This window comes from Kineosporia sp. A_224 (assembly GCF_002198655.1).
GTDB lineage: Bacteria > Actinomycetota > Actinomycetes > Actinomycetales > Kineosporiaceae > R-H-3.
This window is the reverse complement of record NZ_MWLN01000133.1, coordinates 1-57,671: the sequence shown is the minus strand read 5'-3', so window position 1 is coordinate 57,671 and position 57,671 is coordinate 1. Positions and strand designations below refer to the sequence as shown.

Annotated in this window: 46 protein-coding genes, 1 tRNA gene and 5 pseudogenes (1 of these 52 running past the window's edge); 34 read left to right on the top strand and 18 right to left on the bottom strand. The window is 70.9% G+C overall.

Annotation, left to right across the window (positions count from 1 at the left end; translation table 11 throughout):
* Positions 1 to 439, bottom strand: the start of a protein-coding gene (locus EDJALFJO_RS12075; protein ID WP_088285487.1) for a hypothetical protein. It extends 791 nt beyond the left edge of the window; 439 of the gene's 1,230 nt are visible here — the first part of the coding sequence; the start codon lies at positions 437 to 439; its stop codon lies beyond the left edge, outside the window.
* Between the two features lie 73 nt (positions 440 to 512).
* Positions 513 to 2,252, bottom strand: a complete 1,740-nt coding sequence (locus EDJALFJO_RS12070; RefSeq protein WP_088285485.1) for a wax ester/triacylglycerol synthase family O-acyltransferase — start codon at positions 2,250 to 2,252, stop codon at positions 513 to 515.
* Positions 2,253 to 2,382: 130 nt separating this feature from the next.
* Here EDJALFJO_RS12070 and EDJALFJO_RS12065 point away from each other — a divergent pair, with 130 nt between their 5' ends.
* Complete coding sequence (locus EDJALFJO_RS12065; protein ID WP_088285483.1) at positions 2,383 to 3,345, top strand: alpha/beta fold hydrolase; 963 nt, start codon at positions 2,383 to 2,385, stop codon at positions 3,343 to 3,345.
* Positions 3,346 to 3,355: 10 nt separating this feature from the next.
* Positions 3,356 to 3,865: a hypothetical protein gene (locus EDJALFJO_RS35550; protein ID WP_143448526.1), complete on the top strand. Its 510-nt coding sequence runs from the start codon at positions 3,356 to 3,358 to the stop codon at positions 3,863 to 3,865.
* A gap of 61 nt (positions 3,866 to 3,926) precedes the next feature.
* Here the strand turns inward: EDJALFJO_RS35550 and EDJALFJO_RS35545 are convergent.
* The 3 genes and pseudogenes from EDJALFJO_RS35545 to EDJALFJO_RS12055 form a co-directional block, all read right to left on the bottom strand.
* A pseudogene (locus EDJALFJO_RS35545) lies at positions 3,927 to 4,888 on the bottom strand (polynucleotide kinase-phosphatase); the annotation flags it as partial.
* Between the two features lies 1 nt (position 4,889).
* The coding region (locus tag EDJALFJO_RS35540) for an AAA family ATPase (RefSeq protein ID WP_158220416.1) at positions 4,890 to 6,708 on the bottom strand (1,819 nt) is incomplete at its 3' end.
* Positions 6,705 to 8,249 carry a 3' terminal RNA ribose 2'-O-methyltransferase Hen1 gene (locus tag EDJALFJO_RS12055; RefSeq protein ID WP_088285481.1) on the bottom strand — a complete coding sequence of 515 codons (1,545 nt, stop codon included), beginning with the start codon at positions 8,247 to 8,249 and terminating at the stop codon, positions 6,705 to 6,707. The genes EDJALFJO_RS12055 and EDJALFJO_RS35540, both read right to left, overlap by 4 nt.
* Positions 8,250 to 8,515: 266 nt before the next feature.
* On the opposite strand from EDJALFJO_RS12055, the gene cysK reads away from it, so the two are divergent.
* From cysK to EDJALFJO_RS12030, 5 genes and pseudogenes are all read left to right on the top strand, one after another.
* On the top strand, positions 8,516 to 9,445 hold the full coding sequence (cysK, locus tag EDJALFJO_RS12050; protein WP_088285479.1) for a cysteine synthase A: 930 nt from the start codon (positions 8,516 to 8,518) through the stop codon (positions 9,443 to 9,445).
* Between the two features lie 8 nt (positions 9,446 to 9,453).
* Positions 9,454 to 10,536, top strand: a complete 1,083-nt coding sequence (locus tag EDJALFJO_RS12045; protein ID WP_143448525.1) for an endonuclease/exonuclease/phosphatase family protein — start codon at positions 9,454 to 9,456, stop codon at positions 10,534 to 10,536.
* A 94-nt stretch (positions 10,537 to 10,630) separates the two neighbouring features.
* Positions 10,631 to 10,819 carry a DUF1918 domain-containing protein gene (locus EDJALFJO_RS12040; protein ID WP_088285537.1) on the top strand — a complete coding sequence of 63 codons (189 nt, stop codon included), beginning with the start codon at positions 10,631 to 10,633 and terminating at the stop codon, positions 10,817 to 10,819.
* Positions 10,820 to 10,869: 50 nt separating this feature from the next.
* Positions 10,870 to 12,844, top strand: a pseudogene (locus EDJALFJO_RS36390) (methyl-accepting chemotaxis protein); the annotation flags it as partial.
* Between the two features lies 1 nt (position 12,845).
* Positions 12,846 to 13,472 (top strand): methyl-accepting chemotaxis protein (locus tag EDJALFJO_RS12030; RefSeq protein ID WP_233149818.1); only part of this gene is annotated, 627 nt, incomplete at its 5' end.
* 17 nt (positions 13,473 to 13,489) lie between these two features.
* Here the strand turns inward: EDJALFJO_RS12030 and EDJALFJO_RS12025 are convergent.
* Positions 13,490 to 13,840 carry a hypothetical protein gene (locus EDJALFJO_RS12025; RefSeq protein ID WP_143448524.1) on the bottom strand — a complete coding sequence of 117 codons (351 nt, stop codon included), beginning with the start codon at positions 13,838 to 13,840 and terminating at the stop codon, positions 13,490 to 13,492.
* Positions 13,822 to 14,337, bottom strand: coding sequence for a hypothetical protein (locus EDJALFJO_RS12020; RefSeq protein ID WP_088285471.1), 516 nt, complete (start codon positions 14,335 to 14,337; stop codon positions 13,822 to 13,824). Before EDJALFJO_RS12020 ends, EDJALFJO_RS12025 begins: the two co-directional genes overlap by 19 nt.
* 118 nt (positions 14,338 to 14,455) lie before the next feature.
* Between EDJALFJO_RS12020 and EDJALFJO_RS12015 the strand changes: the two genes are divergently transcribed.
* Both EDJALFJO_RS12015 and EDJALFJO_RS12010 read left to right on the top strand, forming a co-directional pair.
* A complete protein-coding gene (locus tag EDJALFJO_RS12015; protein WP_143448523.1) occupies positions 14,456 to 15,220 on the top strand; it encodes a hypothetical protein in 765 nt (254 codons plus the stop codon).
* Between the two features lie 69 nt (positions 15,221 to 15,289).
* Positions 15,290 to 15,382 (top strand) — tRNA-Ser (locus tag EDJALFJO_RS12010).
* A 289-nt stretch (positions 15,383 to 15,671) separates the two neighbouring features.
* Here EDJALFJO_RS12010 and EDJALFJO_RS12005 read toward each other — a convergent pair.
* On the bottom strand, positions 15,672 to 16,559 hold the full coding sequence (locus EDJALFJO_RS12005; protein WP_088285533.1) for an aminoglycoside phosphotransferase family protein: 888 nt from the start codon (positions 16,557 to 16,559) through the stop codon (positions 15,672 to 15,674).
* A gap of 1,050 nt (positions 16,560 to 17,609) precedes the next feature.
* Positions 17,610 to 18,038, bottom strand: a complete 429-nt coding sequence (locus EDJALFJO_RS11995) for a GNAT family N-acetyltransferase (RefSeq protein WP_233149817.1) — start codon at positions 18,036 to 18,038, stop codon at positions 17,610 to 17,612.
* Between the two features lie 410 nt (positions 18,039 to 18,448).
* Between EDJALFJO_RS11995 and EDJALFJO_RS11990 the strand changes: the two genes are divergently transcribed.
* From EDJALFJO_RS11990 to EDJALFJO_RS11970, 5 genes are all read left to right on the top strand, one after another.
* Positions 18,449 to 18,670 (top strand): hypothetical protein, encoded by a 222-nt coding sequence (locus EDJALFJO_RS11990; protein ID WP_088285463.1) that lies wholly within the window; start codon positions 18,449 to 18,451, stop codon positions 18,668 to 18,670.
* 236 nt (positions 18,671 to 18,906) lie between these two features.
* Entirely contained in the window at positions 18,907 to 19,419 is a 513-nt protein-coding gene (locus EDJALFJO_RS11985; RefSeq protein WP_088285531.1) for an HIT family protein, read from the top strand.
* Positions 19,346 to 20,374, top strand: a complete 1,029-nt coding sequence (locus EDJALFJO_RS11980) for an alpha/beta fold hydrolase (RefSeq protein WP_088285461.1) — start codon at positions 19,346 to 19,348, stop codon at positions 20,372 to 20,374. Before EDJALFJO_RS11985 ends, EDJALFJO_RS11980 begins: the two co-directional genes overlap by 74 nt.
* A gap of 254 nt (positions 20,375 to 20,628) precedes the next feature.
* Positions 20,629 to 21,291, top strand: coding sequence for a helix-turn-helix transcriptional regulator (locus tag EDJALFJO_RS11975; RefSeq protein WP_198950224.1), 663 nt, complete (start codon positions 20,629 to 20,631; stop codon positions 21,289 to 21,291).
* Positions 21,288 to 22,601 carry an MFS transporter gene (locus EDJALFJO_RS11970; RefSeq protein WP_088285457.1) on the top strand — a complete coding sequence of 438 codons (1,314 nt, stop codon included), beginning with the start codon at positions 21,288 to 21,290 and terminating at the stop codon, positions 22,599 to 22,601. The genes EDJALFJO_RS11975 and EDJALFJO_RS11970 overlap by 4 nt, the downstream gene beginning before the upstream one ends.
* A 431-nt stretch (positions 22,602 to 23,032) precedes the next feature.
* Here EDJALFJO_RS11970 and EDJALFJO_RS11965 read toward each other — a convergent pair whose 3' ends face one another.
* Complete coding sequence (locus tag EDJALFJO_RS11965) at positions 23,033 to 23,569, bottom strand: TlpA disulfide reductase family protein (RefSeq protein WP_158220410.1); 537 nt, start codon at positions 23,567 to 23,569, stop codon at positions 23,033 to 23,035.
* Positions 23,570 to 23,788: 219 nt separating this feature from the next.
* Here EDJALFJO_RS11965 and EDJALFJO_RS11960 point away from each other — a divergent pair, with 219 nt between their 5' ends.
* Positions 23,789 to 24,352 (top strand): NUDIX hydrolase, encoded by a 564-nt coding sequence (locus EDJALFJO_RS11960; protein ID WP_088285453.1) that lies wholly within the window; start codon positions 23,789 to 23,791, stop codon positions 24,350 to 24,352.
* Here EDJALFJO_RS11960 and EDJALFJO_RS11955 read toward each other — a convergent pair.
* Entirely contained in the window at positions 24,336 to 25,541 is a 1,206-nt protein-coding gene (locus EDJALFJO_RS11955; protein ID WP_088285451.1) for a hypothetical protein, read from the bottom strand. The genes EDJALFJO_RS11960 and EDJALFJO_RS11955 overlap by 17 nt on opposite strands.
* A gap of 354 nt (positions 25,542 to 25,895) precedes the next feature.
* On the opposite strand from EDJALFJO_RS11955, the gene EDJALFJO_RS11950 reads away from it, so the two are divergent.
* The 9 genes from EDJALFJO_RS11950 (at position 25,896) to EDJALFJO_RS11910 (ending at position 35,045) form a co-directional block, all read left to right on the top strand.
* Entirely contained in the window at positions 25,896 to 26,321 is a 426-nt protein-coding gene (locus tag EDJALFJO_RS11950) for a WhiB family transcriptional regulator (RefSeq protein WP_233149816.1), read from the top strand.
* A 169-nt stretch (positions 26,322 to 26,490) separates the two neighbouring features.
* Entirely contained in the window at positions 26,491 to 26,670 is a 180-nt protein-coding gene (locus EDJALFJO_RS11945) for a hypothetical protein (RefSeq protein ID WP_143448522.1), read from the top strand.
* Positions 26,670 to 27,041 (top strand): hypothetical protein, encoded by a 372-nt coding sequence (locus tag EDJALFJO_RS11940; protein ID WP_143448521.1) that lies wholly within the window; start codon positions 26,670 to 26,672, stop codon positions 27,039 to 27,041. The genes EDJALFJO_RS11945 and EDJALFJO_RS11940 overlap by 1 nt, the downstream gene beginning before the upstream one ends.
* 317 nt (positions 27,042 to 27,358) lie before the next feature.
* On the top strand, positions 27,359 to 29,248 hold the full coding sequence (locus EDJALFJO_RS11935; protein WP_158220409.1) for a type IV secretory system conjugative DNA transfer family protein: 1,890 nt from the start codon (positions 27,359 to 27,361) through the stop codon (positions 29,246 to 29,248).
* Positions 29,245 to 29,967 (top strand): hypothetical protein, encoded by a 723-nt coding sequence (locus EDJALFJO_RS11930; RefSeq protein WP_088285441.1) that lies wholly within the window; start codon positions 29,245 to 29,247, stop codon positions 29,965 to 29,967. Before EDJALFJO_RS11935 ends, EDJALFJO_RS11930 begins: the two co-directional genes overlap by 4 nt.
* A 443-nt stretch (positions 29,968 to 30,410) precedes the next feature.
* Positions 30,411 to 31,322 (top strand): hypothetical protein, encoded by a 912-nt coding sequence (locus tag EDJALFJO_RS11925; RefSeq protein ID WP_198950223.1) that lies wholly within the window; start codon positions 30,411 to 30,413, stop codon positions 31,320 to 31,322.
* Positions 31,323 to 31,856: 534 nt separating this feature from the next.
* Positions 31,857 to 32,816 carry a hypothetical protein gene (locus EDJALFJO_RS11920; RefSeq protein WP_088285439.1) on the top strand — a complete coding sequence of 320 codons (960 nt, stop codon included), beginning with the start codon at positions 31,857 to 31,859 and terminating at the stop codon, positions 32,814 to 32,816.
* Between the two features lie 5 nt (positions 32,817 to 32,821).
* Positions 32,822 to 33,277: a hypothetical protein gene (locus tag EDJALFJO_RS11915; RefSeq protein ID WP_143448520.1), complete on the top strand. Its 456-nt coding sequence runs from the start codon at positions 32,822 to 32,824 to the stop codon at positions 33,275 to 33,277.
* A complete protein-coding gene (locus EDJALFJO_RS11910; RefSeq protein WP_088285435.1) occupies positions 33,270 to 35,045 on the top strand; it encodes a hypothetical protein in 1,776 nt (591 codons plus the stop codon). Before EDJALFJO_RS11915 ends, EDJALFJO_RS11910 begins: the two co-directional genes overlap by 8 nt.
* Before the next feature lie 4 nt (positions 35,046 to 35,049).
* Here EDJALFJO_RS11910 and EDJALFJO_RS11905 read toward each other — a convergent pair whose 3' ends face one another.
* Complete coding sequence (locus EDJALFJO_RS11905; protein WP_088285433.1) at positions 35,050 to 35,238, bottom strand: hypothetical protein; 189 nt, start codon at positions 35,236 to 35,238, stop codon at positions 35,050 to 35,052.
* 375 nt (positions 35,239 to 35,613) lie between these two features.
* On the opposite strand from EDJALFJO_RS11905, the pseudogene mobF reads away from it, so the two are divergent.
* A pseudogene (gene mobF, locus EDJALFJO_RS36385) lies at positions 35,614 to 40,329 on the top strand (MobF family relaxase); the annotation flags it as partial.
* Positions 40,330 to 40,615: 286 nt separating this feature from the next.
* Here the strand turns inward: mobF and EDJALFJO_RS11895 are convergent.
* Positions 40,616 to 41,005, bottom strand: a complete 390-nt coding sequence (locus EDJALFJO_RS11895) for a hypothetical protein (RefSeq protein WP_088285429.1) — start codon at positions 41,003 to 41,005, stop codon at positions 40,616 to 40,618.
* A gap of 184 nt (positions 41,006 to 41,189) precedes the next feature.
* Between EDJALFJO_RS11895 and EDJALFJO_RS36380 the strand changes: the two genes are divergently transcribed.
* The 5 genes from EDJALFJO_RS36380 to EDJALFJO_RS11870 all read left to right on the top strand — a co-directional run bounded on the left by EDJALFJO_RS36380 (position 41,190) and on the right by EDJALFJO_RS11870 (position 47,880).
* Positions 41,190 to 41,375 (top strand): helix-turn-helix domain-containing protein, encoded by a 186-nt coding sequence (locus EDJALFJO_RS36380; protein ID WP_088285427.1) that lies wholly within the window; start codon positions 41,190 to 41,192, stop codon positions 41,373 to 41,375.
* Positions 41,375 to 42,805 (top strand): tyrosine-type recombinase/integrase, encoded by a 1,431-nt coding sequence (locus tag EDJALFJO_RS11885; RefSeq protein ID WP_088285425.1) that lies wholly within the window; start codon positions 41,375 to 41,377, stop codon positions 42,803 to 42,805. Before EDJALFJO_RS36380 ends, EDJALFJO_RS11885 begins: the two co-directional genes overlap by 1 nt.
* 392 nt (positions 42,806 to 43,197) lie before the next feature.
* Positions 43,198 to 43,941, top strand: a complete 744-nt coding sequence (locus EDJALFJO_RS11880; protein ID WP_143448518.1) for a hypothetical protein — start codon at positions 43,198 to 43,200, stop codon at positions 43,939 to 43,941.
* Positions 43,938 to 45,074 (top strand): XRE family transcriptional regulator, encoded by a 1,137-nt coding sequence (locus tag EDJALFJO_RS36375; RefSeq protein ID WP_198950222.1) that lies wholly within the window; start codon positions 43,938 to 43,940, stop codon positions 45,072 to 45,074. Before EDJALFJO_RS11880 ends, EDJALFJO_RS36375 begins: the two co-directional genes overlap by 4 nt.
* A 193-nt stretch (positions 45,075 to 45,267) precedes the next feature.
* The gene (locus EDJALFJO_RS11870; RefSeq protein ID WP_088285419.1) at positions 45,268 to 47,880 is read left to right on the top strand and encodes a TrlF family AAA-like ATPase; all 2,613 of its coding nucleotides are present in this window, start codon (positions 45,268 to 45,270) and stop codon (positions 47,878 to 47,880) included.
* A 391-nt stretch (positions 47,881 to 48,271) separates the two neighbouring features.
* Here EDJALFJO_RS11870 and EDJALFJO_RS11865 read toward each other — a convergent pair whose 3' ends face one another.
* The 3 genes and pseudogenes from EDJALFJO_RS11865 to EDJALFJO_RS11855 form a co-directional block, all read right to left on the bottom strand.
* Positions 48,272 to 48,694, bottom strand: coding sequence for a hypothetical protein (locus EDJALFJO_RS11865; RefSeq protein WP_088285417.1), 423 nt, complete (start codon positions 48,692 to 48,694; stop codon positions 48,272 to 48,274).
* Positions 48,691 to 49,281 carry a hypothetical protein gene (locus EDJALFJO_RS33465; RefSeq protein ID WP_143448517.1) on the bottom strand — a complete coding sequence of 197 codons (591 nt, stop codon included), beginning with the start codon at positions 49,279 to 49,281 and terminating at the stop codon, positions 48,691 to 48,693. The genes EDJALFJO_RS11865 and EDJALFJO_RS33465 overlap by 4 nt, the downstream gene beginning before the upstream one ends.
* Positions 49,282 to 50,539: 1,258 nt before the next feature.
* Positions 50,540 to 51,779, bottom strand: a pseudogene (locus EDJALFJO_RS11855) (IS110 family transposase).
* Positions 51,780 to 52,640: 861 nt separating this feature from the next.
* Between EDJALFJO_RS11855 and EDJALFJO_RS11850 the strand changes: the two are divergent.
* The 3 genes from EDJALFJO_RS11850 (at position 52,641) to EDJALFJO_RS11840 (ending at position 55,828) form a co-directional block, all read left to right on the top strand.
* A complete protein-coding gene (locus EDJALFJO_RS11850) occupies positions 52,641 to 53,741 on the top strand; it encodes a hypothetical protein (RefSeq protein WP_088285415.1) in 1,101 nt (366 codons plus the stop codon).
* A 253-nt stretch (positions 53,742 to 53,994) separates the two neighbouring features.
* The gene (locus tag EDJALFJO_RS36370) at positions 53,995 to 54,279 is read left to right on the top strand and encodes an MrcB family domain-containing protein (RefSeq protein WP_088285413.1); all 285 of its coding nucleotides are present in this window, start codon (positions 53,995 to 53,997) and stop codon (positions 54,277 to 54,279) included.
* 32 nt (positions 54,280 to 54,311) lie between these two features.
* Positions 54,312 to 55,828 (top strand): IS3 family transposase gene (locus tag EDJALFJO_RS11840; protein WP_369812522.1). Its coding sequence is split into 2 segments (ribosomal slippage): positions 54,312 to 54,714 and positions 54,714 to 55,828, totalling 1,518 coding nucleotides; the frame shifts between segments, so codons are not numbered across the junction.
* 270 nt (positions 55,829 to 56,098) lie between these two features.
* Here the strand turns inward: EDJALFJO_RS11840 and EDJALFJO_RS34295 are convergent.
* On the bottom strand, positions 56,099 to 56,263 hold the full coding sequence (locus EDJALFJO_RS34295) for a hypothetical protein (protein WP_158220408.1): 165 nt from the start codon (positions 56,261 to 56,263) through the stop codon (positions 56,099 to 56,101).
* Positions 56,264 to 56,457: 194 nt separating this feature from the next.
* Between EDJALFJO_RS34295 and EDJALFJO_RS11830 the strand changes: the two genes are divergently transcribed.
* Positions 56,458 to 56,910, top strand: a complete 453-nt coding sequence (locus EDJALFJO_RS11830) for a hypothetical protein (RefSeq protein WP_143448515.1) — start codon at positions 56,458 to 56,460, stop codon at positions 56,908 to 56,910.
* Positions 56,911 to 56,924: 14 nt separating this feature from the next.
* Here EDJALFJO_RS11830 and EDJALFJO_RS11825 read toward each other — a convergent pair.
* A pseudogene (locus EDJALFJO_RS11825) lies at positions 56,925 to 57,671 on the bottom strand (IS5 family transposase); the annotation flags it as partial.

Genomic DNA, 57,671 nt, shown 5'->3' with positions numbered 1-57,671 from the left:
CCGCGAGCAGGATGGCGTCCCCGGGGGAGGCACCGGCGAGGGCGGCGGTGAGCTGGGCCGCGGAGGAGGCCCTGGTCCCGGTCACCGGGCAGTCGAACCGCGGCACCGGCGCCTTCGGTGCGCCCGCCGACGGGGCGGCGCCGCCGTCCGCGGCTGCCGCGGCGCCGGACGTGCTGACACCGGAGGCGGTCGAAGGGCCCGCGCGCTCGACCGTCGGCGGCTGCGAACGGGTCTCGCCCACCGGGTCCGACGCCGACCCCGCCGCGGACGGCGACGGGTCACGGACCGCCACGACAGCGGCGTCCGGCCCGCCGTCGAACAGGGCGCCGACCCCGACGCCCGCCGCGAAGACGGCCAGGACGGCACCCCCGACCAGCGCCGTCCGGCCCCTGCCCGAGGCGAGGAACGCCTGCCGCCCGGGTGGCGTCGCCCGCGTCATCGGCCTGCCTCCAGCCGGCGGACCCAGTCCGCGAGCTCACCGGCGGTGAGCGCCGGCTCGACCGCGGTGAGGTCTATGACCCGGTGGTCCGCGTCGCGGGTGGCGCCGGCGTCGGGCGTGCCGGGGCGGGTCCGCGTGCGGCCGTGGCGGGCCCGGGGCTGCGGGGGAGGAGTGCTGCCGTAGTAGGCGTCCACGTAGTCCGGGTGCAGCGGCGACCCGCCGCCCGGGCCGGCCGCCGGGCCGTACCGCGCGGCGTCCCGTCCGCCTCGCCCACGGCGCGCTCGACCGCCCCGGCGACCCCGGTGGCCCGGGCGAGTTCCTCGAGCTCCTCGGCGAGGTACCCGGCGAGCACGTCGAGGTCGGGCACGAGGTCGCGGTCCGCGGTGAGCCCGAAGTGCAGGTCGCCGAGGTAGGAGAGCACCGTGATGTTGAGGCCCTGCCCGTCGGCGATCGCGGAGACCGGGTAGCTCGCGAGCAGCCGGTGCCCGGCGAGGTAGAGCGGCACCGACGGGCCGGGCACGTTGGAGACGAAGAGGTTGAACAGGCTGGCCCGCTCGAGCACCCGCAGCCGGGCGTTGGCCCGCATCGTCAGACCCATGAGGGCCGGCATCGTGAACTGGTAGGCGTCGGCGAGCAGGTTCGCCGAGAGCGCGTCGTGCTGGTATTTCGCGACCGACGTCGCCTCGTGCGCGACGCGCATCCGGGTCAGCGGGTCGGGCTCGTCGGTCGGCAGGACGGCGAGCATGAGCGAGACCCGGTTGCCGAACGTGCCGTCGCCGCTCTTGGCCCCCTGCGCCGCGGACGTCCGCACCGACACCGGCACCGCGGCGACGAGCGGGTCCTCGGGCAGCGCGTCGTGGGTCGACAGCCAGCGCCGCAGCGCACCGGCGCACATCGCGAGGACGACGTCGTTGACGGTCATCCCGGCCGCGGACTTCACGGCCTTGACGACGTCGAGCGGCACCGAGCGCAGCGCGATCCGGCGGTGCGCGGACACGTTGCGATTGAACGGGGTCGCGGGCGCGCGGCCCGGGACGTGCTCGAGCAGGCCGCCGTCCCCGATCCCGAGGCCGCCGGGCAGGACCGCACCGAGCCCGGAGCCGGACGCCTCCTCGGCGAGCCGGTTCGCGACCGCCGACACGAGGTCGACGCCGGGCAGCCGCGGCAGCGCGATGGACAGCAGCGCGGGGGCCGAGCGCGCGACGTCGGCCGCGAACCGGCCCGCCGTCGTGGGGACGGTGGCCAGGGACGCCGCGGCCTTGGCGAGCAGCGTCAGCGAACCGGGTGCCGGGTCCGGGTCCCAGGGCGGGGCCGGTGGGATCTCGCGGCCCTCGGGGCTCAGGTCGAGCAGCGCGGCGGCGATCTCCTGCCCGCCGACGCCGTCGATCATCGCGTGGTGGACCTTGGAGTAGATCGCCGCCCGGTCCCCCTCGAGACCGTGGATGAGGTAGATCTCCCACAGCGGGCGGGACCGGTCGAGGGTCCGGGCGTGGATCCGGGCGACCTGCTCGGTGAGCTGGTGCATGCTGCCGGGCGCCGGCAGCGCGAGCTCGCGCACGTGGAACTCGAGGTCGAAGTCCGCGTCCTCGACCCAGAACGGCTGCCCGAGGCCGAGCGGCACCTCGACGATCTTGCGCCGCATCGGCGGCACGAGGTGCAGCCGGTCGCCGACGACGGCGGTCAGCCGGTCGAGGGTCACCCGCTCGCCCGCCGCGTCGAGGGCCTCGACGACCTGGATGCTGCCGACGTGTCCCGTCGTCCGCGGGGTGTCCAGGGCGAGGAACGCGGCGTCCAGTCCCGTGAGCTGTTCCATGGCCGCGACCGTACGCCCGATGTGACGTACCTGGCACCCGGCGTCCCGCCGTGCGGACGCCGCGGCCCGGCACGCGCGCGACGCCCCGCGCTCGATTGACACGCACCAGGCCCGGACGCACGCTGGCGGAATGAGCGTGGAGCTGCCGGCGTCCCAGTGGGTCGACCTCGACGGACCGGTGCACTGGATCGACTTCGGCGGCCCCGACGACGGCCCGCTCCTCGTCTGCGTGCACGGCCTCGGCGGCTCGCACGTCAACTGGGCGGCGGTGGCCCCCGACCTCGCGAAGACCTGCCGGGTCGTCGCGCTCGACCTCGCCGGGTTCGGGCACACCCCGGGCGCCGGCCGCTCGACGTCCGTCCAGGCGAACGCCCGTCTCGTCGTCCGGTTCCTCGAGGAGGTCGCCGGCGCCCCCGCGGTGCTCGTCGGCAACTCGATGGGCGGCCTCATCAGCAATCTCGTCGCGGCGCAGCGCCCGGACCTCGTCGCCGGCCTCGTGCTCGTCGACCCGGCACTGCCCGTCTCGCTGCGGGCCAAGCCGGACCCGTTGACGACCGGGATGTTCGCCGCCTACTTCACCCCGGGCCTCGGCAAGGCCGTCATCGCCGGTCGCAAGCGCGTCCGCACCGCGGAGCAGCTCGCGATGGACACCCTGCGGCTGTGCTGCGTCGACCCCTCCCGGGTGCCGAAGGCGGTGCTGCGCGAGCACATCCACCTCGCCAAGACCCGCAAGCAGTACGCCGAGATGGAGGCGGAGTTCGTCACCGCGACCCGCTCGCTCGTCTGGCTGCTCGCCCGCCGCCGGGCCCACACGGCGATGCTGCGTCGCTACACCGGTCCGGTCCTGCTCATCCACGGCGACCGGGACCGGCTCGTCTCCATCGCCTCGGCCCGGGAGGCCGCGAAGGCCAACCCCGCGTGGCGGTTCGAGGTCGCGCACGACATCGGCCACGTCCCCCAGCTCGAGGCGCCGGACTGGACGCGCGACGTCGTCCTCGACTGGCTGGCGACGGACGGCGTGAGCGCCGCGGACGCCGCGCGCGGCACCGCGCAAAGCCCTCAACTGCGCTCCGGGCGGGGTGCCGTCCAGTAGCGTCGCCCCCGTGAGCACCCGGACGCCGACGAGCACCGTCTCGAGCGCGACGGTCCGCACCCCCGCCGACCTCGCCGGCGTCTTTGCCGGCTGCGTCCGGGCCCGTGGCCTGACCACGGACCGGTTCACCGCCTGGACGGCGTGGGAGACCTTCGCGGACTTCGCCGCGGTCCGGATGCGCGCCGCCGACGGGCTCGAGGCCGACGCCCTGCTCTACCAGTGGGGCACCTACCACCGCGGCGGTCGCTCGCAGTTCTGCCTCGTGCTGAGCCGCCAGGTCGTCGCGGCGCCGGGCGAGATCTCGCTCGTCGGGCACGACGAGTACCTCCAGCTCGACGTCCGGCTGACCTACGACGTCGACCCGACGCTCACCGCGCTCGGCCGCTTCGAGTCGTCGTGGGTGCAGGACGGCGAGCGCGCCGCGAGCGGCTGGGTGGCCCAGGTGAGCGGCCGGCCGGAGTGGCCGGTGCTGTCGCCGCTGCGGCCCGCCACGGTCGAGGTCACGAGCGAACGGGTCTGACCCGTTGCGCCGCAAGGCGTCTCACCGCGGCCGAAGATGCTGCAGCATGGGCGGTGCGCCCTCACAGCCGTGGGTCGACCGGCTCCGACTCGCACGCGAGCACGGCGAAGACGCACTCGTGGACCCGCCACAGCGGCTCGCCGCGCGCCGTCCGCTCCAGGGCCTCCAGGCCGAGCGCGTACTCGCGCAGCGCGAGGGAGCGCTTGTGCCCCAGGCTCCGCCGCCGCAGCCGCTCGAGGTTCGCCGGCTCGGTGTACTCCGGGCCGTAGATGATCCGCAGGTACTCCCGGCCGCGGACCTTGACGCCCGGCTGGACGATCCCCTTCGGGCCGCGGACGAGGTTCGCGACCGGCTTGACGACCATGCCCTCGCCGCCCGCGCCGGTGAGCTCCTCCCACCAGGCCACGCCCGCCGCGACCGACGTCGCGTCGTCCGTGCGGACGACGAGCCGCCGCGTCGGGGCGACGAGACCCGGGTCGGCGGCGACGAGCGTGTCGGCGATCCCGAGGTGCCACAGGTGGTGCCGGGTGTGGAACGCCCGCGCCGGCGGGGCCGCCGTCTCGTCGGCGAGCCCGGCGGCGAGCACCTGGAACGGCGCGACGCGCAGCCCCGACAGCCCTTCGGTCGGCCAGCAGTACCGCCGGTAGGCCGCCGTGAAGGCGTCGACGTCGGTGCTGCGCGCCTGTGTGCGGGCGAGCAGGTCGCCGACGTCGATCCCCCGTGCCGCAACGGATCCGAGCACGTCGAGGGTCGCCGGCAGGGCCGCCCGCCCGGCGGCACCGACGGCGGCGTACTGCCGCCGCAGCAGTTCCAGCGCCTTCGCCGACCACGGCATGACCTCGGCGTCGAGCAGCACCCAGTCGGCGTCGTCGTCGCCCCCGCCGACCGCCGTCCAGAGGTCGGTCGCGTCGGCGGCGGCGCGCAGCCGGTCGACGAGGGCGGCCGTGAGGTCGTCGTCGAGGAACGCCCGGCCGGTCCGGGTCCAGACGGCGCCGGATGCCCCGCCGTCCGCCCCGCCGTCCGNCCCCGCCGTCAGGAACCGCGCCCAGCCCGAAGCGCCGCCGCGCGACGTCCGGCGTCCGGGCCAGGAGCACGACGGCCCGCGACCCCATGTGCTTCTCCTCGCACACGACCTCGACGACGCCGTCGTCGGCGTAGGCGGCGAACGCCTCGGCCGGGTGCTCGAGCACGTCCGGCAGCGTCGAGGTGGCGCACGGCGCCATCGTCGGCGGCAGGTAGAGCAGCGGACGCGGGTCGATCGCGAACCGGCTCATGACCTCGAGCGCCGCGGCGGCGTTCTCCGCGCGCACGGACACCCGCCCGTGGTGCGCCGTCTCGAGGACCCGCACCGGGCCGTCGGGCAGGACGTCGGTCAGGTCGAGCCCGTCCGCGTGCTGCGCCCCGCCCCTGCCGGGTGCCGCTGCGCGCGTGGTTTGCTCTGCCAGCAGGAGCGAGCCAGGCCCGCTCGGCCTGGCGTCCTGGGTTTGGCTCGCTGGTGATGGCAGAGCAAAGCCTCCTGCAGCCGCTTCCTGGTCCGCGTCGAGCGGGCGGACCGGCGCGTACCACTCGCGCTCGGCCGGCACCGCGACGATCTCCCGCTCCGGGTAGCGCAGCGCCGTGAGCGCACCGCCGAAGACGCAGCCGGTGTCGAGGCACAGGGTGTTGTTGACCCACTCCGGCGTCGCCGTCGGGGTGTGGCCGTAGAGCACCGTGGCCCGGCCGCGGTACTCCTTCGCCCACGGGTAGCGCACCGGCAGGCCGTACTCGTCGGTCTCGCCGGTGGTGTCGCCGTAGAGCGCGAACGAGCGGACCCGCCCGGACGCGCGCCCGTGGTAGGCCTCCTTGAGCCCCGCGTGCGAGACGACGAGGCGGCCCTCGTCGAGCACGAGGTGCGACACGAGCCCGTCCATGAACGCCTCGGCCGCGGCCCGGAACTCCGGCGTCTCGCGCCCGAGCTGGTCGAGCGACTCGGCGAGCCCGTGCGAGACCTTGACGTTGCGCCCGCGCAGCGCGCGGATGAGCTTGTTCTCGTGGTTGCCCGGCACGCAGAGCGCCTCGCCCGCCGAGACCATGCCCATGACGAGCCGCAGCACGCCCGGGGTGTCCGGGCCGCGGTCGACGAGGTCGCCGACGAACACCGCGGTCCGCCCCGGCGGCGGGGTCGCGCCGACGGCCCGGCCCTCGTCGTCCCGGCGCAGCCCGTACCCCAGCGTCGTCAACAGCGTCTCGAGCTCGCCGCGGCAGCCGTGGACGTCGCCGACGACGTCGAACGGGCCGGTGAGCTCGCGGTGGTCGTTGAGCATCCGGGTGAACCGCACGTGCGCCGCCGCGACCTCGTCGGCGCCCCGGAGCACGTGGACGATCCGGAAGCCCTCGCGCTGCAGCCGCGGGAGGCTGCGGCGCAGCGCGGCCGCGTGCCGCTTGACGACGTGCGCGCCGAAGTCGCGGTCCGGGCGGGACTCGTTGCGGCGCACGCACTCCGCGACCGGCACGTCGAGGACGACGGCGACCGGCAGGACGTCGTGCTCGCGCGCCAGCTTCACCAGGCTCGCGCGCGCGTGCTCCTGGACGTTCGTCGCGTCGACGACCGTGAGCAGCCCGCGCCGCAGCCGGATGCCGACGACGTGGTGCAGTGCCTCGAAGGCGTCCGTCGACGCGGTCTGGTCGTTCTCGTCGTCCGCGACGACGCCGCGGTAGTGGTCGCTCGACAGCACCTGCGTCGGGGCGAAGCAGCGGGCCGCGAACGTCGACTTCCCGGAGCCGGACGCGCCGACGAGGACGACGAGCGCCACCTGCGGGATCTCGAGCACCTTCTCCACCGGCTCCGGCGTCTCCTCGCTCATCGTGCGAACACCCCCAGCTGCGTCGGTCGCCCGACCTCCTCGTCGTCCTGGCCGACCCCGGTGACGGTCACGGCGTACCCGTGCCGCTGCGCCACGCCGTCCGCCCAGTGCCGGAACTCCTCGCGGGTCCACTCGAACCGGTGGTCCCGGTGCCGCAGGTGCCCCGGTTCGAGCCCGTAGCGGACGTTCCACTCGACGTTCGGCGTCGTGACGACGACCGTGCGCGGTCGTGCGGCCCCGAAGACGGCCGCCTCGAGCGCAGGCAGCCGCGGCGGGTCGACGTGCTCGACGACCTCCATGAGGACGGCCGCGTCGAACCCGGCGAGCCGGGCGTCCCGGTAGGTGAGCGCCGTCTGCACGAGCTCGAGCCGGTCCCGGGTGCGCTCGGGCATCCGGTCGAGCCGGAGCCGGCGCGCGGCGACCTGCAGCGCGAGGTACGAGACGTCGGCGCCGACGACCCGGGTGAACGACCGGTCGGCGAGCAGGGCGCCGAGCAGTGCCCCCTCGCCGCAGCCGAGGTCGAGCACGGACGACGCCCCCGCTGTCCGCAGCGCGTCGACCACCGCAGCGATCCGCTGCTTCGCGAGCGGCGGTGGCACCCGTTCGGCGTCGGGCGCGTCCCCGGTCGTGACGGCCTCGGTCGTGACGTCCTCGGGCGTGACGGCCTCGGCCGCCGGTTCCTCGGACGCCGTCACCTCCTCGACCTCGGCCACCTCCTCGACCGGGACGGCGTTGTCGACGTCGTCGACGTCCGTGTCGTCGGCGTCGGCGAGCCTCTCGATCGCGAGCTGCTGCAGCGCCGTCCGGACGAACGCGTGCCGCCGGCGCAGGTACCGGCGGGTGATCAGGCCCCGCTCGGGGTGCGTCGCGAGCCAGCCCGTACCGGCGCGCACGAGCTTGTCGACCTCGTCGGCCGCGACCCAGTAGTGCTTCGCGTCGTCGAGCACCGGCAGGAGCACGTAGAGGTGGTTGAGCGCCTCGGCGAGCCGGACGGTGCCGGTGAGCCGCAGCGCGACGTAGCGGGAGTCGCCCCACTCGGGGAACTCCTCGTCGAGCGGCAGCGGCCGGGCCTCGACGGTCCAGCCGAGCGGGGCGAAGAGCCGCTCCGCGAGGTCGGCCCCGCCGCGGCACGGCACGACCGGCACGGTGACCTCGAGCACGAGCGGCGCCGCCGCGGCATCCGGGCGCAGGTCGCAGCGCCCCGCGAGCGCCGTCCGGAAGACCTGCCCGAGCGCGACCGCGAGGAGCGAGCCTGCCGCGTACGGCCGGTCGTTGACGTACTGGGCGAGGGTGCCGTCGCCGCCCGGGGCGGAGCGTCGCCGGCCCGAGCCGGGCCGGCCGCGCACGAGGGCGACCGGGTCCACCTCGAGCACGAGGGCCGCCGTGCAGCGCGCCGCGGCGGCCTCCGGGTACACGACGTGCACCGTCCCCGAGGCGACCCCGAACGACTGCGCCCGGCCGGGGTGCTTGTGCAGCAGGTAGCCCAGGTCCGTCGCGTCCGGGAGCGCCTCGTTCGCGGAGGCGGTGATCGTCAGGAGCACGGCTCGATCGTGGCAGCGGACGGGGCGGTGCGTCGTCCGCTTATCGGCCCCGGCCGCCCGCGTGCACGGGACGTGTCCGCCGAACGGGTGCATCCTGACCACATCGGTCCATATTGTGGACGATGCGCGCCTGAACTGCGGGAACAAGGCGCGCGCGGAGTAGGTTCACAGGGCGGACCCCTGCCCACCGGGGTGCCCGCCCTGGCCCCGTCCCCACTCGTCCGGGCTGGACCGCCCGGCCGTCGACCACAAGCGGAGAAGCATCGATGCCGATCTACGACGACGTCACCCAGCTCATCGGGCGGACCCCGCTCGTCAGGCTCAACCGGATCACGGACGGCGCCGAGGCGACCGTCGTGGGGAAGCTCGAGTTCTACAACCCGTCGAGCAGCGTCAAGGACCGCATCGGCGCGTCCATGATCGACGCGGCCGAGGCCTCCGGTGAGCTCAAGCCCGGCGGCACGATCGTCGAGGCGACGTCCGGCAACACCGGCATCGCGCTCGCCATGGTCGGTGCGGCGCGCGGGTACAAGGTCGTCCTCACGATGCCCGAGTCGATGAGCAAGGAGCGTCGCGCGCTGCTGCGCGCCTACGGCGCCGAGCTCGTCCTCACACCGGCCCCCGAGGGCATGAAGGGCGCGGTCGCGAAGGCCGAGGAGATCGGCCGCGAGCAGGGCGCCGTCCTCGTGCGCCAGTTCGCGAACGCCGCGAACCCCGAGATCCACCGCACGACGACGGCCGAGGAGATCTGGGCCGACACCGACGGCAAGGTCGACATCTTCGTCGCGGGCATCGGCACCGGCGGCACCCTGACCGGCGTCGGCCAGGTGCTCAAGGCGCGCAAGCCGGGCGTCCAGGTCGTCGCCGTCGAGCCGCTCGCGTCGCCGATCCTCAACGGCGGGCAGCCGGCGGGGCACCCGATCCAGGGCATCGGCGCGAACTTCGTGCCGGAGATCCTCGACCGCACCGTCTACGACGAGGTCCTCGACGCCCCCACCGAGGAGGCCGTCGCGTACGCCCGCCGCGCCGCCAAGGAGGAGGGTCTGCTCGTCGGCATCTCGTCCGGTGCCGCGCTCTGGGGCGCGACGCAGCTCGCGAAGCGGCCGGAGAACGCCGGCAAGCTCATCGTCGTGATCATCCCGTCGTTCGGCGAGCGCTACCTGTCGACGATCCTCTACTCCGACCTCATGGACTGACCGAGCCCGTGTCCGACCCCCGCCCGCGCAGGCCCCTGGTTCGACCGGGCCGCGCGGGCGGGGTCGTTCTCGCCCGGCGGACCGCGCTCGTGCTCGCCACTCTCGGCTGGCTGGGCAGCCTGCCTGTCACCGTCGAACGTCTGCGCGGCGGCACGGGCGGGCCGTACCGGGCGCTGCTCGCCGCGCTCGTGCCGTGGACGCTCCCCGTGCTCGCGGTCGCGGTGCTGCTCGCGGCCGTGGCCCTGCGGCTGGGCCGGGCGTCCGGACGGCGGCGCGCGGCACTGCTCGTCGGCGGCCTCGCGGTCGTGACGCTCGGGGTGCACACCGCGTGGGTCGCGCCGTCCGTCGTCCCGGACCGGGGTGCCCCGGTGGCCGGTGCCTCGGGGCCGGGCGGGGTGACCCTCGTACCGGAGACGGTCCGGGTGCTCGCCCTCAACCTCGAGTTCGGCCAGGCGGACCCGGCCGTCGTCGTCGACGTCGTCCGTCGTGAGCGGGTCGACGTGCTCCTCGCGGTCGAGCTCACCCCGGGCGCGGTGTCGGAGCTGCGCGCGGCGGGGCTGGAGACCGTGCTGCCGACCTCGAGCCTCGCGGCCGAGGGCGGGGCGAGCGGGTCGGGCCTGTGGACCCGGCTGCCCGCCGAAGCGCTCGACCCGGTCGCCGGGACGACGTTCCGCGCGCCGCGCGCCCGGCTCACGGTCGCGCCCGGGCGGACGGTCGTCGTCACTGCGGCGCACCCGCACCCGCCGCTCCAGCCGGCCTGGTGGGAGCGGGACCTCGGCCTGTTCGCCGACGAGGTGCGGGCCGCCGGTGCCGAGCCGCAGATCCTCGGGGGCGACTACAACGCGACGCTCGACCACGCGCCGTTCCGCGCTCTGCTCGGCACCGGTCTCACGGACGCCGCCGACGCGGCCGGGGTGACGGGCGGCGCCTGGCCCGGGCTCACCTGGCCGGCCGACCGGTCCTTCCCGCCGGTCATGCGCCTCGACCACGTGCTCGTGACGACGAGAACCCTCGCGGCGTCGGACGTCTCGACGGTCACCGTCCCCGGCACGGACCACCGGGGCGTGCTCACGACGGTCACCCTGCGGTAGCCGCCGCAGGGGAGGTCGGGACGTCCGGTCGGTTGCGCCGTCCGTGGGGCGGGAGTCGAATGGCAGCCTGACGCTCCACGCGGAGGTGATCGCGGTGAAGGCAGCAGTCGGCGACCGCTTGGTCGTGAAGTCGGCGCACGTGGACGGCCCGGTGCGGGACGGCGAGGTGATCGAGGTCCGCGGCCACGACGGTGAGCCGCCGTTCGTCGTCCGCTGGGAGGACGGCCACGAGGGCCTGTACTTCCCCGGGTCGGACACGGTGGTGCACCACCCGGCAGGCTGACAGCGGCGTCCGGCGCTCAACCCGGCCGCCGGGGTGCCGATCTACCGAGGATGACGACGACCGGCGCCCCGAGCGGCCCCTCCGCACCTCCGGCGGTGCTGCGACCGGGTCTGCGGGCCGTGGGCTCGCTGCGCACGAGCCTGCGCCTGAGCACGCTCGTGGCCCTGCTCCTGCTCCCGACCCTCGTCGCGACCTGGGCGTTCGCCGGGGCCGTCAACGGCCAGATCGGCTTCAGCGCGGCCGAGCGCGTCGGTGTCGTCGTCATCGAGCCTGCGCTCCAGCAGATGGCCGCCGTCGCGGCCGGCGACCGCCCCGACCTGGCGGCGCTCACCGCCGCGGTCGACGCGCGCCCGGAGCTCGCCGCCGGCGAGCAGCTCGCGGCGGTCTCCGCGGCGGTCTCCGCGGCGAAGGGATGGACGGCCGCGGACCGGTTCGCCGTCGTCAAGGCCCTCGGCGACCTCGTGACCCAGGTCGGCAACACCTCGAACCTCATCCTCGACCCGGACCTCGACTCGTTCTACGTCATGGACGCGATGGTCGTGCAGCTGCCGAAGGCGCTCGTCGCCGTCGTCCAGTCGCAGACCACGGCCACCGGCGCGGCCGCCGTCCCCGTGCAGGCCGTGCTCGCCGGGCAGGTCTCCGCGGCCGGTCAGGCGCTGGCCGGTGACGTGGGGACGGCCGTCGAGAACAGCGCCCGGACCACCCTCGCGGGGGACCTGGAGCCGGCGACGGCGTCCGCCGCGGCACTGACGACGCTCTCGGAGACCCTGAGCGCCTCCGTGAGCACGCCCGGCCCGGTCGCGGACGACCGGACGGACCCGGTCGCCGCCGCGCTCGCCGCCGCCGTCCCCGCCCTCACCGATGCGCTCGACGCGCTGCTCGTCGTCCGGCTCGACGGGTTCGTGTTCCAGCGCAACCTCATGCTCGCGCTCGTGCTCGCCGGGGTCGCGCTCGCGGTGTACACGGCGGTGGCCGTCTGGTGGCGCACCCGCACGGACGTCGCGATGACGGTCGCGGGGATCGCCGCCATCGCGCGCGGCGACCTGGCCGGGACGGCGCTGCCGGCCGGAGCGGACGAGTTCGGCGACATCGCGACGAACCTCACCGCGGTGCGGCAGGGGATCTCGTCGCTCGTCGCCTCGATCGACCGGATCACCGCGGACCAGGAGCTGACCCTGCGCTCGCACGTGGACGTCGACGCCTTCGAGGGTGACTACCGGACCCTGGCCAACGGCCTCAACGAGATGGTCGCCTCGCACGTCGCGGTCCGGGCGGCGATGGGGACCGTCAGCGAGTTCGCGCACGGCGACTTCGACGCGCCGCTGCCGCTGCTGCCGGGCCTCAAGCCGTACGTCGTCGACACCATCGAGCAGCTGCGGATGAACCTGCGCGCGCTCGCCGAGGACACGCTCATCCTGTCGACCGCCGCGCGGGAGGGACGGCTCGAGGTCCGCGTCGACGCATCCCGTCACCACGGCGGGTTCCGGCGCGTCGTCGAGGGCGTCAACGACACCCTCGACACCGTGATCGGCCCGTTGACACAGGTGTCGCGGGTGCTCACGGCGATGGCGGACGGCGACCTCACCCAGCGGATCACGGACACCTACGCGGGCCGGCTCGAGGACCTGCGCCTGGCCGCCAACGACTCGCTCGCCAAGCTCGCCGGCACGGTCGCCGAGGTCATGGAGGCGACCGACCATCTCGCGAACGCGTCGTCCCAGATCGCCGGCGCGTCGCAGTCGTTGTCGCAGGCCGCGACCGAGCAGGCGGCGAGCGTCGAGGAGACGAGCACGAGTGTCGAGGAGCTCGGCTCGTTCGTCGCGCAGAACAGCCAGAACGCGAAGGCCACCGACGCGATCGCCGCGAAGGCCGCCGCCGAGGCGACCGAGGGCGGGACGGCGGTCGACGAGACGGTGCGGGCGATGAAGGAGATCGCGGCGAAGATCGCGATCATCGACGACATCGCGTTCCAGACGAACATGCTCGCGCTCAACGCGACGACGGCGAACCCCTTGCCGTGCTCCCNGCGATGAAGGAGATCGCGGCGAAGATCGCGATCATCGACGACATCGCGTTCCAGACGAACATGCTCGCGCTCAACGCGACGATCGAGGCGGCGCGGGCGGGGGAGCACGGCAAGGGGTTCGCCGTCGTCGCGACCGAGGTCGGCAAGCTCGCCGAGCGCTCGCAGGTGGCCGCCGCGCAGATCGGCGAGCTCGCGACCCGCAGCGTCCGGACGGCGGAGCGCGCCGGGGCGCTGCTCGCCGAGATCGTGCCCGCGATCAAGCAGACGTCCGGGCTGGTCCAGGAGATCGCCGCGGCGTCCCACGAGCAGAGCAACGGCGTCGGCCAGATCAACCGGGCGATGTCGCAGATGACCGCCGTGACCGAGCAGAACGCCTCCTCGAGCGAGGAGCTCGCCGCGACATCCGACCAGATGACCGGCCAGACCGCGAAGCTGCGCGAGATGATGCACTTCTTCCGGACCGGGGCCGACCCGGCGGCGCGGGCCGCACGGCCGGCCGGGCCGTCGTCCGGCCCGGTCGTCGCCTCGGGTGCCCGGCCGGTGCCGAGCGGTCGCGGGCTGCCGCCCGTCCCGGTCCAGCGGCCGGCGGCGCCGGCGTTCGACGAGTCGCAGTTCGACCGGTTCTGACCAGCGGGCGTCCTGGCTCAGTCGTCGTCGTCCGGGCGCTGCCCCGGCAGCTGGGCACCCGGAACCGGCGGCCGGCGGAAGTCCTGGCTCGTCCAGTCGGAGGCCGCCCGCAGCACGACGACGGACGCGCCCGTCCCGATCGCGAGAGCGAGCACGACGGCAGCCACCCGCAGCCCGCGGCCGGGGACGTGGCCCGGGTGTCCGCCGTCCGCCGCCTGCCGGTGCTCGGCCGACGGTGCGGACGCCCCTCTGAGCCGCAGCGCGACGTCCGGCGCGCCGGTCAGGGCGATCCGCCCCGACGAGACCACGCGCAGCGCCGGCACGACCCGCCCGAGCACGTGCACCGCCGTCACCACGAGCCACGCCACGACCCAGCCCTGGTGCACGGTGACGAGCGAGATCCCGAACCCGAGCGGCGCGACGACCGGGCGCTTCCCCCCTCGGGGCCGACCACGACGAGCAGCAGCCCGCTCGCCAGCGCACCGACGGTCGTGAGCACCACGAGCGGCCCGAGGACGCGCAGCACGAGCGGCGGCGGACCGGCCTCGACGTAGACGCGCGACCCGAGGTAGTACCGGGCGGCGCGCCAGCCGGTCGTCACGGTCTTGAGGAGAACCGGCGGCACGAGCAGGGTGCCGACGACGATGTGCACGCTCAGCAGCTGGTGCATCGCGAGGAGGGTGACCCCCTCGACCGCGAAGAGCACGAGGAGAACGAGCCCGGTCCACGAGGTCATCCGCGCGTTTCCCGCCGGGCCGCCCGTGCGCGGGAGGACGGGTTCGTCGCGATGGGCCTGCCCGACCGCGGTCTGCGCGAGGTCGGTGAGGGCGTCGCCGATCGGGCTGGGCGGCAGGAGAGCGGTCACGGTCCTCAGGTGTAGCGGGTCCGACCTGAGAGAACGCCGAGACGCTCCGGGTGAACGGGGATGGTGTGCGGGCCGTATCCGGTGGTGGTGCGGTGCGTGCCGCGGGAGTGGAGGTGCCATGAGGCGGGGTGTCGTGGCGCTCGTGGTCGTGGGGGTGCTCGCCGGGTGTTCGGGCGGGTCGGACGGGTCGGGCGCCGGGGTCGCGGGGTCGCCGACTGCTGCTGCGGCTGTGGCCTCGAGCGGCGCCGCGCAGGTGAAGACCTACCGGGCCCCTGACGGCACCGAGCTGCAGTACGTCCTCGTCGTCCCCGCCGGCCGTACCGCGGGAACGCCCGGGAAGGTGCTACTAGCCTTCCCGCCCGGCGGCCAGGACCTCGACCTCACCCGGAGCATCGTCGAGGACCGCTGGCAGGCCGAGGCGCTGCGCCGCGACTGGGTCGTCGTCTCCCCGGCCGCCGGTTCACCGGGTGTGTTCTACGAGCCCGCCGCCGCGGCCCTGGTACCCGGCCTGCTCGACGAGGTCGCCCGCACCTACCCGCCCGAGGGTGGCCGCTTCGACCTGGCCGGCGTGAGCAACGGCGGCCTGTCCGCCTTCCGGGCCGCCGAGGACCACCCCGACCGCTTCCGATCGCTCGTCGTCTTCCCCGGGATGCCGCCGGACGAGTCCGACACGGCCGCGCTGGCCCGGTTGAAGGGCCTCGGGACGGCGTTCTTCGTCGGCGCCGACGACTCGGGCTGGCTCGAGGGCAGCCGCCGCGCCGCCGCTGCGCTGATCGCGATGGGGAACCGCGTCGAGCTGACCGAGGTGCCCGGCCAGGGGCACATCATCGAGACGCTCACGGGTGAGGACCTGTTCGACGCCATGGACCGGGTCAGGGGCTGACCCTGCTCGCCGGATCGGGTGGCGCCGCAGGTCGACGGCCCGGGATCGGGCACAATGGCTGGGCACCATGGAGGGCTGGCCGAGTGGCTGATGGCGACGGTCTTGAAAACCGTTAGGGCGGTACCCAACCCGTCCTCAGGGGTTCGAATCCCTTGCCCTCCGCGAGCAGGCAAAATGCGGGCTGACCTGCGATGACGTGTCCAGAGCCGGTGCGTGCTCTGGGCGGGGTGACGTCCGGGGGACTACGGCAAACCGTGGCCGATTACGGGTGGCTGCGGGGAATACGCGGGGACGAAAGCGGTGCGCTTGGACGCCTGTCACGGGGCCGGCCTCGTCCGACCCGACTCGTGCCACCTCGCTGATCGGTTGCTGGCGGTGGGGCTGTGACCTGCACGGTTTCGGCGGCGAACACGCCGACGTGGTCACTAAGAAGTCACGGAGCTGCTCGTCGCTAGGGCATCTCGAGAGCCCGTTGAAGCGCCGCGTACCCGGCTGGCTCCCAGGTCGGTTTGCCGCCAGGAAGGCCGTGTCTGCCGTTCTGCCCTATGCCGATCAGGTTCAGAGCGCGCATGACTGCCCAGCCGCGGGCCCGGGTGACGGTGGCGTCGTCAGCCAGCCCGTAGGCGTCGAGGAAGCGGTTCGCTGTCCCGGCGGGCAACAGGATCCAGGCAGCGGATAGATCAGTCGCGGGATCGCCTGAGCACATGTCTCCAAAGTCGATGACCCCAGCGAGCCTCCCGTGCCGGACCACCACGTTCGCGGGATGGAGGTCACCATGGAGCCACACCGGCGCGCTCTCAGAGGCGGGCGCTGCGACAGCTGCCTCCCACACTGCTCGCGCCGCGCCAGCGTCGTCATGGCCGGCGATGACCTCGAACCAAGCGTCAACACTGTCCTGCGGCTCGGCCATGGGAACGGCGCGCGAAGGATTGACAGGGGCATCAGCTGGGGCCGGGTGATGCAGTGCTCCCAAGAACGCTGCAAGGACCTCGGCCGACCCGGCGTGGGTGATCGGCTCGCGATCGGCCGGCTCACCATCGACCCACCGCGCGATGGTCCAAGTGTGCTCGAACAGGCTTGACGGCTGGCCAATGCGCACTGGTACCGGCGTGGGCAGCGGCAGGCGCTCGGCCAACAGTGGCAGCCACGTCTGCTCCGAGAGCAGCAGGGCTGGCGCCCGTTCACTGCGGGGCAGCCGAACGGCCAGTTCCTGCCCGAGGCGCCACTGCTGGTTGTCCCAGCCGCCGTCAACGAGCTGCAACTCCAGGTCCGCAAGGTCCGGGTGCTGGTCGAGCAGCAGCGCACGCACCAAGTCGGCGTCGAGCCTCACCTGGCCCATGAACATGCTCCTATCACCAGGGGGCGCCAGCACGGTAGCAGCGCCGCTCTGCAAGGCCTCGGAAACTGCCCGCGGACCTGGTAGCCGGCACCGCAGCCTCGGACATCAACGCTCGGCGTCGAGCGCGACCCGCCTCGCAAGCGAGAGGTTGAACTCTAGGCGGTCACTAAGGGCAGTGGCACGAGTCAGGTCCGACGTGTCCCGTGGCTGAGTCGAACGCGGTCCCACGGACGCGGAGTGTCCTCCCGGCACCGCCTGGAGATCGGAGATGTCGGCTCGGTCGGTGGCACCGGAAGATGAGCGACGTCAACCACTACCTCGTGCGGGACAGCGATCGGCTCTGTTGCCGGGTGTGGGTGGCAGGTGCGGGCGGCAGGACAAGCGAGACGCTGTGCACGCTGCCGAAACTGACCTGTATGGAATCAAGGGCGGCCGCTTCGCGGCCGCCGGCGNCCGCCGGCGCGCGCCTCTGCCTCCCGCTCCGCTCCGGCCCGGCGCGCGCCTGTCACTCTGTCCTAGTGGAGTGGGTCAGGCGCAGCATCGTCACGGTAGGGCGGCAACTGTCGCTCAGATCGGCACGCCGGGCACTCTTGGACCTCCTCTGGTGCGGCGTGACCCTCATCATCATCACGGGCATGATCGAAAGAGGCGCCCTGGCGGCGGTCGTCGCCGTGGTCGGCCTGTGCCTGCTCGCTGTCAGCGGTGCCCTGTGGCTGGCTGCCCGAGTCTGGCCAACGTCCACTCCTCGCCTGGGGCCTGAAGACGGCGAGACTGCTCCGCTCGACTAGGCGGACGGTGGTCCTGCCGTTCAGAAGCCGCATCGTGTAGGCCGCCGATTGCGGCTGGCGGACGGGCCAGACGAAGCGGAGTCACTTCGGCCCGCGCGTGACCAGGTGAGCGGCTGGCTGGGGGCAGGGCGGACGGACACGCCTATAGGGTGCCAGCGCCGCGCCCCAGAGACATCCACGATGGGTTGCCAGCCGTTCGCCAGGAATGGTCAATGCCGCGGTGCATGCCACAGGCGCGGTGACCGATCCCGCGGGCCGGCCGTTACAGCTCTAGGAGGCCGGCGTTGGTCGGGGTGAACCCGCACGCCCGGATGTAGAAAGGCTTCAGGTGGTCCTCGAAGTCGACGTGCAGCCATTCACAGCCGGCTTGTCGTGCACCGTCCGCGGCCGCTTGCACGAGTTGCTGACCGATCCCACGGTGCCTTGCTGACGCAGCGACCATGACGTCCTGAATCCAGGCGTGCACGAGGCCGTCCCACACCACGTTGACGAACCCGAGCAGGTCTGTGGACGCGGCGACGGCGTCATCGCTCGAGGCTCGGGCGGTAACCCATCCAAGACTGTGTGAGTCGACGAGCTGTTGCCAGTCCCACTCCGAGACGTCGAAGACGCGCGTTCTGAAGGCCTCGGCATGCAAGCGGTTCACCTCATCGCCGTGGAAAGCCCCTCGCCATGTCGTCTCGACTGTCACCGCTCCGAGACTACGACCGCAATGCTCCTGCCCGTCAAGCGTGAGAAATCCCAAGAGGGCCTGCGCGCGGAGGTTCTAGCGACCATCTGGGCGCCCAGAGGACATCAAGACCGCTGGTCAAGGCCCTACGCGCCCATCGAATCGCCGCCCTGGCACGAGTCGGGCCGGGCAACACTTCCACGCCGCCGGCCCCGGCGAGCTCGGTCGTCACCCCTTGACACAACATAGGAGCGTCCGACTACGCCGCGTTCGCCGCCCGGGTCATCCGGGCCCACGCCCGCCGAGTCGCAGACGGCGACGTCGACGCCCTGGCCGACCTCCTACGCCTGGCCGTCGAGGTCGACACCGCCACCCAGACCGCCGTCACCGGACTCCGCGCGTTCGGCTACTCCTGGCAGGCTGCACGCGACATGGCGAAGGAGCCGGAGGTTGTGTCCGAACTGGGCTTGGTCACGCCGCCCCACACCTCGTACGTCTGGAACCTCGGGCAGGTCGTCACCGCCATGCTCAGCGCCGGGCTCGTTCTCACAACGTTGAACGAGGGCGGCCACGCAGACATGTACGCCGGGCTCGCGGCAAGCGAGCACCTGCCATCGATGTATCTCGCCGCGGCGGAGCGGCCTACGGCCTAGGGGCTCCCTAAGTCTGTGAATGGAGTCGGGTCTGAACCCGCCGGTCTTCAGCAGAGAGCCGGCGATGTAGTTGGTGAGGCTGCAGAAGCCGAGGGTGTGCTGCTGCAGGTCCTGGCCCGCTGCCGCTTGGCTGGGCGCCCGGCTACGTGAGACGACCGGCTCGTCGACACCCCGCCCGGTCCGCGGATTTGGCGCCGTGTTCGCAGCCTCTGCGGGGTTCGCGGCAGACTGTGGAGGTGACCAGGTCGCAGGAGCGCGTCCCGTTTGATCTTGAGGCGTACAAGGATCGCGTACACGGCGGTCCGTGCTTCATCTGCGCCCTCCAGGAGGGTCTCGCGGACTATCACGAGCATGTGCTGTTTGAGGATGAGTCCGCGATCGTCTTCCTCAACAGGTATCCGACGCTGCTCGGGAGTTGTCTGGTGGCTCCGCGGCGGCATCTTGTGGACGTCGTCACCGACTTCGACGAGAACGAGTACCTCGTGCTGCAGCGACTGGTCTACCGGGTCGGGCGAGCGGTCGCACAGGTGGTCCCGACCGAGCGGCTGTATGTGCTGAGTCTTGGAAGCCGGTCGGGTAATGCGCACGTGCACTGGCATGTCGCGCCGCTGCCGCCTGGTGTGCCGTACGAGCAGCAGCAGCACTACGCGCTCATGGCCGAGCACGGTGTCGTTGATGTTTCCGACGATCGGCAGGCTGCCCTGGCGGCGGCCATCTCTCAGCGCATCGCCGTTGACGCGAGCGCCTGATCCGCAAGGCATCAATCGCCCGACTCCTCCTGGCACCATCGTTGGCATGGAGCCAGGATTCGGGACCACCGTCGCGAGCGACGGTCGCACCCTCGCCTACCTCGACGGCGGTGAACCGAGCGGCTACCCCGTGATCGGGCTGCACGGGACACCCGGATGTCGCCTGAGTCGTTGGCCGGACGACTCGCTCTACGCCGACGCGGGGATTCGGTACATCACCACTGACCGGGCCGGGTACGGGCGGTCATCTCGGCGCCGAGGTCGATCCGTGGCCGACGAGGCTGCAGATGTCCTCGCGGTCGCTGACGCTCTGGGGTTGCGCAGCTTCTCCGTTGTCGGTGGGTCCGGAGGCGGCCCGCACGCCCTCGCGTGCGCTGCGTTGCTCGGGGACAGGGTTGAGCGAGTCGCCTGCCAGTCCGGGCTTGCTCCGCTCGGCCCCGATGGCCTCGAACGCGCGGACTGGGTCAGTGGCATGGGTGAGGAGATCGCCGCTGAGCTCGACTGGGCAGAGGCCGGCGAGGCCGTACTGACCGCCGAGATGGTCACGGCGCAGCGGCTCATGGCGGAGCGCATCGAGTCTGATCCCGGCGCGTTGCTGGGCGACGCCGCGAACGACACGGATGTGGGCTTCCTCGAGCGCCCCGAGACCATGACGGCCTTCCGTCGGATCATCCCGGAGCAGGCTGTGAACGGGGTCGGGGGGTCGGTTGACGACACGCTCGCGTTCGTCAAGCCGTGGGGTTTCAGCCTGTCGCTGATCCGGGTCCCGGTCCTGATCACCTATGGAGACGACGACACCTCCCTTCCCGTGTCACACGGGCGCTTCCTCGCACGGGCTGTGCCGGGTGCTCATGTCGTGGAGACATTAGATGGCGGGCACTTCGCGGACGATCCAGTCCGCGACATCCTCGACACTCACCATTGGCTCTCAACCGGGCGTGTCGCCCACCAGTAGCCAGCGGTCAGACTGCTCGGCCGCGCCCGGTCAAGCTGTTAGCGATACCTGTGCTGGACTTCCGTGACTCGCTTCGCGACGTCGGCTGTCCGGCACAAGCGCCAGCCCTGCGATGCGGATCCACGAGCGCGGTTTGCGCATATCACTGCCTCGCGGACGGATTGACGCTCCCCAAGGCCCAGCGAAGACGTCGTGCGGTCAGCGCCTACGCAGAACCATTGCAGCACTCGCTATGCAGAACATACTCTGCATATGTGGGCTCAGAAGAATTGCGATTGGCCGATGTCGCAGCCATGCGCGCCATGGCGCACCCGCTCCGACTACGGATCGTGGGCTCGTTGCGGATCGACGGGCCGGCGACGGCCTCCCTACTTGCTCGTCGTCTGAGCACCGACTCCGGCCAGACCAGTCATCACTTGCGCACGCTGGCGAGGGCCGGCTTCATCGTGGAGGCGCCTGACCTCGGCAAGGGTCCACGGGGGCGCGAACGCTGGTGGCGGGCAGCGCAGGAGTCGACGAGCTGGGATGACCTGACCTCGACCGGCCCTGAGGGGGCACTCGCGGTACAGGTGCTGGAAACTGCCGTACGCCACGTCTGGGACGAGATGCTGTCCGAGTACCAGACCCAGTCCCGCACCGGGTTCTGGAGCGCGGCCTGGGTCAATGCCGCAAGTTCCGGTGACTACCCGATCCACACCACCGCGGCAGGTCTCGAGGCACTCACTGCGGAACTCCTCGAGGTGATCGCCCGCCACGATCAAGGCCGACCCGGTAGCCCGACAGAACCAGGCGGCCAGGACAACGCACACGACGCCGACCAGCGGGCCGGACACCAACCGGCAGGCGAACCGGCAAGCGAACCGGCCGAGTCCGTCGTCGTCCTGATCCACGCCTTCCCACGCCGAGCGCCGTCGTGAGCGCAGACCCTGCTCATCCCAGCGGCCGGGCCACGGCCGGCCCGCTGCGATCGAACCGGGACTTCCGCCTGCTCTGGATAGGTCAGAGCCTGTCATCCCTGGGCGGCGCGGTCTCTGGCGTCGCCTTCCCGCTCCTCGTCCTGGCAACCACAGGCTCGGCCACCAAGGCCGGGCTCGCAGGCCTGGCAGCGAACGCACCGTTCGTGCTCCTGCAGCTACCCGCAGGCGCCTATGTGGATCGCTGGAACCGGCGCGCCGTGATGCTCTGCGCCGACGCAGGCAGGGCCGCCGCAGTCGGGAGCGTCGCGGTCGCCCTGGTTCTGGGCGCCCTCACCTACTGGCAGATCCTCGTGGTAGCCGCTCTGGAGAGCTCCTGCCTGGTCGTCTTCAGGCTCGCCGAAGGCGCTGCCCTGAAAGCCGTCGTCCCGGACGAGTCCCAGCTCGGGACAGCAATCGCCCTCAACCAAGCACGCAGCTACGGCACGTCCCTTGCCGGCGACCCCCTCGGCGGGTTCCTCTTCGGGATCCGACACCTGCTCCCGTTTGTGGTCGATGCGGTCTCGTATGTCGTGTCCCTGATGACGGTTGCCGCCATCCGGACGCCGCTGCCCGCGCCGACGGCCACTGGCACACGGCACCTGGGCCGGGAGATCCGCGAAGGCCTGACCGCCGCCTGGTCGAACAGGTTCTTGCGAACCGCGAGTCTGCTGACGGCCGGCAGCGACTTCGTGATCAACGGCCTGTTCCTCATCACCATCGTCATCGCCAGCCGTCATGGTGCCTCGCCGGCGCAGATCGGCGTGATGCTGGCCATCGGAGGTGCAGGCGGGCTCCTGGGGGCGCTCACCGCCCCGAAGCTGGCTCCACGGATCCCGTCCCTGCGCTTCGTCATCGCCGGAGTCGCGTGGGTCGCCGTCCCGGCGATCCTTCTCATGACGACCTCCGCCAATCCCCTCGCTCTCGGCGCGCTGCTCGCCCTCATCTTGTCCGTCTGGCCGCTCTACAACGCCGTCGTGGTGGCCCGATGGATGGCCCAGGTCCCCGACAACCTCATCGGACGAGTCCAAGGGGCCGTCGCCCTCCTCGGATGGGCACCCGTCCCACTCGCTCCGCTCCTCGGTGGCGTGCTCTTGGACCACCTGGGCGGGGTCGTCACTCTCACGATCTTCGCTGCCCTCATGACCGCCGTTGCCGTCGCGGCCAGCCTCAGCCAAGACATACGCACCGAGTCCCAACGCCCCCCGTTGAACGGCCGCGAGCGGTCCCCGGACATGCCAGCCGTTGAGCCCACAGGTGGTGAATTTCGATGAGCAACCCTGGCGAGTTTCACCGAGCGGCATCACCGTTCCAGCAGCAGTGCCGAGGGGACCGACGGCCCTGGCGTCAGGCGTGACGTGGCTGCTTGGCAGGCGGGGCCGGGGACCCGGAAGATGCGCCGCGCCGGCGCCGTCCGCAGTCCGTCGTGCGCCCCGTGCGGACAGCTTCGACTCTGGTCGGCGCCACAACATCGGCGCAGATGGTCTCGCGGCCTCGACGGCCTGGCGGCGGCGACAGCGCGGACCAGCGACTACACCCTCGCATCTGAAGAGCCGCGAAACAGGGTCCCGGGCGGTCAACAGCGGTCAACCACGACAACGGCCCCCGACCGGCGTTTCCGCAGGTCAGGGGCCGTTCGTGGTGCGTGTGGCGGGTGTAGGGTTCGAACCTACGTAGGCTGAGCCGCAGATTTGCAGGATCCTGCTCAGGGCGACTCTGACAGTGAGGCCTCGGTGAGAACCGCCTCTACGGCGTCGGTCAGGGTCGTCTGCGTGACAGGTCCCGTGAAGCGCACAGCGATGCGTCCGTGAGGATCGAGGATCACGGTCGTCGGAACCACATTTGGTGAGACAGACCCGCGAAGCGCAAGAAGCGACTTGCCACCATCGTCGACGAAACTTGGGTAAGGAATTCCGAACTTCCGTTCGTAGCCGGTCGCTGCGTCTTTGTTGGCTTCGTTCACGTCCAGCCTGTAGAACCGCACGCCGCGGCCGGACAGGGACTGGTGGGCGGCGACCAGCTCCGGGGCTTCCTTGCGGCACGGTCCGCACGTGGACTGCCAGACGTTCAGAACAACCACGTTGCCGCGAGACGACTCCAAACTGAGCGATCGACCATCGAGGCTCGGCCCGTTCAACGAGATCGGCTCACCCCGCCTGCTCGCAGGGACCGAAACGGCGGCGTCACGGACTGCCTGCTCGTTCGACGGCGTGGCGCCGGAGCAGGCCGACAGAACGGCCACGGCACCCCCCACGCCAACCAACCAGACCGTCACTCGATGTGGCACCCGAACACTCTAGGGCCGTGGGGTGAGCGTGGTCGGCGTGCCCGTCGCGGGACGTAACCTTTCGGGCGATCGCCGATGGGGAAGGCTGGTGTTGGATGGGCAGTGTCGCCGGGCGCCTGGTCCGGCCGCTGCCTGGCGTGCGATCTCCGGGCGAGAGGTGGTCAGGTCTTGGAGATGAGGTCGACGGCCTGGTCGCGACATGGTGAGCGGCCGATCTATGAGAACGAGTGGGTCACGCTCAGCCTTGTTGACGTCCAGCCACCCGGGCAGGAGCGCTTCGAGCATCACGTCGTCACTCTGAAGCCTGCAGCAATGGTGGCCTTGCTCAATGAGCACGACCAGGTGCTTCTCATGTGGCGGCATCGCTTCGCGACTAACGTGTGGAACTGGGAGCTGCCTGGCGGCATCGTCGAGCACGGCGAGGACCCGGCGGTCACCGCGGCGCGCGAGGCCGTCGAAGAGACTGGGTACCGACCGCTCCGGCTCGAGCACGTCGTGACCTTCGAACCCAACATCGGCATGGTCCGCAATGCCCACCATGTCTACGTCTCCCGCGGGGCCGAACGGGTAGGGGACCCGACGGAGACGACCGAGATGCAGCGTATGGAGTGGGTGTCGCTAGGTGACGTTCTGGCGCTCATCAAGGACGGGAAGATCCTCAACTCCGGCACGCTCGTAGCGCTGCTCCACCTGCTAGCGACCCGGACTGCAGCCGGAGGATCTACGCCGACCGCTTGAGCAGTCGCTCGAGGCGCCGGCGCTGGCGCACCGACGTCGTCGCGTCGGCGAGGGTCGACGCCTCGGCAGTGTGCCGCCGGACGCCATCCATCTCTCCCCGGACGAGGTATGCCGTCGCTAGGTCGCAGTGCAGCCCCGCGTGCGCGCGGGTGAACGTCGGGTCGTGGAGCTCAAGAGCCGACTGGAGGGACTCGAGCGCTTCTTCGTTGCCGAGCTGGGCGAGGCAGCTGCCGCGCCAACGCGCCAGGTGGTTCGCGTCGAGAAAGAGAAACGGCAACACGGTGCCGTCTCCGGCCTCGAGGGCGGCGTCGGCGTCGTCGAGCGCGTCGTGGGCGTCCGAAGGCGCCCCATCAGCACTCGCGGCCTCGGCATCCGCTGCCGAGAGCCACGCGCTCATGACCGCCGGGACGCGTCCAGCGGCGGCCCGGCGCGTGCGCTGGATCTGATCGCGAGCCTCTGCCGTCCTGCCAATGTCGAGCAGGGCGTACGCCTGCTGGGCGGTGACGTGCGCCAGGACCGAGGCATCTTCGCTGTCGCGCGCGGCCGACTTGGCCGTCTCGTGCAGCGACCAGGCGCGATCAGGTCGCCCCAGGTCCAGCGCCTGCCATCCGGCAAGTGCCGCCGCCTCGGCTGCGGCTGAGGCAAGCGCCCTGCGTTGCGGCCCCTCGGCGGCGTACGCCAGCAGGTCGGACATCTGCTCGAGGTGCGACTCGGTCTGAGCCAAGAGACGTCCTGCCCCGAGCCTGCGATCCAGGGTGCGCAGTGTCTGGGTCTGGCCCTCGAGGAGCGCCACGAGGCCAGAGTCCAGCGAGGCTCGGACGTGACTCAGGCGGGCTGTCAGCTCGTCCAGCTCATCGGTCGCAGGTAGGCCCGCCTCCCTCCCGTCCCAGCCGAGATCGGCGAGTTCGACCGGCCGACCCAGCCGTCGGGTCAGAACCTCTGCCACGTAGTGCGCGGCAGCCGATCGAGGCCGCATGCCACTGAGCCACCGGGAGACCGCTGTGTGGTCGGTCCCGAGCGGACGGCCGTCTCTATGTGCGAGCTCGCGGACAGCGCGTGCGAGGGCCTTATGGCTCAGGCCGGCGTCGTGCATCGCCTGCTCCAGGCGATGGTTGCGCGCCTCGGTCACGGTCACTGCCTCCCCGACGTGATCGCATCGAACGTAACCGATCACATCGAATGGGTCCATGACCGGCCGTGTACGGGCCGCGTCGGCTGTGCACGAGTGCGCCCCCTTGTGCGCCCTGCCGCTACGGCTGGCTACGGATGAAGGTGGTGTTCATGACGCAGATGGGACCGCAGTTCGGTGCCGGGTCACGGGGCTGGAGTTCCTCGCCGTGGCCGGCTCTCCTGCCAGGCGCGAACCGACGAGGGCCTCCAGGCGGGGGAGCGGCCGAATATCCGATCGGGCGCCGGGGCCTGGCCCCGTGCGACGTAGGCGGACCACGTTTGGCGGCTGATGGGGACGCCTGCGGACCGCAGGAAGGTGAGGACGTCAAGAGTCGTCCACCAGTCCTGAGGTAGCTCGGTCGCATCGTCGTCGGTGGTCATCGAGGCGAGGGTACCGACTGGCGTCGTCGGGCTTGGATGGCCTGTTGATGAATACAGCATCCGACTGTATCGTCAAATACAGCGTCAGAATGTATTCATGATGCGAGAAGGGAACCTGATGAAGGCCCGTCACACGTCCGAAACGCCTACTGCCCCCCGCGACTGGCGTGCGCGGGCGGCATGTCGAGAGGCAGAGCCGGACCTGTTCTTCCCCGACGAGGCCGGACACCGTGCGACGCGACAGGTCGAGGCAGCCAAGCGGATCTGCGCTGGCTGCGAAGTGCGTGTCGTCTGCCTCGACGAGGCGGTCACCGACCGGGAGCCGTACGGCGTCTGGGGCGGACTCGACGAGTTCGAGCGGCAGGCACTTCTCGCTGGTATCGCCGTGGCCGACCTGTCGAAGGCGGCCGGACAGTGACCGGCCGCCGCCTGGAGCGGACGGCCCACGCCACATGCCGGAACCGCCGATGCACCCGAGCGGGCCGAGACACGTGGCCCAGCCGCCGGATCTGCCCGACCTGCGGGTGCCGGCTCGCTCGTCCCTGACCGCCCCAACGTGCAAGGCCGCTCACGAGGGAGACCTGAAGATGAACCCGACGAAGACGGCGGCGCCGAGCCGCCGCCCGGCGACGCCGAGCTTGGGCTCGCGTCTGCGTGACGTGATGCCGATCCCGGGCGTGGGCGCACTGGCCCTGGGCGCCGCGGTGCTGGCCGTGGTGTGCGCGCTGTGCGAGGTCGTGCAGCGTCTGACCGGTTGGAGTGTGTGATGGTCCCCCGGCAGTCGCAGCGACTCACCGCGGCGTCGCTCGATCTCGAGCCGGACGTCGAGGCTGCCCTCGGCATGGTCGAAGTCACCAGCTCGACGCAGGAGCAGGCCGAGGCCGCGCCGGTGCCCGTGGCGAGCGCCGCCCTCGTGGCTGGCCTTGACCCGACGGATGTCGGGTGGGGCGGAGTGATCCGGATCCGGCGCAGCCGCCGCGAGCTGCTGTGGTCGCTGAGTCAGCTGGCGGCACCGGCGCTGCTGTCGCTGACTGCCTGGCTTCTCACCAGCAACCCGGCGTGGCTGATCGGTACCGGCACCGCCGTGCTCATCATGCTCGCCGCCGTCGACCACGTCTGCGTCAATCGCGGCACCTGACCGCGGCACTCCTTCTCGGCTTGGCCTGCTCAGCGCGGGCTGGCCGTCCTGATCCCGGGTGGCGTCCGGTGGACCCCCTCGCCCGGACGTCACCCGGCTCCACCACCCGCCCCACTCAGACCCGACCTGATGTGCGCGCGGACGACGCGCACCGCGCCGTCCGGTGATGCCCCATGCCCATTGACGCGTACGCGTCAACCACCCGTCCTGTCCCCTTCTGTTGCTGTGTCTGGAGTTTCGTCATGGTGTTCAAGGTTCTTCGTGCAGTCCGGCATCTGCCGTGGCGCCCGCTCGTGGTCGCCGTTCTCATGCTCGGGGTGGCTGAGGTCACCGGCCGGGTCGAGGCGTGGGCGACGTTCACGACCCGCCTCACGGTCGCCGGGTGGGTCATGGCCGTCGGGCTGCTCGCCTGGTGGTGGCTGCGATGGCTCGCGCCGGCGTTGTCGACCGGGCGATGGGTAGATCGCCGCGACGACGCGTCCCACCACGCCGGCGGGGTCGCGACCTGGACCGACATCGGAGAACTGTCGTCCGCACACCGGCTCCGGGCCCGGATGCTCGACCTGCGCCCGTCGCTCGCGGGGCTACCGAGGTGGCGGCGCCGCCGGCTACCGCTCACTGAGGTCGGCGTCCAGCTGCTCCGCACCAGCCCGGTGCGCGGGGTGAACTCGGTGTGGTCCCCGTGCGACGAGGTCACCCTGCGCGTCGGTGGCCCCCGACAGGGCAAGTCTGCGTCCCTGACCTGCCACGCGCTGGACGCCCCCGGCGCACTGCTCGTCACGACGTCACGCACCGACCTGCTCGAGGACACCGCCACCCACCGCGCCGGTCGGGGCCGGGTCCTGATCTTCAACCCGACCGGTCTCGGCACCAACCCCGAGGACGACGGCCACAAGGCGATGGCCGCGGTGCGAGCCGGCGAGCTGGTCAGGTGGTCGCCGCTCGCCGGGTGCACCGACTTCGGGACGGCCACCCGCCGCGCGAAGGACCTCGTCCCGGACTCTGGTGCCAGTGCCGAGGGGGAGCGGTGGGACGAGCAGGCCCGCGGGCTGCTCGCCACCCTCCTGCACGCCGCCGCTCGCTCGGGTGGATCGATGCGGACCGTGCTGGGCTGGATCAGCCCCGCTGACGTGATCGCCCGCGACGAGATCCTCGACGCCCTGGCCGACAGCCCGGACGCCCGGGCGATGTCCTCGGAGATCCGCGGCCTGTACGGCACGAACGACCGGACCCTGTCCTCGATCACCGCGACCCTGCGGCCCAAGCTGCGCTGGCTCCTCGACCCAACCCTCGCTGCGTCCGGGGACGCGCCGTTGACGGACCCGGCGTTCCTCGACGTCGCCGCTTTCGTCGCCCAGGCCAGCGACAGCCTCTACCTGATCGGCCGCGACGGCGGCGCCCCGACCCTGATCGGCGCGCTCACCGCGGAGGTCGCCCACCAGGTGCGGCTGCACGCGGCGCGGATGCCCCGCGGGCGCCTCGACCCGCCGATGACCGCAGTCCTCGACGAGGCTCCGATCACCTGCGGGCCGATCCCGCTGCACGAGTGGACCGCTGACATGGGCGGCTTCAACCTCACCCTGCACATCGGCGCCCAGTCCCTGTCCCAGCTCGAGGACGTCTGGGGCTCCCGCCGGGCCGCGGCGATCCTGGGCAACGTCGGATCGCTGATGGTGTTCGGCGGCATCAAGAACCAGGCGGACCCGATCCACATCTCCACCCTGACCGGCACCCGGCTGGTCCGCGTCGACGAGGACGACGCCCGGCCCCTGCCGGTGATGACCCCGGCCGAGATCACCGCCCTGCCTGTCGGGACCGCCCTGGTCATCCGCAACGGCATGCGCCCCATCGTCGGTGCCGCCCCCTGGCTCGGCGACCGCCGCCCCACCCGCACTCGCGCCGCCCTCACCGCAGCCCGCGCCGCGACCACCCGCACCGTGACCCGAACCGTGCAGGCACTGACCACCTCCGCCGCATCGACCGCACCCGGCCCCTCGCCAGCACCCACGGCGTCAGCGTCGGAGCCGGCGTCGGAGCCGGCGTCCAGCCCTGCCGCGGCTCGCGCCGAACGTGCCCGCCAGCTGCGCAACGAGATCGACGCGATCTTCGCCCGCCCCGGCCTCGACGACGCCCTCGACAACGACCCGACCCGCTCCGAGCCCGAGGACCGCCCGAACACCCAAGACGACCACGGAGGTGCCGCATGACCCGCCGCGCCGTGCCGGGCCCGGAGAACAGTGCGATCGCGCGGCTCGCGGACGACGTCCACCGCCTCACCCGGGACGTCGCCCGCCTGGCCGACCTGCCTTCGCTCGTCGCGACCCACGCCCGGCTGCTGTCCGAACTCAACGACACCGTGCACCAGCTGCGCCGCCTCACCCACCAAGTCCCGGCCCCCAGAAACCCGGACGGCACACGCGACACCACCACGGACGCCGACGACGCAGCGCCGAACGGCACCGAACCCGACGTCGATCCCGCCGAGGTTGTCGCGGCGCCGGCGTGGCTGACCGTCACCGACCCGCAGATCGCAGTCGGGTGGCTGGCCGAGCTGGCGGTCTGGGTGCCGCAGGTGTGGCAGCCGCACCTGCAGACCAAGACCCCCAACTGCTGGCCCTGGCACCCCGCGGTCGTCGCCGAGCTCCTCGTCGTGGCGCACCTGTGGGACGAGGCCGTCACCACCGACGAGCCCGGCCCCGCCCCACTCGCCGCCTGGCACGACCGGTGGCGCCCCGGCGCCGCAGCACGGGTCACCCGGCTGATGGCCGGCTGCGAACGAGCCCACGGCCGACACAAGGCCCACGGACGCGAGTACCTATACGACGTCGCCTACCTCGACGAGGTCGCCCACTGGTGGGCCACCACCCACGCCACCGACCCCACCCAGCCCGCACCCGGCCTCACCCTCGACCGGGACGGGCGATGAACGCCGCCGGCGCCGGGGGCATGGGCCACGTCGTCGTCCTGGTCGTCACGCTCGACACCGGCGCCGCTCTACGGACCAGCACCGACAACAACAACGGCAGCGGAGGCGCGGCGCTGCGGGTGGTCCAGGGCGGGTGCAGCGGCTGCGGAGGCGTACGTGGCAGGCCGGGTTCCGTCCGGCCCGCGCGGGACAACCGGGTCGGCGGCCGAGGGACGCGCGAGGCCGATCACCACCTGCTCGCGGGTCACCTTCCGGTACCACGCCCGGTCTCCCCGTCCACCCCCGCTGCTCGAGGTGGCCGGGGAAGGTGCTCCGCACCTGCGCAACGCACGGCCCGGGGTCCTTGGGGGTTGACGGCGAGCCTCTGCGGGCGCGGTCCCTCCCGCCTGACGGCAAGGGGGACAAGCCCCCTCACCGACAGCCCCACTCCGGGAGGACACCCCATGAACACCACCACCGGCACCACCAAGGACCAGACCACCGAAGACCCGAACATCAAGGGCCAGAACAGGACCGGGACGACGGGGGGACCGTTGTCGTCGCCGCTGGTGGCGGCGCTCGAGCAGGTCTGGGCCGCGATCCAGCACCGCCACCCCGAGATCCCCGACGTCGTCATCGTCGTCGCGTCCGGCTCCGTCGGCGCACCCCGCGGAGCCCTCAAGCTCGGCCACTTCGCCGCGATGCGCTGGACCCACGCCACCACCACCAGCACCGCCGCAGGTGAGGCTGGGCGTGACGGCGGCCCGTCGCTTCCCGAGGTCTTCGTGGGAGGTGAGGGGCTCGCCTTGGGTGCGGTGGAGGTGCTCGGCACGTTGCTGCACGAGGCGACCCACGCGCTGGCGCACGTGCGCGGGATCCAGGACACCAGCCGTCAGGGTCGCTACCACAGCCGTAAGTTCCGTGACCTCGCCCAGGAGATGGGCCTGGAGGTCCGCGACGTCCCGGTGATCGGCTGGTCCGACACTCACGTGCCCGCCGCCACCGTCACCGACTACGCCCCCACCCTCGGGCGTCTGTACCTGGCGATGACGATCCACCGCCGCGCCGAAGGCACCCCCACCCCCACGGCCGGCGACCACAACGGCGCCACCGCGGCGGACGGCGAGACCACCCCGGCAGGGGGGAGCGGCTCGAGCGGGTCGCGCAACGGCACCGCGGCCCGCTGCGCCTGCGGACGCCGGATCCGGGTCACCGCTTCCGTGCTCGCGCTCGGCCCGATCACCTGCGGACTCTGCGGCCAGCCCTTCACCACCCCCGAACCCGAACAGCAGAACGACGACCAGCAGAACGACGACCAGCAGGACGACCAGGTCGACGAGCTGCGGGGCGACGAGGTCGGGGAGGTGGCCCAGTGACCGCGCGGGCGCCGATCGGGGCGCCGGCGATCTGGCTGGCGGTCGTCGACCGGGACGGCGGCCGGTGCACGTGCACCGGTGCCTGCGGCGCCCGCCATCACAACCCCGCAGAACCGGCCGATCGGTCGGGTGGGGCGGGTCGGCGGGGGCCGGGGGCGAACGCGATCCCCGGGCAGCTCGAGCGGTGCCCCGCGGGTACCGGGCCGACCCCGGCGGACCTGCTCGTCGTCCCGGTCGACCCCACGGTGCAAGACACGTCGGCGTGGAAGTTGGCGCCCCCCGCGCTGACCACCCGCTGCCCCGCGTGCGCCCGCCGCACCCGCACCCGCGTGAACCGACCCACCCACACCACGCAGCCGTCCGAGGCCGGCCAGGCCCACCGGCCCGACCACGCACGCACCGAGCCGCGGGACCTGCTCGAGCTGCTCGCCGCCCGAACAGCCGGCCGCCACGCGGCTCGACCCGGCCTGACCGACCTGACCCGGAGCGCGGCCACCGCGCCTGCCGCACCCCACCGATCTCAAGGAGCACGTCATGAACGACACCACCCCGAACACCCCTGGCACGCCGACCAGCGCGAGCAGCTCAGACCCGAGTGCCGCGGCGCCGTCGATGGCCGACGCGGCTGCGGTCGTCGAGTACCGGAAGGCGTACGCGCAGCTGCACAGCCAGGCCGTGGACGTCCTGACGCGGGCCCTGACCCTGCCGGTCCCGTCCGTCGACCCGTCCAGCGGTGCGGGGTCGCGGGTGCTGCTGGACTTCGCGGACTTCCTAGCCGGGGTGCTCGCGGCGGTCGCGGCGAACGTCGGCAGCATCGACCGGCTCACCGCGGGCCGGCCCGGGTCGTGGGAAGCCGGGCTGCTCGACCAGCTGGTGTCCGGGACCGTCGGCCACGACGCCGGCGACCTCGTGCACTACCGGACCGCGCCGGTCGTAGTCCCGCTGAACGTCCTTGAGCTCGCCGACACCGTCCCCGGCTTCCCGAACCTCGACGGCACCCTCGACCAGGCCCTGCGCGGGCTGATCGTCACCCCGCCCGCCGCGGACCGGCTCACCGACACCGAGTGGGACGCGATCGCGGCCGCCGAGACCCAGCTCGAGACTGACATCACCACCGCCCACACCACCGCGTACGCCGCCTACGCGGACGCGTTCACCGCCGCCGTCCACGCCGCCGCCGCGCGAATCCCCGGCCTCGACGTCCCGGTCACCGTCGAGACCGTCCACGACCCGTCCACGTCGACCGCGCTCACCGGGGACAGTGGCCGCCGCATCACCAACCCGGACCCGTTCGCCCCGAACGACGACGCCCTAGTCAGCCGCCTGTGGGAGAACGCGTTCGCAGCCGTCCCCACCCCGACCGTCCCGGCCGTCACCGTCCCCGCAATGCCCGGCACCCGCCAGGCCGCCACCGCGCAGCTCGCCGCCGCCACCGACGCCGCCGACGTCGACGAGCCGACCGATGGCGCGAGCGGTCACCGGGACGAGGGGTGACCGTCATGACCGCGCCGGAGCTTCGCCCCGCCGGCCAGCCGGGGCGAGGACCGGTGCCGACGGTCGGGGTGTCGGTGGCGGACTGGACGGCCGGCTACGAGGCCGGGTGGGCCGCCGGTCACCACGCGGCCCGCGGCGCGCTCGACGACGCTGCCGCCGATCTCGCCGGGCTGCGGCCGTCCCGGGCCGTCGACACCGTCCACGCGCGCCGCACCCAGCAACAGGTCGGACGCCGTCCGGGTGAGCCCGACCACGACGACCCCGCGGCCCTGGCCGCGTACCGCACCCAGATCTACGCGTCCTGGGGCCTGACGCCACCACCCACGCCGCAGACCACCGCGACCCCACCGGACAGGACACGAGAGTCAGCCCGCCGCCTCGTGGGACGTCTCCCGGATCGTCACTACCGCAACGGGTTTGACGCGTACGTGTCAAACAGCGAAGGAGCCGACCATGCCTGACCTCACCAGCACCACCAGCGCCGGCGTCACGAGGATGACGACGACCACGGACGCGACCGGTGCCGGGTCGGTCCTCGACCACGTCACCAGCGCGCTCACCAGCGCCGTGGACACCATCGCCGCCGCGGCCGGCGTCCCGAGCTGGGCCATCCCCGCGACGGCCGCCGCGGTAGCGGTCGCCAGCGCCGCCGGCTACCGCCTCACCCGCGCAACCCGCACCGCCCGAGCAGCCTCGACGACCCCGGCCACCTCGACGACCGTGGCCACCTCGACGACCGTGGCGGAGGAGTCCGCGCGCACCATCCGGGCCGACCGGTGGCTGCGCCGTGTCGAGACCACTGGCACCATCGTCGCCGCGCTGTTGGCGACCGCGGTGTCCGCCTCCGGCATGTGGCGGTTCTTCGGTGACGTCCTCGGCGTGACCGGCCCCGCCCGCGTCCTGATGTTCGCGTTCCTCGAGATCGCCCTCGGCGTCTCCGCGATCCGCGCCCGGCGCCGGATCCGCGAGGTCGTGGACCTGATGCGCGCCCACCACGCCGGTACCTGGACCGGGCCGATCCCGTCGGGGCGGTCGGTGCACCAGGTGCTGGTGTGGGCGGTGGTCGCGCTGTCTGGGGTGATGTCCGCCGCGGACACCCCGCAGTGGTCGGGCAAGCTGCTGCGCCTTGCCGCCCCTGCGGTCGCCGCGGTGCTGTGGGAGATCGGTGACCTCGCCGAGCTGCAGGCCGCCCGGCTGCGGTACGGCATCACGCCCGAGCCTCTCGCGTGGCGGTACTCCCTGCGCCGCCTGCTCGTCCTTGCGCGGCTCGCCGACCCCACCACAGCCGGCACTGTCGCCGGGCCCGGCGGGGTGGACGGGGTGCAGGTGCTCGCGGCCGCCGACCGGTCCCGCCGCCTCACCGCGCTCGTACGGGCCAGGTACCGGCTCGAGGCCACCAGCGCCCGGGCCCCGCGGGCGCTGCGCGCCTGGCGCGCGTGGCGAGTCCGCCGACTCACCATCGCCGCGGTCGAGCGTGCCGGGCTCGGCACCACCGACCGGACCGCCGTCCAGCACGTCCAGCACGGCCTCGCTCTGCTCTACACCGTCCAGACCGGCACCGCGCCCGCCGCCGTCTCCCACCTCGACCCGTGGCATACCTACCACCCCGAGGCCGGGTTCCTCGGTCAGCTGCCCGCGGTCCACGCCGAGGCCGACCCAGGCACGCTGCAGGTCGCCGAGGCCCGGCTCGACGGGGGCGGGGAGTCGCACGGCTCCACGGCCGGGCGCCCGGTCCGGGTCCTGGGCGCTGCTACCGGTGCGGTCGGTGCGGCGGGTGATCCTGTGCGGGGTGTGCGGCCGGTGACGGTCCCCGTGACCGGGACCAGTCGGGGCCCGGCTGCGGGTCGCCGGTCCGGTGGGCCGGTCCCGGTCGTGCCTGCGGACGACGCGCGGATCGTCGCCGAGCTGGTCGCGCGGGCGGTGGTCCCGACGGTCCGGCAGATCAAGGCCGAGTACCGGGTCGGCGGGTCCCGCGCGGTCCAGCTGCGCGCCGCGGTGGCAGCCGAACTCGCGGCCCGCCCGGTGCCCGGCTCCCCGGCCGATCCGGTCGGGGCCGACGCCGACCCGGCGCCTGGCCCGCACACCTACGACCACACCCACGACGAGGCCGACGAGGCCGACGACGAGGCCGAGCGTGCCGTGGAGCCCGTGGCCGAGGCCGCGACGGCGGCCCTGGCCGTGCCCCGGCTCGAGGTCGTCGGCCCGCGCGCCCCGGGTCACCGTGCGTAGACCGTCACGGCCCGCGCTGGGTGCCGGTCGGCCCGCCCCGGCCGCCACCCAGCGGCTGCGCCGCCGCCACCGCCGTGAACTTCTCGCGGATGGCACCGCGAGCCGCCCCGGATATTGCGCCGCCGATCCGGTCCGAGCCGAAAGCACGCCAGAACAGCAAGAAGCCCCAATCCAGAATCCCGAGCCGAATCACCCAAGCCAGAGAAGTCAATAAGAAGCCAGAGATAAGTAGTCAGCAGGAAAGAGAACGCAGAAGTCAGTAGAGAGTCAGTCAGGAAGCCCAGGAGAGATCAGAGCCAGTCACCACAGGAATCAAGCAGGAAACGACGGAAGGACCCACACCCATGCAACTCCGTTGTCATAGGTCAGATCAAGATCAACTACTCGGTTTCCCGATCGTGTTCCCGCCCCGGCCCACCAGGCGCCGGCCGGGCGCGCCGCGACCCGGGATGCGCCGTCCAGAGCGGGATTCCCCGACCGGGACAAGGCATGGCCGACGCCCGCAGGTAGCCGGCGGCCGGGGATTCCTGTAGGGCTTTGTCGATTTCGGAAAGGGTTGTTGTTTCTCGTGATTTCCGTAGGTAAGGCGACGAGTGCGGCGTACTACACGACCGGTGGCGGTGTCGCGGGCGGGTTCGAGTCGTACTACCTGGATGCGGTCACTGACGGTGAGCCGCCGGGGGTGTGGAGCGGGCGGATGGCCGCCGCGCTGGGCCTGGAGGGAGAGGTGGACGCGCGGGTGATGGAGCAGGTGTTCGGCCGGTTCGAGCACCCGGTGACGGGGGAGCCGTTGGGGTCGCGGCAGCAGAAGTGGCGCAGTGTCGACGAGCGGCTCGAGGCCGCGTTGGCGGACGAGCCGGGTGCGTTGCCGGAGCGGGTGGCGCAGCTGCGCTCGGACATCGAGCGGCAGGTCCGCACGACGGTCCTGGGCTGGGACGCGACGTTCAACGTGCCGAAGTCGGTGACGGTCGCTCACACCGCCCTGTACAGAGCGGAGATCGCCGCCGCGCGGTCCGGGAACACCGACCGCGCGAGCGAGCTGGGAGCGGTCCGCCGCGGGATCGAGTCCGCGATCCTGGACGCGAACGGGACCGCGGTGACGTTCCTCGAGTCGTTGGCGGTCTCGCGGACCGGCGGCGGGTCCGGGACCGCCGCACAGTGGATCGCTGCGGACCAGGTCACGGTCGCGTCGTTCTTCCAGCACACGAACCGGTCGATCGACCCGCACCTGCACGTGCACAACGTCGTGGTGAACCGGGCGATCTGCGCCGACGGGAAGATCCGCTCCCTGGACGGCGAAGACCTGCTCGCGCAGAAGTTCGCGTTCTCCGCGGTCGCCGACCGGGCCCTGTTCGAGGCCCTGGCCCGGCTCGGCCTGGACTCGGTGCCCCGCGCCGACGGCCTCGGCCGCGAGCTCGCGTCCGTGCCGGCCGACGCGATCGACCACTTCTCCACCCGCCGGGCCAGGATCACCGAAGCCCTCGCGCCGTTGGTCGAGGCCGCAGAGGAGGCCAAGGGCCGCCCGCTGACCGACTGGGAGACCTACCAGCTCAAGCAGACCGTCACCCTGGCCACCCGGGCGGCGAAGGACCACACCGCGTGGACCCACGAGGAGCTCCTCGCCCGCTGGGACGCCGGCCTTATCGAGGGGGCCGGGCGGACCCTGGACGGCCTCGCGGACGTCGTGATGGCCGACGCCACCCGCGGCCCGGTCACCGGGCCCGCGTTGGAGGACTGGTCCCCGACCGCGGTGATCGCCGAGGCCGTCGCCGCGTGTGCGGAGCGGTCGGCGACCTGGGGCCGGGCGAACCTGATGAGCGAGCTCGAGCTGCGGCTGCCGATCCTCGGGATCGACACCGACCAGGTCGTCGGCCTGCTCGAGCAGCTCGCCGACGCCGCCCTGGCGTCCGAGCACGTCGTCGCGGTCACCGGGCACACCCCGGACCTGGACACCGGCACCACCCGCCTCGCCGCGGCCGCGCCGTCCGCCCGCCGCTACGCCGCGACCGGCACCCTGGCCGCCGAGATCGCCCTGCGCGAGGCCGCCCTGACCCGCTCCGGCACCAGCCTGGACCCCGCCGCGGTCGCGGCCTGGCTCGACACCCACACGCCCACGATCGGCGACGACCAGCGCGCCGCCATCCTCGGCCTCGCGAGCACCGACGCCGCGATCAGCGTCCTCGTCGGGCCCGCCGGCACCGGCAAGTCCTACACCGCAGGTGCCCTGGCGGGTGCCTGGGAGCACCTCACGCGCCAACTCAGCCAGTCTGGTGAGTCGGGCGGGTCGGGGGAGCCAGGTCGGGTGCTCGGCGTCGCCGTCTCCCAGATCGCCACCACCGTGCTGGTCGACGACGGTCTCCCGCACGCGGCGAACGTCGCCGCGTTCCTCGCCGCGCAAGACCGCCTGGACGCCGGGTCGACCACCCCCGGCGACCGGACGTGGCAGCTGCGCCCGAACGACGTCGTCCTCGTCGACGAGGCCTCGATGGTCGCCACCACCGACCTCGACCAGATCCGCCGTCGGGTCCAGGCCGCCGGCGCCCGGATGATCCTGGCCGGTGACCCCCGCCAGCTCGCCGCCGTCCAGGCCGGCGGCGCCCTCGACGTCCTCGACGGCCACGCGAACACCTACACCCTGTCCGAGGTCCGCCGCTTCCACGCCGACTGGGAACGCGCCGCCTCCCTCGCCCTCCGAGACGCACGCACCGCCGCAGCTGACTCCGGCACCAACACCAACGGCTCCACGAGCGCCACGGGCGGGAGCGCGGCGGACGCGCTGGCCGTCTACGACCGGCACGGCCGGCTGCTCGAGCACGCCACCGTGGACGACGCGCTCGAGGCCGCCGCGCGGGCCGCGGTCGCCGACCGACTCGAAGGCCGCACGACCGTCGTGGTCACCGGCACCAACGACCAGGCCGCCGCCACCGCGATGCGGATCCGCGACACCCTGGTTCGGCTCGGCCACGTCGACCCCGACGGCGTCCACCTCGGCCGCGACGGCTGCACCGCTGGCACCGGCGACATCATCGCCTGCCGCCGCAACGACTACGCCCTCGGCGTCACCAACCGCCAGCAGTACACCGTGCACACCGTCCACCCCGACGGATCCCTCACCGTCGCCCCGCTACCCGCCCACGGGCACCCCGGCGCCACCCCCGCGGGAACCCTGATCGACCTGCCCGCGCAGTACGTCGCGGACGACGTCCAGCTCGGCTACGCCTCCACCGTCCACGCCGCCCAAGGCATCACCGTCGACACCGCGCACCTGGTCACCGACGGTGCACTCGACCCCGCCGGGATCTACGTCGCGCTGACCCGCGGCCGGACCCGGAACACCGCCCACGTCGCGGTCACCGTCGACTCCACCGACCACCCCGACCGCGGGCCCCTGCCCGAGGCCGTCACCGACCGCGGCGGCGCCACTGTCCTGACCGGCACCAGCACCCGCGCCTCCGCCCGGTCGGTGCTCGCCGCCGCCTGGAACCGGCGCACCGGCAGCGCGTCAGCGGTCGTCACCGCCGAGACCGACCACGCCCGCCGCACCAGCGCCGCCGCGATCCTGTCCGACCTAGAGACCCACACCCGGATCGCGTGCCGCGCCCGGATGGACAATCACCTCGACGACCTCGTCGCCGCCGGCGTCCTGCACCCCGAGACCCGCGCCCGCCTCGCCGTCGACCAGGCAAGCGAACACCTCTCCCGACTCCTGCGCGCCGTCGAACAGACCGGCACCGACCCCCGCACCGCACTGACCGACGCCCTCACCCAAGGCACCCACCCCCACGGCGGCGCGGACAGCGCCGGCACAAGCGGCGCGGGTCGCAGTGACCGGCGCAGCCGGTCCAGCCGCGCCGACCGCGCCGCAACCGCCCGCAACACCCCGGACCCCGCCGCAGTCGGCACGGTCGACGCCGTCACCGCGGACGCCGTACGCGCCGCGTTCAACGACGCCCACTCCATCGCCCAAGTGCTCTCCCACCGGATCACCGCACGCAGCCTGCGGCCCAGCGACACAGCAGCGTCCGACAGCGCAGCTGTCGACCGGGGTCCGCTGGTCCCGATGCCCGGGGGTCTGCACCTCGACGACACCGCGCGGCTACGCGAGCTGCACACCGCGCTCGAGGACCGCGCCGCCCAGTTCGGCGCCCAACTCGCCCAGGACCCACCCCACTGGGCCCTGCTCACCCTCGGCCCCGTCCCCACCATCGACACGGACCACGCCGACGCCGACCACGCCGCCGTCGTCGAGCCGGACCGGGCGGACTGGGAACGCCGCGCCGGGATCGCCGCCACGCACCGCGAGGCGGTCGGCTGGACTCACCCCGAGCAGGCCCTGCCCGGCATGCCCGGAGTCTCGGCCCCCGAACGCCGCGCGACCTACGCCGCCGCCTGGATTGCGCTCGGCCGCCCCGCTGACCGGCTCGACGAGACCGAGATGAGCGACGGCCGGCTCCGCGCCCGCGTCACCGCCTGGCAGCGCGAGCAGCAATGGGCGCCCCCGCACGCCGATGCCGCTCTCAAGGACGCGTCCCGGGCTGCCGAACGCGCCCGCCAGGACGCCGCGCACGCCGACGCCGAAGGCCGCCACACCCAGGCTCAGGAGCTGCGCGCCGAGGCCGACGTCCAGGCCGCTCTCGCCGCCACCTACGACCAGGTCAGCCGCGCCCGCGCCAGCTGGGCCGAACGCACCCACGCCACCCGCCTCAACGCCCAGACCGCGCTCGAGGAACTCGCCCGCCGCGGTATCACCATCGGCGACGAACCCGACCGCCGCACCACCCGACAGCACCTCGCCGAGACCCAGCTCGACGACGCCGGAATCGACGACCACACGGTGGCCGCAGCGCCGGCAGCTGACGACGCGCTCGAGGCCACCGCCGGCGCCGTCGACGAGGCCGACGCCCTCGACACCGTCGACGGGGCCCAGCACGTCGACGACGAGCACCGGGCCGTCACCGAGGCCGACGTCCGCGACGTCCATCCGGCCGACGAACAGTGGAACGCGCAGACAGCTCCCCCGGCCCTGGACGAGGTCGCCGTCCTCGACGTCGACCCCGCCACTGCGGCCGGTCGGCGTCCGGTCCGGGCCGGGAGGCCGGCACTCGAGGTGATCGACCCCAACGACGCCCACGACCTCGACGCCGACAGCCTGCAGGCGTTGTCCGCGACGGCCGAGGCGGCGGCCCGGATCGCCGCCGACCAGGCCAGCCAGGACGACGCCTACGCCGCCCGAGCCGCCGACGGGGTCGGACGGTCACGACTGGGTCCCGAGGTCGGCGCCGACNGTCCCGAGGCCGGCCGCCGACGCCGCGAGACCGCCGCGCACGACGCGGACGACGACAGCGACGACTGGGACCGCGCCACCACCCGCCCCGTCGGCGACGTCCAGGCCACCGACACGGTCACCGACGACGGGTACGGCAACGACCCCCGCTACGAGCAGCGCTACGACACGGACCGCCGCTACACCAACGACCACAACGAGTACGCCGCCGACAGCGTGGACGTCGGCGCCGACCTCGGGACCCAGTCGTGACCGTCCGACCCCGTCGGCCGGTGCACGGCAGCGGCTACCCGCGCGGTTGCGGGTACGTCAGGTCGTCGACGGCGCCGACGAGCCAACCGATCCAGGCCCGGACACCGGCCGCGAGGTCCCACGTCGGGGCCTGCGTGACGACGAGGTACTCCGCGACCGCCAGCTCGGCCCGCAGCGCGTCGTCGGTCACGGTCGAGTCGATCCCGGTCAGCGGCCGGTGCCCGGCGAGCCCGACTGTCCACCGCGCCGCGAAGAACACCCCCAGCGTGTACCGGTCGGGAACGTCGAGCTCCTCGAGGTCGGCGCCTCCCGGCACCGCCGCCGTGATGCCTGCGACCCGGTCCTGCACGTCGTCCCAGGCCGACGCGATCGCGGCGACAGGTGGCGCCCACCCTTTGCCCGCCCGCGCGTCGAACCGCGCCACCTCATCGGTCGGCGAGACGGCCCCCAGAGGCCCACCCGTACTCGCTGCAGCACCAGATACACCCATGGCGCCCCTCCTCAAGGGGACCGAGTACACAGACCCCGCCACGGTACGTTCGCCCACCGACATCCCAACAGTGCCAACAGTTTTGACACGTACGCATCAAGACGGAGAGGACCTGCCGATGGTCAAGCCAAGGGCCCACCTCACGGTCTCCGACCTGTGTGAGGAACTGGGTGTCGCCCGTTCCACGTTCTACGACTGGCGCGCCAAGGGCCGCGCCCCCAAGTGCATCAAGCTCCCCAACGGTGACTTACGCATCCGCCGAGACGAGCTCGACCGCTGGCTCTCGTCCTGCGAGGAACTCTGATGGCCGCCTCGAACGGGACGACCTACGACGTCAGGATCTGGGAGGTGCGGCCCGTCGTCGGCAAGACCCGGACGACCTACGAGTTACGTTGGAAGGTCGCGCGGAAAGCGAGGAGTAAGTCTTTCGGGACCCGGGCGCTGGCCAACAGCAGGCGTGCCGAGCTCCTGTCAGCTGTCAACCGCGGCGAACCCTTCGATGTCGAGTCCGGCTTGCCCGTCTCCCAGCGCCGCGATCGTACGAACGAGATCTCTTGGTGGGAATGGGTTCTCACGTACGTCGACACGAAGTGGCCGACACTCGCGCCGTCCTCGCGGCGCTCCATGGTTGAGGCGCTAGTGACGTGCACGATCGCTATGCTCGATCCCGCCCGGCGAGGCCGCCCGTCCGAGGCTGAGTTACGGTCGGCCATGACGACCTGGGCGTTCGTCCCGACCCGCCGCAAGGCCGGCCCTCCGACCTCCGAACGTGCTCACCGAGCCGTTGCATGGCTGGCCAAGGGCACCCGGCCGGTCATCGCGCTCGACGACCCGACGACCGCACGAAAGGTCCTCGACGCGGTTGTCTCGAAGAAGGACGGGACACCGGCTGCCCCGACCACCATCGCGCGCAAGCGCGCGGTCCTCTACAACGTCCTTGACCTCGCCGTCGAACAGGGCATCTTCGCCGCGCACCCGCTCGACCGGATCCGCTGGAAGGCACCCAAGGTCGCTGAAGGGTTCGACCCCCGCTCGGTCGTCAACCCGACCCAAGCGAGGGCCCTACTGGAGGCGACCAGGAAGCTCGGATCGGACGCGCCCGAGGCGACGCGAGCAGACCGAGCGGCCCGGCGGCATGGCCGCCACCTCACAGCGTTCTTTGGCTGCATGTACTACGCGGCACTTCGCCCCAGCGAGGCCCGAGGACTCAGGCTCGGAAACCTGGACCTGCCGACTGGGAACGGCTGGGGGCAACTCGTCCTCGAGGCCGGGGACCCAGAGATCTCCGGAACCTGGACCGACGGCGGACGCCGAACGCGCCGCCAGTTGAAGCACCGTGCACTGGGAGCCATTCGTCTCGTCCCGTGTGCACCCGCTCTCGTCCAGCTCCTCCAGGAACACCTCGACGAGTTCGGCACGGCGCCCGATCAGTCGCTCTTCCGCGGGCCGGCCGGTGGCCGGCTGCTCTCTGGTGCGTACAACCGGGCCTGGCGCGATGCTCGACGCGCAGTGCTGCAGGACGCAGACGAGTCTCCACTGGCTCTCCGGCCCTACGACCTCCGCCACACCGCAGTGTCGACTTGGTTGGCAGCCGGCGTGCCGTCAACGCAGGTGGCGGCGTGGGCCGGACACAGCGTCGCAGTCCTTCACCGGGTGTACGCGCACGTCGTAGCGGACAGTCAGGCCGTCGCTCAAGGACGCATTGACGCCTTCCTTGGTGGGATCCACTCGTAGTTCCAAGGCATCGTCGACAACTGCTAGACGTGGCGCGACGCCTGCGCGGGTTCTCCCGTGCACCGGCCACCGCCGCAGGACAGGTGGCCGAGGAACTTGTGGGGTCGTTCGCGCGGTCGGACGTCGAGTCGGCGCGGATGGTCGCGGCCACCCTGGATCACGAGGTGCTGGCGACACACGCGACGACAGGGTGGGACCGCCCGTGATTCGCAACCGTGCAGGGAATGATCTTTCAAGTCCGGCAGGAACTATCGAACAAATTGCTCGTTTGCACACATCTCGGCTGGGGACTGCGGAGGAGGTGGCGTCGTCCCACTCAACTTTCGACGGCGCCGCCGCCGCGTCGGCGTGTCCTGCACCCCTCAGGGCGAGGCATCTGCTTAATTTTCTGCATGACAGTGTGGGACGCGCGGGCCATGGCGCGCCTGGAAGTGATGGCCGCCGAGCTGACGGGGGTCGGCGTTGTTGGTCTCTTTGAACGCCTCATCGCTGACGTCTGGCGGGTCAACTGCCAGCGGTATGAACCCAGCGAGATCGGCGACACACCCCGATCCCTTGGAGTGACAGCCTCGGAGAACCTCCGAGTCCGGCTGCTGCGCGAGGTCGGTGGAACTTCTAGCGAGTGGCGGGCTCGCGGCGTCAAGGCTGGTGCCCCGGACAACTCGCTCCTCCTGGCGGCCTGTGGCTATGAGGTTCGCCAGATGAAGGCCCCGCAGACTGACACGCGGATTCCTGGTTGGAGTTCCTTCGACTGGGCTAGCGAGAGCGATGCCCGGTACCGCTGTGCGGAGGCCAATTCGGCGGTCTACCGATCTGAAGGCTTTGGGGTTGGAGGGCAGGGGATCCTGCCCATCCTCGCGCCCGTCTCGGTCGCAGGGACGTTGACCAATGCGCTGGTCGTCTGGTCTGGGCGCATCGAGACAGGTGAGACGGCGGGCTGGCTGGGTTTGCCCATTCTTGGCGACGAGCCGTGGCTCGCGGTCAAGCGTCTCTGGTGGCACGACTTTGGGGCGGGCGAGGGCTTGCCTCGTCCGGTGGGTGATGAGGGGCGCGGGTACGGCGGGTTCGACGAGCAGCCGGAACCCATGCCAAAGGTTGTACTAAAGCCGCAGCGTGAGGAGCGGAAGAGGCCTTGAATGACGAGTCGCCGCTGGTCATAGCAGCACGCCGTCGCCGTGCCTCCGGAGTCGCCGATGGCTTCGACGGTGAGCGTCTTGCCTTGGCGCGGCGCCTAGCGCGCATGCCTCGAACGGTAGTGGCCCGGCACCTCGGTGTATCACCCGCCGCCATCACCCAGTTCGAGAGGGGGCACGCCCGCCCAACCATGGCGCTACTGGCCCAGATGAGTCTCACGCTGGGAGTGCCGAGGGAGTTCTTCCGATTGGGTCGTCCGGTGAAGTCTCTGCCCGCCACGAGCGCCCACTTTCGATCTCTGCGGGCAACGCCGGCACTAGTTCGTGATCAAGCATTGGCGTTCGCTGAGCTCGGCTTGGAAGTTGCAGGAGTCATTGAGCAGTATGTTGATTTGCCGACCGTCAGTCTTCCGGATTGCGTAGTCGACGGGGATCCTTCGCCCGAAACAGTCGTCGAAGCGGCGCGCCGCACGAGGACGGCGTTGGGCGTCCCTGCTGGACCGATCGCCCATATGGTTCGGCTACTGGAAGCGGCCGGCATCTTGGTTCTGTGGTTGCCCGAGAGCAAGGTGGATCGGCGTGTCGACGCATTCTCGACAACCGCAGGGCGGCGTCCGCTAGTTCTTCTGTCGCCACTGAAAGATGACAAGGCGCGAAGCCGATTCGATGCTGCCCACGAACTGGGCCACATTGTCATGCACGCGGACGCCGAGCCCGGCTCCAAGCTTCTTGAGAACCAGGCGCAGAGCTTCGCATCGGAGTTTCTGATGCCGAGTGAGCAGGTAGTCGACGACTTGCCACGTCGACTCGACTGGGAGAGCCTCCTCGAGGCCAAGCGTCGTTGGGGGACGAGTTTGCGTTCTCTGGTCTTCCGCGCTCACTGGCTAGGGGTCATGTCGGAGTCGACCTACCGCCGGGCGAATCAGCAACTTGCGCTCTGGGGGAACCCTGAACCCGGGCCGCTGGGGCCTCCGGAGACCGCTAGCTTGCTGGGGCTATCGCTGGGCATCTTGGCGGCACATGGAACGACTCTCGATGAGATCGCCTCCGCTAGCGGCCTCCCTGCGGAGCACATCCGCCTCGTCGTCGCGGCGGCGACTGACACTCGACCGAGAGTCCACCTCACTACTCCATGAGTGACCCCGGCTAGGTACCCGGCCGGATCTCGCTGGCGCTCTCACGTCTCCATGACTCAGGCGGGCGTTGCGTAGTCGCGCAACAAGAGGATCTACGTCGTTCGGTCAACGACCGTGAGTTGCCCGGCTATTGTGATCCTGTTGGGGACTTGGGTCCACCATCTATGCGGATTTCCCCTGTCGGGAGCGTTCGATGAGTAGCTATGTTGGTGCGCACTGGATCCGTGCGGCCCTGCAAGTAAATCCATTCGCGTACCGAGGTCGGAGTGAGCCGGCCAAGAGGTACCGGTCTGAGAGTGACTACAACAAGGCGCTGCTCGATCAATGCGTGGCGCTCGGCATACGCATGATCGCCATTACCGACCACTGGTGTGTTGATAGTGCCGCGAGCCTGATCAGTGCGGCGGAAGTGCGCGGCATCGTGGCGCTGCCAGGCTTCGAGGCGAACACGTCCGAGGGGGTGCACCTCCTCGTGATCTTCGAGGTTGGCACGCCGTCTGCGGAGATCAACGCGGCCATCGGCATTTGCGGCGGAACGCCGGGCAGCGCCGGGACCGGGGCATGCGGCTACGCCGAGGTCGTGGACAAAGCCACTGAGCGCGGTGCGCTAGTGATCCCAGCCCACGTCAATATCTCGCCGAGCGGCTTGCTGGCGCGTGAGAGCGGCCAGCCGCTCCAGCGCATGATCAAGCACCCGCGGGTCAACGTGCTGGGCATCACGCCGAACGCTGATGACGCCAAGGACCAGACGGCGGTGTTGGCCAATCGGAAGCCATTTGAACGACAGCACCCGCTGGCTGTTATCCATGCTGATGATGTGATGGGGCCAGACGACCTGGCCAAGGTAGGCGCTTCATCCTGGTTCAAGGTGAGTACTGAGAGGCTTGAGAGCCTCATGCTCGCTGTCCGTACGCCCTCCACTCGCGTTTCGGTGAGTGATCCCGCAGGTACTTCGCGGACAGTTATCCGAGAGTTGTCGTGGACAGGCGGCTTCCTCGATGAGGTGACAATTCCGTTGTCGGACGAACTGTCGGCTTTCATCGGTGGTCCGGGCACTGGCAAGTCGACCGCTATAGAGAGTCTGCGCTACGCCCTAGACATCGAGCCCATCGGTGCGGCTGCGCTCGCCGATCATGCCGCGATCGTCAAAGACGTTCTCAAGAGCGGCACGATCGTGAAGGTGACGGTTGAGACGGCCAACCCGACCCCTCACACTTACACTATCGAGCGACTCGTAAACGATGTCCCCATCGTTCGGGATGCCAGCGGCTCGGCCACAAACCTCAAGCCAGAAGACATCGTCCCACGCATTGAGATCTTCGGTCAGCACGAGCTCGCCGAACTGGCTAACGACCCCGCGCGAGTCGCGACGATGCTCCAGCGATTCACAGGCGCGGGCGGCCCGGACGAGAAGTACCAGGAGACGCTGGCGCAACTCGCCGACAACCGGGCGCAACTTCAGAAGTATGAGGCGGCCAAGGAGACTCTCGAGAACGAACTGGCCGATATCCCGCGCCTGGACGAGCAGATCAAGCAGTACGACACAACCGACGTGCCCCGAAAACTAGCTGCGCAGCAGCGTCTGGAACTTGACCAAGCAGTGATTGAGGAGGTCGTCGACCGCATAAGGGGGGCGCGGACGGCGCTGGTGAACGTGACCGACCCGCAGTTGAGTACTGACCTGACCGCTGACTACGAGAACGTGGACGAGTCGCCGCAGAACGCGCTTCTCAAGAGGGCGACCGCCGCCACGTCGGAATTGGCCAACAGACTCGACGCCATCGCCAGTGAGGCGCGCGCAGCGCTCGATGAGGCTGACCGGGCTCTGGCTTCGGCGCGTGCGGACTGGATAACTGCAGTCACTGTGCAGCGTGAGGACTACAACAACGTGTTGCGTGCCCTGCACGAGCAGGGGTTGCAGCCAGACAAGTACGTTGACACCAAGCGGGCGTTGGAGACGCTCAAGGCGAAAGTCCCGCGCCGCAAGAAGTTGGATCGGGAGATCGCGAACCTTGCGAAGGCTCGGGACCAACTGCTTGGCAGACTCCGCGATCACGAGAAGGAGCAGACTGAGAAACTCCACGAAGCGATCCGCGCCGCGAACGCAGCTACGGACGGTGTCGTTGTGGTGCAGCCCGTTCCGGATCCCGACCGGGCGCACATCAAGCGGCCGGTAGTCGACAGTCTTGTTGGCGCTAAGAATACGATCACCGCCGCGATCGACAGCGAGGCCTTCTCGACGCGCGCTTTCGTCGAGGCCGCACGGAAGGGGCCGGCTGGCCTCGCTTCCTACGGGATCAAAGGCGCTCAGGCTGCCAACTTGCTCGCCGCCGGTGAGCCGCTGCTCAGGCAACTGGAGGAGCTCAGCGTCGGTCTCGCGGTCGACGTGAAGTTGGACGTGGGCTATGGCAGTGGCCGGAGGGAACTCAAGAGCATGGGTCACCTGTCCAAGGGTCAGAAGGCGACGGCGCTGCTACTTCTGCTCTTGAGCGGATCTGACGCGCCGCTCGTGATCGACCAACCTGAGGATGACTTGGACAACCGCTTCGTCTTCAGGGGCATTGTGGCGAACCTACGGAAGCTCAAGGGGCGGCGTCAGGTGATCGTGAGCACTCACAACGCCAACGTTCCCGTTCTCGGCGACGCCGAGTTGATCGTGGCGCTCGAAGGCGACGGGCAGCATGGGAAGCCAGCCGCGGACGGCATCGGCTCACTTGACGACAAGAGGATCCGGGCGCATGCAGAGAACATCCTGGAAGGTGGCCCCGACGCCTTCAATGCTAGGCAGCACCTCTACGGTTTCTGACACGCCCTCGCGGGGGGCCAATTGGTCCTGTGAGCCTGCGTACCTCGCGGCGGATTGGCGTGGGTTCGGTGAGCGCCGGTCCCGAGGGCGATCTCTCGCCTCAGGCCTGACCTAGGATGTTGTAGATCATCTGCTGGCTGGCAGCGGTGGGCTGTGACCTGGACGTTCTCGATCTCGGGGACGCCGATGGGGTCAGGAAGCCGCGGACCTGCTCGTCGCTAGTCCGTCTCGACGCCCGTTGAGGTGCCCGGTTGGCCTCCCCGGCCAGTTTCCCGCACGGGAACGCCATGTCTGCCTGGCGTTCTGTCAGTTGCGGGCTCAGGTTCGGAGCGCGCATGACTGTCGAGCCATAGGCTTGGGTGACGGTGGCTTCTGTTTACTCGTTAAACAGTCACGACTTGAGGCTGACCTGGCCAGGACGGATTAGAGCCATGACCGGGGCGGGCACGCGGATCTTCACGGCTGCCTCGGTCAGGGCCTCACGGAGATATGGGTACGCGGCCATCACGCCTACCTTCTCGGCAAACTCACGAATCGTGGAGTCGGCCGCCGTAAAGGGAGTCTCCGATTGGAAGAGGCATGCCACGTCAACTCGCAACGTCGCGGTAGGGATGTCGCAGTTGCCGACGAGACGCACCTCGACTCGCTGCTCATCGGAACCCACCTTCACTTCGATGTTCACCCCGTCAACGTCCCCGATGATGTCCTCGGAGGCAGACGTTCGTCGAGCTGAGACCTCATAGAACAGGATGTCGGTTAACTCAAGCAATTTGAGGAGTGCGTGGACATCTGGGGCATCCGCAGCGTCTGTCATGTAAGAACCAGGCCAAAGGCGAAAGTCCGTGACGGCATTTCAGACGTCTGGCTGGGTGATACCGCCTGCGAGAATTTGGTTCGAACTGGAAAATCGGCCAGGTGCTGAGCGTGAATCTCAGTCGCTCGACTCAAGAGCCATTCGTTAGTCAGAACGTAGTCGACCCATGTCGGGTGTTTGAGTCCGTCGCCCTTCGCGAGGTGAGACAGCCACCCATTGATGTCGTGCCATAGCCAGAGCTCGCTGTTCCCTGCAAAATTGCACGGCTCAGGGAATGGTGGCGCGTTGGAATTGCGCCTCTCGCTACGGGCCCAGAGGCCCACTGCTTGCGGCGTAACTCCCGCACGCCGGGCTATCTCCGATCGTGTCACATAGTCCTCGTACAACCGTCGGACGACGAAGCCGAGACGCTCAAGGCGGCCGACGGCCGCCTTCGCTGCAGCCAGGGCTGACGCCCCTTCGCTCGTCATGGTCACCAGGGTGGTCGTCCCATGAGTCGACAGCAGTGCGTCCTCGTTCGCGTACAGCGCGTCGAGCGTGTCGCCCTCTGGCGGGCAGACCTCGAACATCAACTCAAAATCGCCCATACCGTCCCCGCAGCCCTCGGTGTGCTTACAGAATCACCATCGGCTCGCCCTGTTGTCAACTTGAAACAGCTGACTCAGGCGTCTGGGTGGCGGTCGGGGCAGCGTGCAGCGGCGGTGGCGATCCGTCGCGCAGCGTTGCCAGGGTTCTTGGCTGAGCCTGGGACGGGGATGGTGTCGCGCCCGCATGGGCAGTACAGGGTCGCCTTGTGCGCAGAACGCCGGATCCGCCAACCCTGCTCCTCGAGAGCAGCCAGGACGGTGTGCACCTCCGCGTCGACCTCTCTCCGCAGCTCGGCGGCCGTAACCCAGTCGCCGGCTGCCACTTCGCCCCCTCTGTCAGTCCTGAACCGTTCGGTACTTACACGCTTGTCATTACGAGGGTGACAGCCCGGTAGGAGGCTCGCAAGCAGTTCGCGTGGGGTTGAGCCCTCCGGTGCTGGACGGGGAGATGGCGTCGCCAACGCGATAGGGGGCCGGCTGGCGGTCCGTGCGGTCGGGCAGGAAGCACGCAAGATGGGTGCGTCCAGTCTCCGACCTGGTCGGCGGTGCCGTCCTCGAGGTGGTGGAGGCCACCGTCCGGGTGGGTATGGTCGCGGGCGAACAGTGGCCGCTGGTCGCGTTCTGGAACTCAGTCGGCGCGGCCGGGTCGTGAGGAGGGCGCGGCACGGAAGGCATGGTGGCGGTGACCACTGACAATTACGGGGAGAACGTCCTGCAGCAGGTGGCCAGCGGAGGATGGGAGAGTCTGGGTGGTCGGCAGCGATCGCCTCGCTTGGTCGTGGCCTGCTGGTCGGCGAGCAGCCACGGTCAGAGGCCGATCTCAGGCTGCCTAGCCCATCGTCGCGGCCTGCCGCGTACCTAGGAAGCCCGGCAGGCAGCGGGCTACGCCGTGAGGCTCGAGGCGCTAGTGGGGATGCGGTGGGGGCGGGGCGGCCGAACGCTGTGATCTCGCAGGTGAGCGCGATCTTGTCAAGGGTCTTGAAAACCGTTAGGGCGGTACCCAACCCGTCCTCAGGGGTTCGAATCCCTTGCCCTCCGCGAGCAGGGTTTCAATGCGAAATCGCAGGTCAGCGGATGGTTCGCTGTGGCGGAGACCGGTCGCGGCCCGGTCCGGTGGTGTCCAGCCAACGACGACGCACGACGGTCGATTGTGGCTGTCCGCGGACAATGCGCGGACACGGAATCCGTGATCCCAATGCTGTCGCATCGAGGTCATGGGGCGTCGAGCTCGGTGATGGGGGGGTCCCTATGGGGTTGGTCAAGCGGCGCGGGCGGGTCGGTGTTCGTAGTGGGTGCCGTCGCGGAGCATGGCGAACAGGACGTCGACCCTGCGGCGGGCCAGGCAGATGAGGGCGGCGTTGTGGCGTTTGCCTTCGGCTCTCTTGCGGTCGTAGTAGGCGCGGGAGGCGGGGTCGTGCAGGGCGGCGAACGCGGACAGGAAGAACGCGCGTTTGAGTTGCTTGTTGCCGCCGCGGGGCGGGTGTTCACCGCGGATCGAGGACCCGGAGCGGCGGGTGACCGGGGCGAGGCCGGCGTAGGCGGCTAGGTGTCCGGGGGTGGGGAACGAGGTGGCGTCGCCGACCTCGAGCAGGATGCGGGCTGCGGTCCTGACTCCGACGCCGGGCATCGAGGTCAGGACCTGGGCAAGAGGGTGTGCATCGAGGATCTCCTCCACCTCGGTGGCCAGGTCGCGGCGTTGGGCCAGGACCTGGGCCAGGGTGTCTGCGAGGCGGGGCAGGACGGCCTCGGCGGCTTTGGTGCCGGGCACGACGACGGTTTGCTCGGCCAGGGCCTGCCAGGCCGCGTCCGCGAGGGCCTGGCCGGCGCGGGGTGCGTTCTTGCGGGCGACTGCGGTGACCTGTCGCTTGCCGGCCCGAGCGAGGCCGGCCGGGCCGCCGAACCGGGACAGCAGTTCCAGCACCGCGGTGGTCTGGACCTTCGGGCCCAGGACCCGTTCCAGGGCGGGGTGGATCTGGGTCAGCAAGCCGCGGATCCGGTTCGCCAGCCGGGTCGCTTCCTGGGCCAGGTCGTCGTCGAACCCGACCAAGACGCCGAGCTCGGCCGGGGCCTCCTCGCCCACGTCCACGCGGCGCAGGGTGTGCGGCAAACGTCCGCGCGGCGTCAGCGATGACGTACGCGTCCCGGGCGTCGGTCTTGGCCGTCCCCGGATGCAGGTCTGCGATCCGGCGCATCGCCAACCCGGGCAGGTAGGCGACCTCCACACCGCCGTCGCCGCTGTTGTCCAGGCCGACGGCGCGGGCGACCGCGATCGGCAGCGCCCCGATCGTGGCGGGCTGGTCCACGACGACCAGGACCCGACCGTGCTCGGCCAGGCGGGCGTACAACTCCCGCAACCGCGTCTCGTCCTGGGGCAGCTCGCGGTCGAAGACCCGCTTGCCGTCCCGGGTCAACGCGACCGCGTGATGGGTGCCCTTACCGACATCCAACCCGCAGAAGACCGCGTACCCGCGGTCGTCGTGCGACGTCTGCGTGCTCACCGGCGTCCCTTCCGGCCTCGTGGCCCGTCCTCGACCCAGTCCTGGTCGCGGTCAGGCATCAGCTGCCGGCAGCCACGTTACGAAGAGACCTCCCGCCGCACGAGACCTTCCGTGCGACCGGGGCCGTGTCCCTATCAGCGGTCGGCCAATGCCACCAGGCCCGGCGACAACACCCCCCGGATCATCAACGATAGGGGCAGTCAGTCATACCGAGCCTGGCGACCAGGAACCCCGCAACGCGGGGCACGAGGAAGGTAGCGAGCCAAGATTGAGCGGCCAAGGAGTACGACTGTCTCGTGGGCGAGTCGTCGGCCAGCGATCAAGGGCTGTCCGAACCTATGACGGTGGGGTTTCGAATCCGTTCGGGCGCACTCGTTGAGACAGCGAAAGATCGGCCCATGACCTGCGGAAACACGGGAAGCAACCGCGCTCCTCAGTGCAGCGCCCCTGGGGACTCGCGGGATGGTCGATCTCGCTCGTAGCGCAGGACCATGCGAACGGCCGATTGCATCGCCAAAGGCTCAACGTGTTGCCAGTGGCGGCCATGATGTCTGATGTCAGAGTCGGGCAACGATCGACGATGGGCGGAGAAAGCATGAGGGCACAGGAAGAATCCAGAATGGATGGTGGAACTCAGGGCGCCGGCGCAGCAGGCGAATTCCTAGTGTCCCTCGACGCGGTTCGGGAAGCGGTCACGAAGTTCGAAGCCATGGCGGACAAGAACCACCCGCACTGGTCGATGATCGCCCTAGAGTTTCGCGATGTCTTGTCGCGCGCATACGGCGCATCTGGTACGTCGCCGGCTAGTCCCGACCCAGGTCGGCAGCCAGTTCCCGCTGTTCGGGCTTCTGGAGCGTCGCAATGACCGGGAAGACGCCATCGATCACCGATCTTCTACGTCAAGTCCTTGAGGCGCTTAGCCTCACCGCAGCGCAAGAGGCAGACCCGGCGAAGGAAGCCTCCGAATCCACCGCAAAGCCGACGGCGGATATTGCCGCGGCACTGCAGGCCATACGAGATGACCTCAAGACCTACGGTACGGCGATCGGTGTCGGCTCCCTGGTAGCGATCCTGACGGCAGCCGTGACCAACATGGACAAGCTGTTTCCGGGCCCGGGCGGGTCACAGCTCCCCAAAACTGCGTACTGGCTCGCACTTGTCATCTGTGTCCTCCTGGCAATCGTCGGCAGTATCCTCCTTACCTCGCGGTTCTTCGCTGCCAGGCGCCGAGTCCTCATCAACACCGACGACTACATTGACCAGCCCCATCAACTCAAAGGCCTCGACCAGAGTGAGGCCGAGGTCATCTACAAGCGCCTTGCAAAGCTCGCGGAGTCCGAGGGCGTTGCCAGCATCCCAGTGCTAGAGCGACGGATTTCAAGACTTCAGCGCGTGGCACTCACGGCGAAGTCAGGGGGGCAGGACAAGGCCGCAGCCGCGGCCATAGCGGAGGCGGACCGTGTGGGGGCCGCACTGAACCTTGCCGTCTCGGAGGCGGCGCTGCTGGTGCTCGAGAGGCGGTCAGCCGACGTGTACCGTCAGCCCTTCACAACAGTGTTCGCCGCCACGGCCGCTATCGGCATCGCAGGCGTCTTCCTCCTCGGCCAGTGGGCTCAGAGCGACCAAGACAAGACCGCCCGGTGGCTGGCATGCCAAACAGACCTGAAAGACTCCGACAAGGTTCTCCACGCTGTCGAACGTCGCGAAACGTGCGCTCGTCTTGAACCCGATCACCTCAGGCCTGTGCCAAAGGCTTCCACCACGGAGTCACCCGACGACGGGTCTGCAAGCCCCACCCGGACGACCTATCCCACAGCCTCAACGTGGATCATCACGAACCTAGACGAATGCGCGAGCGTGAAGACCACCTCGTCCCTCTCGGCGAACATACGTGACCGGGCTCTGGCAGCATGCGCGGGATTGCCTGCCGCGAGCCCTTCCGCAAGCGCGACGTCCGACTAGCGGCCTCGTGCACAGTGGCTGGGTTGCGCGGCTCTGTGTGAGTACCCGCATTGCGCGCTGCGTAGAGCGCTGTGATCTGTCGGTAGTGCGATGTTGTGATCCGTTGTGATCCGTTGTGATCCGTTGTGATCCGTCCGCTGCCGAATCGGCCCGTATGGAATCAAGAGCGGCCGCTCCGCGGCCGCCGGACAGCCCCCGCACAGCCTCCCGCTTCGCTCCGGCCGGCGCGGCCCTGCAGTAGTCTCCGATACAAATGCGCGACCTCCTCGAAGACGTCCTCCTGCTGCAGTCCGAGTGGACACGGTTTAACGACGCCCCGATGCAGCAGCGTGGACACCTCGTCCGCGACAGTTGCGCAGGATGGATAGGCGAGCGACTAGACCCGTTGCGGTCAGCCTCAAGGCGCGCGGACTTGGACGTCGAGGGCCAGGACGGTCAGGGCAACAAGGCCCGCGTCCCCTGGGTGCGCATCTTCTCGCGCGAGCTGTCCCCTCTCTGTCAGCCTCTCGTGAGACACCTCGGCAGTAGTGATTACTGAGTCCTGAGGGCGAGAGTTGGAGATCGAGTTCGATGACGCAGACCGCGTCTACAGTGTCCGTCGCGTCGGCGGGGCCGGCTGGTCATGCTGTGCGTGTGGAGGATGTTCCGGACCCGCAGGTTGATGAGCGGGCTTCGCGGCGGACGTACACGGCCCGGTACAAGCTCGACGTGCTGGCCGAGTATGAGCAGCTCGACAAGGCCGGCAAGGGCGCCCTGCTACGGCGGGAGGGCTTGTACACGTCGTTGATCAGTGCGTGGCGTGAGCAGCGGGACAAGGGCGCGCTGGCCGCGATGGAGGCCGCCGCGCGGGGCCCGAGGCCGGTTGACCCGGCCGCCCGGGAGAACGAGCGGCTGGCGGCCGAGAACGCCCGGCTGGCTGCCGAGTTGGAGCAGGCCCGGGCGGTGGTCCGGGTCCAGGGGGAACTGTCCGCGCTCTTGGCGCAGCTCTCGAAGCAGAGCGCGGACCGGCCCGAGAGCGAGCCCGAGCGATGATCGACGCCGCTGTGGTCGAGCTGACTCCGATCGTCGGCGTGGCGGCTGCCTGCGAGGCGGTCGGGCGGTCCCGGGCAAGCCACTACCGCGCCCACCCGGTCGGCCCGGTGCCGCTCGGGCCGTCCCGCCCGCCCGTACCTCGGCGGCCTCAGCCTCGCGGGCTGTCCGAGGTCGAGCAGCAGGCGGTGCTCGAGGTGCTGCACTGCGAGCGGTTCGTGGACCAGGCGCCCGAGAGCGTGTACGCGACGCTGCTCGACGAGGGTGTCTACCTGTGCTCGACGGCGACGATGTACCGGCTGCTGCGCTCTCGAGGGGAGACCAACGGTGGCCGGGACCGCCGCCGGCACGCCACCCACCCGGCGCGTGTGAAGCCGGAGCTCGTTGCTGTGCAACCGAACCAGGTCTGGTCGTGGGACATCACGAAGCTCCGTGGCCCAGCTGGCGGCCTGTCCGGGCGGACGTGGACCTGGTACCACCTGTACGTGATCCTCGACATCTACTCGCGGTACGTCGTCGGGTGGATGGTCGCCTCCCGCGAGTCCGCGGTGCTGGCCGAACGACTGATCTCCGACACCGTGACCAAGCAGCAGATCGGTCCGGGCCGGTTGACGATCCACGCCGACCGGGGCACCTCGATGACGTCCAAGCCGGTCGCGCTGCTGATGGCCGACCTCGGGGTCACCCGCTCCCACAGCCGGCCCCGGGTGTCGAACGACAACCCGTACAGCGAGAGCCAGTTCCGGACCCTGAAGTACCGGCCCGACTTCCCCGAGTCGTTCGCCTCGATCGAGGACGCCCGCGTGTTCTGCGCCCGGTTCTTCACCTGGTACCACCACGAGCACCGCCACAGCGGGATCGGGCTGCACACCCCCGCCGACGTCCACCACGACCGCGCCGACGCCGTCCGCCTCGCCCGAGGAGACGTCCTGGACCGGGCGTACACCGCCCACCCCGAACGCTTCGTCGGCAAGCCGCCCCAGCCACCGCGACCGCCCCGAGCCGCGTGGATCAACAAGCCACCCGAGACGGAAGGACCAACCGACACGACTCACTAAACCCGATGAGTCTGTGTCTCATTCAGGTTGACAGGCACCGCCCTGCGATGACTGCCCAAGGTGCACCGTCATCACTCGGTTGTCTCCTGGGCGGCCACCCCTCCGGCGGTGAAGAAGTCGGTGCATCGTCGTCGTGGCGGCTTGGAGCACCGGGCGGAGTTGCTCCCTGTAGACCAACTCGGTGACGAGCGTCGACCTGTACCCGACGAGGCGGGAGCTCTGCTCGATCGGCACGCCACTGTCCGAGAGCAGGACATGCCCTCAGACTGGTCAGTGCCCGGGCTTGTACTCGCCAGCCAGCCAGCTCAGGAAGCGCTTCGGACGATCGACATACGTTTGGACGGTGCTGTCCGTCATCGTCGTGGCGCGCAGCTCCGCCTCGTACCGCTTGAGCTCCTCGTGCAGCTCGTCCAGCGTCCAAGAGTCATGAGCCATGCGATCCTCCAGGGTGTGAACCGTTGATCCACACAGCCTGGTTGGTAACACCGGGGCCTTGTCTAGGGCGTGTCTCGTAGATCTTTGAAGGCGGATCGGCCAGAGCGTGTTGGTCGTGAGCCTCACGGGTCGTGCCCTGGCGGGCCGGCTCAGCGCCGGGGTTGGTCGTGCTCCTCGTCCGTCAAGATGGTGACGTGGAGTCTGAGAGCTGGGAGCACGTGCCCGTCGACGTGTTGTCGGAGGTCCCTGACGAGGCGCGTTCGCGTGAACTGTGGATGCAGCACGCCATCGGGTACGTGTTGATGGCACAGATGCGCGAGTACGCCGTCGCGAGGATCCCGCAAGACGCTTCGATCGAGGCGAGGCAGCTGGCGATGCGCGTCCTTGACCACGCCCTGTTTGGGCTGATGGAGATCTGCGACGGCTTCAACGGCCCGCTGCGCAGTCCCACGCACGAGTTCAGTGTCGATCTGGTCGGCACGCTGCGCCGCTCGGATGACGAGACGGTGGTCGCGAGACAGACGCTGTTCGACGGCGATGGCGCCTGCATGGGTGTTCACGGGTGGCTGGACGGCGACTTCGGTGAGGCCCCTCCCGCCCAACAGGTGCAGGCGTTCACTGCGCAGTCCGACTGGCTGGCTCACTAGGCCCGCCCTACGGATCAGTTGAGCCAGAACAGGACGATGGCGGCGACGGTGATGCCGGCGCGGTAGTTGCGGGCGGTCTTGTCGTAACGCGACGCGATGCCTCGCCACTGCTTGAGCCGGTTGAAGCAGCGCTCGACGACGTTGCGGCCGCGGTAGGCGTCGGCGTCGAACGCCGGCGGACGACCACCGCGGGAGCCCTTGGCTGCCCGGTGCTCGTGCTGGTCACGCCGCTCCGGGATCACCACACGGATTCCCCTGCGCCGCAGCACCTGCCGGGTCGAGGGATGCGAGTACGCCTTGTCCGCGACCACCATGTCCGGCCGCGACCTGGGCCGGTGACCGGTCGGGACGGCGATGGCGTCCAGGACCGGGACGAGCTGCGGGTTGTCGCCGGCCTGACCACCGGTCAGCCGGACCGCGAGCGGACGCCCCTTGCCGTCCACGGCCGCATGCGCCTTGGTCGTCCAACCGCCACGGGACCGGCCGAGGGCGTGGTCCTCAGGCTCGGGCGACAGATTCTTGTAACTCGATCCTGCCCCCTGTGTCGGGCACAGGCTCCGTCACGCTCGAGCGCCGCGCACCGGCAGCATGCTGGTGGGCACGCGCGATCGTCGAGTCGACGCTGACCGTCCACTCCAGCTCACCGACCGCGTGCGCCTGGCCCTGCAGCTCGCGCAGCACCCGGTCCCACGTGCCGTCCTTCGACCAGCGGTCGAACCGGCCCCACACCGTCTCCCACGGCGGCATCTCCTCGGGCAGGT

Coding starts and splice junctions, on each gene's coding strand:
- EDJALFJO_RS34295 (WP_158220408.1), bottom strand. CDS start 56,263: ATGGCTCATGACTCTTGGACGCTGGACGAGCTGCACGAGGAGCTCAAG.
- EDJALFJO_RS11885 (WP_088285425.1), top strand. CDS start 41,375: ATGGCCGCCTCGAACGGGACGACCTACGACGTCAGGATCTGGGAGGTG.
- EDJALFJO_RS12005 (WP_088285533.1), bottom strand. CDS start 16,559: ATGGGCCAGGTGAGGCTCGACGCCGACTTGGTGCGTGCGCTGCTGCTC.
- EDJALFJO_RS11850 (WP_088285415.1), top strand. CDS start 52,641: ATGACCGGGAAGACGCCATCGATCACCGATCTTCTACGTCAAGTCCTT.
- EDJALFJO_RS11880 (WP_143448518.1), top strand. CDS start 43,198: ATGACAGTGTGGGACGCGCGGGCCATGGCGCGCCTGGAAGTGATGGCC.
- EDJALFJO_RS11960 (WP_088285453.1), top strand. CDS start 23,789: ATGAGGTCGACGGCCTGGTCGCGACATGGTGAGCGGCCGATCTATGAG.
- EDJALFJO_RS12015 (WP_143448523.1), top strand. CDS start 14,456: ATGAGGCGGGGTGTCGTGGCGCTCGTGGTCGTGGGGGTGCTCGCCGGG.
- EDJALFJO_RS33465 (WP_143448517.1), bottom strand. CDS start 49,281: ATGGGCGATTTTGAGTTGATGTTCGAGGTCTGCCCGCCAGAGGGCGAC.
- EDJALFJO_RS11915 (WP_143448520.1), top strand. CDS start 32,822: ATGACCGCGCCGGAGCTTCGCCCCGCCGGCCAGCCGGGGCGAGGACCG.
- EDJALFJO_RS36370 (WP_088285413.1), top strand. CDS start 53,995: ATGCGCGACCTCCTCGAAGACGTCCTCCTGCTGCAGTCCGAGTGGACA.
- cysK (WP_088285479.1), top strand. CDS start 8,516: ATGCCGATCTACGACGACGTCACCCAGCTCATCGGGCGGACCCCGCTC.
- EDJALFJO_RS12065 (WP_088285483.1), top strand. CDS start 2,383: ATGAGCGTGGAGCTGCCGGCGTCCCAGTGGGTCGACCTCGACGGACCG.
- EDJALFJO_RS11910 (WP_088285435.1), top strand. CDS start 33,270: ATGCCTGACCTCACCAGCACCACCAGCGCCGGCGTCACGAGGATGACG.
- EDJALFJO_RS11920 (WP_088285439.1), top strand. CDS start 31,857: ATGAACGACACCACCCCGAACACCCCTGGCACGCCGACCAGCGCGAGC.
- EDJALFJO_RS11930 (WP_088285441.1), top strand. CDS start 29,245: ATGACCCGCCGCGCCGTGCCGGGCCCGGAGAACAGTGCGATCGCGCGG.
- EDJALFJO_RS11940 (WP_143448521.1), top strand. CDS start 26,670: ATGGTCCCCCGGCAGTCGCAGCGACTCACCGCGGCGTCGCTCGATCTC.
- EDJALFJO_RS11955 (WP_088285451.1), bottom strand. CDS start 25,541: ATGGACCCATTCGATGTGATCGGTTACGTTCGATGCGATCACGTCGGG.
- EDJALFJO_RS11980 (WP_088285461.1), top strand. CDS start 19,346: ATGTTTCCGACGATCGGCAGGCTGCCCTGGCGGCGGCCATCTCTCAGC.
- EDJALFJO_RS11990 (WP_088285463.1), top strand. CDS start 18,449: ATGGCGAAGGAGCCGGAGGTTGTGTCCGAACTGGGCTTGGTCACGCCG.
- EDJALFJO_RS36380 (WP_088285427.1), top strand. CDS start 41,190: ATGGTCAAGCCAAGGGCCCACCTCACGGTCTCCGACCTGTGTGAGGAA.
- EDJALFJO_RS11870 (WP_088285419.1), top strand. CDS start 45,268: ATGAGTAGCTATGTTGGTGCGCACTGGATCCGTGCGGCCCTGCAAGTA.
- EDJALFJO_RS11865 (WP_088285417.1), bottom strand. CDS start 48,694: ATGACAGACGCTGCGGATGCCCCAGATGTCCACGCACTCCTCAAATTG.
- EDJALFJO_RS11945 (WP_143448522.1), top strand. CDS start 26,491: ATGAACCCGACGAAGACGGCGGCGCCGAGCCGCCGCCCGGCGACGCCG.
- EDJALFJO_RS12070 (WP_088285485.1), bottom strand. CDS start 2,252: ATGGAACAGCTCACGGGACTGGACGCCGCGTTCCTCGCCCTGGACACC.
- EDJALFJO_RS11925 (WP_198950223.1), top strand. CDS start 30,411: ATGAACACCACCACCGGCACCACCAAGGACCAGACCACCGAAGACCCG.